The sequence below is a fragment of the Micromonospora parastrephiae genome (assembly GCF_016802865.1).
In the GTDB taxonomy this organism is placed as follows: Bacteria; Actinomycetota; Actinomycetes; order Mycobacteriales; family Micromonosporaceae; genus Micromonospora; species Micromonospora parastrephiae.
Map to the genome: position 1 here is coordinate 1 of NZ_JAEVHM010000024.1, position 49977 is coordinate 49977.

The 49977-nt window shown below is 72.1% G+C and carries 51 protein-coding genes, 1 tRNA gene and 5 pseudogenes; 26 read left to right on the top strand and 31 right to left on the bottom strand.

Annotation, left to right across the window (positions count from 1 at the left end):
- Positions 1 to 49: 49 nt before the first annotated feature.
- From JNW91_RS07910 to JNW91_RS07930, 5 genes and pseudogenes are all read right to left on the bottom strand, one after another.
- Positions 50 to 1723: a glycoside hydrolase family 13 protein gene (locus JNW91_RS07910; RefSeq protein WP_203174288.1), complete on the bottom strand. Its 1674-nt coding sequence runs from the start codon at positions 1721 to 1723 to the stop codon at positions 50 to 52.
- 33 nt (positions 1724 to 1756) lie between these two features.
- Entirely contained in the window at positions 1757 to 2806 is a 1050-nt protein-coding gene (locus tag JNW91_RS07915) for a LacI family DNA-binding transcriptional regulator (RefSeq protein WP_203174241.1), read from the bottom strand.
- A gap of 67 nt (positions 2807 to 2873) precedes the next feature.
- Complete coding sequence (locus JNW91_RS07920; protein WP_203174242.1) at positions 2874 to 3839, bottom strand: carbohydrate ABC transporter permease; 966 nt, start codon at positions 3837 to 3839, stop codon at positions 2874 to 2876.
- 1 nt (position 3840) lies between these two features.
- The gene (locus JNW91_RS07925; RefSeq protein WP_203174243.1) at positions 3841 to 4887 is read right to left on the bottom strand and encodes a carbohydrate ABC transporter permease; all 1047 of its coding nucleotides are present in this window, start codon (positions 4885 to 4887) and stop codon (positions 3841 to 3843) included.
- 69 nt (positions 4888 to 4956) lie between these two features.
- Positions 4957 to 6302: pseudogene (locus JNW91_RS07930) on the bottom strand (ABC transporter substrate-binding protein).
- 249 nt (positions 6303 to 6551) lie between these two features.
- Between JNW91_RS07930 and JNW91_RS07935 the strand changes: the two are divergent.
- Positions 6552 to 7325: a M23 family metallopeptidase gene (locus tag JNW91_RS07935; RefSeq protein WP_203174244.1), complete on the top strand. Its 774-nt coding sequence runs from the start codon at positions 6552 to 6554 to the stop codon at positions 7323 to 7325.
- 234 nt (positions 7326 to 7559) lie between these two features.
- Here JNW91_RS07935 and JNW91_RS07940 read toward each other — a convergent pair whose 3' ends face one another.
- From JNW91_RS07940 to JNW91_RS07955, 4 genes are read right to left on the bottom strand one after another with little or no spacing between them, the layout of a single operon-like run.
- Complete coding sequence (locus JNW91_RS07940; RefSeq protein ID WP_203174245.1) at positions 7560 to 7703, bottom strand: GPGG-motif small membrane protein; 144 nt, start codon at positions 7701 to 7703, stop codon at positions 7560 to 7562.
- Positions 7694 to 8470 carry a metallophosphoesterase family protein gene (locus tag JNW91_RS07945; protein WP_203174246.1) on the bottom strand — a complete coding sequence of 259 codons (777 nt, stop codon included), beginning with the start codon at positions 8468 to 8470 and terminating at the stop codon, positions 7694 to 7696. The genes JNW91_RS07940 and JNW91_RS07945 overlap by 10 nt, the downstream gene beginning before the upstream one ends.
- A gap of 10 nt (positions 8471 to 8480) precedes the next feature.
- Positions 8481 to 8756 carry a BON domain-containing protein gene (locus tag JNW91_RS07950; RefSeq protein ID WP_203174247.1) on the bottom strand — a complete coding sequence of 92 codons (276 nt, stop codon included), beginning with the start codon at positions 8754 to 8756 and terminating at the stop codon, positions 8481 to 8483.
- Positions 8753 to 9379 carry a nucleotidyltransferase family protein gene (locus JNW91_RS07955; protein WP_309244280.1) on the bottom strand — a complete coding sequence of 209 codons (627 nt, stop codon included), beginning with the start codon at positions 9377 to 9379 and terminating at the stop codon, positions 8753 to 8755. Before JNW91_RS07955 ends, JNW91_RS07950 begins: the two co-directional genes overlap by 4 nt.
- 122 nt (positions 9380 to 9501) lie before the next feature.
- Between JNW91_RS07955 and JNW91_RS07960 the strand changes: the two genes are divergently transcribed.
- Positions 9502 to 10281 carry a dTMP kinase gene (locus tag JNW91_RS07960; RefSeq protein WP_309244278.1) on the top strand — a complete coding sequence of 260 codons (780 nt, stop codon included), beginning with the start codon at positions 9502 to 9504 and terminating at the stop codon, positions 10279 to 10281.
- Here the strand turns inward: JNW91_RS07960 and JNW91_RS07965 are convergent.
- A complete protein-coding gene (locus tag JNW91_RS07965) occupies positions 10266 to 10955 on the bottom strand; it encodes an SDR family NAD(P)-dependent oxidoreductase (protein ID WP_203174249.1) in 690 nt (229 codons plus the stop codon). The two genes, JNW91_RS07960 and JNW91_RS07965, sit on opposite strands and share 16 nt — an antisense overlap.
- Before the next feature lie 104 nt (positions 10956 to 11059).
- Here JNW91_RS07965 and JNW91_RS07970 point away from each other — a divergent pair, with 104 nt between their 5' ends.
- From JNW91_RS07970 to JNW91_RS07985, 4 genes are all read left to right on the top strand, one after another.
- Complete coding sequence (locus JNW91_RS07970) at positions 11060 to 12076, top strand: NAD-dependent epimerase/dehydratase family protein (protein ID WP_203174250.1); 1017 nt, start codon at positions 11060 to 11062, stop codon at positions 12074 to 12076.
- A 76-nt stretch (positions 12077 to 12152) separates the two neighbouring features.
- Positions 12153 to 13067 (top strand): MurR/RpiR family transcriptional regulator, encoded by a 915-nt coding sequence (locus tag JNW91_RS07975; protein WP_203174251.1) that lies wholly within the window; start codon positions 12153 to 12155, stop codon positions 13065 to 13067.
- A complete protein-coding gene (murQ, locus tag JNW91_RS07980; protein WP_203174252.1) occupies positions 13064 to 14020 on the top strand; it encodes an N-acetylmuramic acid 6-phosphate etherase in 957 nt (318 codons plus the stop codon). The genes JNW91_RS07975 and murQ overlap by 4 nt, the downstream gene beginning before the upstream one ends.
- 375 nt (positions 14021 to 14395) lie before the next feature.
- A complete protein-coding gene (locus JNW91_RS07985; RefSeq protein ID WP_151490607.1) occupies positions 14396 to 15385 on the top strand; it encodes a sigma-70 family RNA polymerase sigma factor in 990 nt (329 codons plus the stop codon).
- Positions 15386 to 15450: 65 nt separating this feature from the next.
- Here the strand turns inward: JNW91_RS07985 and JNW91_RS07990 are convergent, their stop codons facing one another.
- Positions 15451 to 16428 (bottom strand): C40 family peptidase, encoded by a 978-nt coding sequence (locus JNW91_RS07990; RefSeq protein ID WP_203174253.1) that lies wholly within the window; start codon positions 16426 to 16428, stop codon positions 15451 to 15453.
- Positions 16429 to 16968: 540 nt separating this feature from the next.
- Here JNW91_RS07990 and JNW91_RS07995 point away from each other — a divergent pair.
- A complete protein-coding gene (locus tag JNW91_RS07995; RefSeq protein ID WP_309244279.1) occupies positions 16969 to 17451 on the top strand; it encodes a DUF6232 family protein in 483 nt (160 codons plus the stop codon).
- A gap of 40 nt (positions 17452 to 17491) precedes the next feature.
- Here the strand turns inward: JNW91_RS07995 and JNW91_RS08000 are convergent, their stop codons facing one another.
- Both JNW91_RS08000 and JNW91_RS08005 read right to left on the bottom strand, forming a co-directional pair.
- Positions 17492 to 17821, bottom strand: coding sequence for a DUF3817 domain-containing protein (locus JNW91_RS08000; RefSeq protein ID WP_203174255.1), 330 nt, complete (start codon positions 17819 to 17821; stop codon positions 17492 to 17494).
- A 26-nt stretch (positions 17822 to 17847) separates the two neighbouring features.
- Positions 17848 to 18282 (bottom strand): hypothetical protein, encoded by a 435-nt coding sequence (locus JNW91_RS08005; RefSeq protein ID WP_203174289.1) that lies wholly within the window; start codon positions 18280 to 18282, stop codon positions 17848 to 17850.
- Positions 18283 to 18412: 130 nt separating this feature from the next.
- Here JNW91_RS08005 and JNW91_RS08010 point away from each other — a divergent pair, with 130 nt between their 5' ends.
- From JNW91_RS08010 to JNW91_RS08020, 3 genes are all read left to right on the top strand, one after another.
- On the top strand, positions 18413 to 18751 hold the full coding sequence (locus JNW91_RS08010; protein ID WP_203174256.1) for a DUF6158 family protein: 339 nt from the start codon (positions 18413 to 18415) through the stop codon (positions 18749 to 18751).
- Positions 18751 to 19083, top strand: coding sequence for a hypothetical protein (locus JNW91_RS08015; RefSeq protein ID WP_203174257.1), 333 nt, complete (start codon positions 18751 to 18753; stop codon positions 19081 to 19083). The genes JNW91_RS08010 and JNW91_RS08015 overlap by 1 nt, the downstream gene beginning before the upstream one ends.
- 61 nt (positions 19084 to 19144) lie before the next feature.
- Positions 19145 to 19684, top strand: a complete 540-nt coding sequence (locus tag JNW91_RS08020; RefSeq protein WP_203174258.1) for a DUF1360 domain-containing protein — start codon at positions 19145 to 19147, stop codon at positions 19682 to 19684.
- Positions 19685 to 19746: 62 nt separating this feature from the next.
- On the opposite strand, the gene JNW91_RS08025 is transcribed toward JNW91_RS08020, so the two are convergent.
- From JNW91_RS08025 to JNW91_RS08035, 3 genes are all read right to left on the bottom strand, one after another.
- Entirely contained in the window at positions 19747 to 19941 is a 195-nt protein-coding gene (locus JNW91_RS08025) for a hypothetical protein (protein WP_203174259.1), read from the bottom strand.
- 23 nt (positions 19942 to 19964) lie between these two features.
- Positions 19965 to 20198 carry a hypothetical protein gene (locus tag JNW91_RS08030; RefSeq protein ID WP_238424592.1) on the bottom strand — a complete coding sequence of 78 codons (234 nt, stop codon included), beginning with the start codon at positions 20196 to 20198 and terminating at the stop codon, positions 19965 to 19967.
- Between the two features lie 259 nt (positions 20199 to 20457).
- Positions 20458 to 21543, bottom strand: coding sequence for a 3-deoxy-7-phosphoheptulonate synthase (locus JNW91_RS08035; RefSeq protein WP_203174261.1), 1086 nt, complete (start codon positions 21541 to 21543; stop codon positions 20458 to 20460).
- Positions 21544 to 21825: 282 nt separating this feature from the next.
- On the opposite strand from JNW91_RS08035, the gene JNW91_RS08040 reads away from it, so the two are divergent.
- Entirely contained in the window at positions 21826 to 22041 is a 216-nt protein-coding gene (locus JNW91_RS08040) for a hypothetical protein (RefSeq protein ID WP_203174262.1), read from the top strand.
- Here JNW91_RS08040 and JNW91_RS08045 read toward each other — a convergent pair.
- A complete protein-coding gene (locus JNW91_RS08045; protein WP_203174263.1) occupies positions 22008 to 22745 on the bottom strand; it encodes a phosphodiesterase in 738 nt (245 codons plus the stop codon). The genes JNW91_RS08040 and JNW91_RS08045 overlap by 34 nt on opposite strands.
- A 100-nt stretch (positions 22746 to 22845) precedes the next feature.
- On the opposite strand from JNW91_RS08045, the gene JNW91_RS08050 reads away from it, so the two are divergent.
- The 6 genes from JNW91_RS08050 to JNW91_RS08075 all read left to right on the top strand — a co-directional run bounded on the left by JNW91_RS08050 (position 22846) and on the right by JNW91_RS08075 (position 27990).
- A complete protein-coding gene (locus JNW91_RS08050) occupies positions 22846 to 24138 on the top strand; it encodes a M16 family metallopeptidase (protein ID WP_203174264.1) in 1293 nt (430 codons plus the stop codon).
- Entirely contained in the window at positions 24135 to 25478 is a 1344-nt protein-coding gene (locus JNW91_RS08055) for a M16 family metallopeptidase (RefSeq protein WP_203174265.1), read from the top strand. The genes JNW91_RS08050 and JNW91_RS08055 overlap by 4 nt, the downstream gene beginning before the upstream one ends.
- Positions 25479 to 25540: 62 nt before the next feature.
- Entirely contained in the window at positions 25541 to 26566 is a 1026-nt protein-coding gene (locus tag JNW91_RS08060; protein ID WP_203174266.1) for an aspartate-semialdehyde dehydrogenase, read from the top strand.
- 138 nt (positions 26567 to 26704) lie between these two features.
- Entirely contained in the window at positions 26705 to 27145 is a 441-nt protein-coding gene (locus JNW91_RS08065) for a PPOX class F420-dependent oxidoreductase (protein ID WP_203174267.1), read from the top strand.
- Between the two features lie 191 nt (positions 27146 to 27336).
- A complete protein-coding gene (locus JNW91_RS08070; protein ID WP_203174268.1) occupies positions 27337 to 27501 on the top strand; it encodes a hypothetical protein in 165 nt (54 codons plus the stop codon).
- A 72-nt stretch (positions 27502 to 27573) separates the two neighbouring features.
- Positions 27574 to 27990: a CBS domain-containing protein gene (locus JNW91_RS08075; RefSeq protein ID WP_203174269.1), complete on the top strand. Its 417-nt coding sequence runs from the start codon at positions 27574 to 27576 to the stop codon at positions 27988 to 27990.
- A gap of 73 nt (positions 27991 to 28063) precedes the next feature.
- On the opposite strand, the gene JNW91_RS08080 is transcribed toward JNW91_RS08075, so the two are convergent.
- A complete protein-coding gene (locus JNW91_RS08080) occupies positions 28064 to 29170 on the bottom strand; it encodes a DNA glycosylase AlkZ-like family protein (protein WP_203174270.1) in 1107 nt (368 codons plus the stop codon).
- Positions 29171 to 29384: 214 nt separating this feature from the next.
- On the opposite strand from JNW91_RS08080, the gene JNW91_RS08085 reads away from it, so the two are divergent.
- The 3 genes from JNW91_RS08085 to JNW91_RS08095 all read left to right on the top strand — a co-directional run bounded on the left by JNW91_RS08085 (position 29385) and on the right by JNW91_RS08095 (position 32665).
- Complete coding sequence (locus tag JNW91_RS08085) at positions 29385 to 29756, top strand: SCP2 sterol-binding domain-containing protein (protein ID WP_203174271.1); 372 nt, start codon at positions 29385 to 29387, stop codon at positions 29754 to 29756.
- The gene (locus JNW91_RS08090) at positions 29756 to 31819 is read left to right on the top strand and encodes an amylo-alpha-1,6-glucosidase (RefSeq protein ID WP_203174272.1); all 2064 of its coding nucleotides are present in this window, start codon (positions 29756 to 29758) and stop codon (positions 31817 to 31819) included. The genes JNW91_RS08085 and JNW91_RS08090 overlap by 1 nt, the downstream gene beginning before the upstream one ends.
- Before the next feature lie 93 nt (positions 31820 to 31912).
- Positions 31913 to 32665 (top strand): lysophospholipid acyltransferase family protein, encoded by a 753-nt coding sequence (locus tag JNW91_RS08095; RefSeq protein ID WP_203174273.1) that lies wholly within the window; start codon positions 31913 to 31915, stop codon positions 32663 to 32665.
- Positions 32666 to 32739: 74 nt separating this feature from the next.
- Here JNW91_RS08095 and JNW91_RS08100 read toward each other — a convergent pair whose 3' ends face one another.
- From JNW91_RS08100 to JNW91_RS08130, 7 genes and pseudogenes are all read right to left on the bottom strand, one after another.
- Positions 32740 to 33462, bottom strand: coding sequence for a hypothetical protein (locus tag JNW91_RS08100; protein WP_203174274.1), 723 nt, complete (start codon positions 33460 to 33462; stop codon positions 32740 to 32742).
- Between the two features lie 73 nt (positions 33463 to 33535).
- Entirely contained in the window at positions 33536 to 34249 is a 714-nt protein-coding gene (locus JNW91_RS08105) for a response regulator transcription factor (protein WP_203174275.1), read from the bottom strand.
- Positions 34222 to 35417 (bottom strand): annotated as a pseudogene (locus JNW91_RS33525) (hypothetical protein). The gene JNW91_RS08105 and the pseudogene JNW91_RS33525 overlap by 28 nt, the downstream one beginning before the upstream one ends.
- Positions 35407 to 36584: pseudogene (locus JNW91_RS33530) on the bottom strand (sensor histidine kinase). Before JNW91_RS33530 ends, JNW91_RS33525 begins: the two co-directional pseudogenes overlap by 11 nt.
- Positions 36585 to 36691: 107 nt before the next feature.
- Positions 36692 to 37087 (bottom strand): VOC family protein, encoded by a 396-nt coding sequence (locus JNW91_RS08120; RefSeq protein ID WP_203174276.1) that lies wholly within the window; start codon positions 37085 to 37087, stop codon positions 36692 to 36694.
- Between the two features lie 98 nt (positions 37088 to 37185).
- Positions 37186 to 37623: a hypothetical protein gene (locus tag JNW91_RS08125; RefSeq protein WP_203174277.1), complete on the bottom strand. Its 438-nt coding sequence runs from the start codon at positions 37621 to 37623 to the stop codon at positions 37186 to 37188.
- 44 nt (positions 37624 to 37667) lie between these two features.
- The gene (locus JNW91_RS08130; RefSeq protein ID WP_203174278.1) at positions 37668 to 38072 is read right to left on the bottom strand and encodes a hypothetical protein; all 405 of its coding nucleotides are present in this window, start codon (positions 38070 to 38072) and stop codon (positions 37668 to 37670) included.
- 201 nt (positions 38073 to 38273) lie between these two features.
- On the opposite strand from JNW91_RS08130, the gene JNW91_RS08135 reads away from it, so the two are divergent.
- Positions 38274 to 39236 (top strand): hypothetical protein, encoded by a 963-nt coding sequence (locus tag JNW91_RS08135; RefSeq protein ID WP_238424584.1) that lies wholly within the window; start codon positions 38274 to 38276, stop codon positions 39234 to 39236.
- Positions 39237 to 39242: 6 nt separating this feature from the next.
- On the opposite strand, the gene JNW91_RS08140 is transcribed toward JNW91_RS08135, so the two are convergent.
- Positions 39243 to 40136, bottom strand: coding sequence for a septum formation family protein (locus JNW91_RS08140; RefSeq protein ID WP_203174280.1), 894 nt, complete (start codon positions 40134 to 40136; stop codon positions 39243 to 39245).
- Positions 40137 to 40237: 101 nt separating this feature from the next.
- On the opposite strand from JNW91_RS08140, the gene JNW91_RS08145 reads away from it, so the two are divergent.
- Positions 40238 to 40666: a VOC family protein gene (locus JNW91_RS08145; protein WP_203174281.1), complete on the top strand. Its 429-nt coding sequence runs from the start codon at positions 40238 to 40240 to the stop codon at positions 40664 to 40666.
- A 97-nt stretch (positions 40667 to 40763) separates the two neighbouring features.
- Here JNW91_RS08145 and JNW91_RS08150 read toward each other — a convergent pair whose 3' ends face one another.
- The 3 genes from JNW91_RS08150 to JNW91_RS08160 form a co-directional block, all read right to left on the bottom strand.
- Complete coding sequence (locus JNW91_RS08150; protein WP_203174282.1) at positions 40764 to 42842, bottom strand: PQQ-dependent sugar dehydrogenase; 2079 nt, start codon at positions 42840 to 42842, stop codon at positions 40764 to 40766.
- 148 nt (positions 42843 to 42990) lie between these two features.
- Complete coding sequence (locus JNW91_RS08155) at positions 42991 to 43197, bottom strand: hypothetical protein (protein WP_203174283.1); 207 nt, start codon at positions 43195 to 43197, stop codon at positions 42991 to 42993.
- 41 nt (positions 43198 to 43238) lie between these two features.
- Positions 43239 to 43311, bottom strand: a tRNA-Arg gene (locus JNW91_RS08160).
- Positions 43312 to 43469: 158 nt separating this feature from the next.
- Between JNW91_RS08160 and JNW91_RS08165 the strand changes: the two genes are divergently transcribed.
- A complete protein-coding gene (locus JNW91_RS08165) occupies positions 43470 to 44165 on the top strand; it encodes a hypothetical protein (RefSeq protein WP_203174284.1) in 696 nt (231 codons plus the stop codon).
- Positions 44166 to 44174: 9 nt separating this feature from the next.
- On the opposite strand, the gene JNW91_RS08170 is transcribed toward JNW91_RS08165, so the two are convergent.
- The gene (locus tag JNW91_RS08170) at positions 44175 to 45239 is read right to left on the bottom strand and encodes an alpha/beta hydrolase (protein WP_203174285.1); all 1065 of its coding nucleotides are present in this window, start codon (positions 45237 to 45239) and stop codon (positions 44175 to 44177) included.
- A gap of 131 nt (positions 45240 to 45370) precedes the next feature.
- On the bottom strand, positions 45371 to 45787 hold the full coding sequence (locus JNW91_RS08175; RefSeq protein ID WP_203174286.1) for an HPF/RaiA family ribosome-associated protein: 417 nt from the start codon (positions 45785 to 45787) through the stop codon (positions 45371 to 45373).
- Between the two features lie 303 nt (positions 45788 to 46090).
- Between JNW91_RS08175 and JNW91_RS08180 the strand changes: the two genes are divergently transcribed.
- From JNW91_RS08180 to JNW91_RS08190, 3 genes and pseudogenes are all read left to right on the top strand, one after another.
- A complete protein-coding gene (locus JNW91_RS08180) occupies positions 46091 to 46897 on the top strand; it encodes a single-stranded DNA-binding protein (RefSeq protein ID WP_203174287.1) in 807 nt (268 codons plus the stop codon).
- 365 nt (positions 46898 to 47262) lie between these two features.
- Positions 47263 to 48237, top strand: a pseudogene (locus tag JNW91_RS08185) (cobalamin biosynthesis protein); the annotation flags it as partial.
- Positions 48238 to 48402: 165 nt separating this feature from the next.
- Positions 48403 to 49908 (top strand): annotated as a pseudogene (locus JNW91_RS08190) (cobyric acid synthase); the annotation flags it as partial.
- Between the last annotated feature and the right edge of the window lie 69 nt (positions 49909 to 49977).

Sequence of the window (49977 nt, forward strand, 5' to 3'; positions counted from 1 at the left end):
CCCACCGGCCCGCGAGCACGGGCCGGTGGGGTGGGCCGGCTCGGGTCGGTCAGCCGCGCAGCCAGACGGTCACGTCGGACGGGACCGCACCGTCGTCGTCCAGCGGCGCGCTGGCGGCGAGCACCTCGGCCCCGGCCGGGAGCGGCACCGGGGCGTCGCCGAAGTTGGTCAGCACGGCCAGCTCACCGTTGCGGAAGGTGAGCACCTCGTCGCCGGAGGACAGCCACTCCAGCGTGCCCCGGCCCAGCCCGTGGGCGCGGCGCAGCCGCAGCGCCGTGCGGTACAGCTCGTACGTCGAGCCGGGCACGTCACGCTGGCGGTCCAGCGCGTACTCCGCCCAGAGCGCGGGTTGCGGCAGCCAGCTCGCGTCGGTCGGCCCGAAGCCGTACGACGGGGCGTCGGCCTCCCACGGGATCGGCACCCGGCAGCCGTCCCGGCCGCGCTGGGTGTGCCCGCTGCGCACCCAGGTCGGGTCCTGCCGGGCCTCGTCGGGCAGCGTGGTGTGCTCGGGAAGCCCCAGCTCCTCGCCCTGGTAGAGGTACGCCGAGCCGGGCAGGGCGAGCATCAGCAGGGTGGCCGCCCGGGCCCGGCGCAGGCCGAGCGCGGCGTCCGGCTGCGGGTCGCCGATGCCGATGCCGTTGGGCCGGCCGCCGCCGATCGGCAGGCCGAGCCGGGAGGCGTGCCGCACCACGTCGTGGTTGGACAGCACCCAGGTGGTCGGCGCGCCGACCGAGTCGGTGGCCTCCAACGAACGGGTGATCACGGCGTACTGGGCCGGTGCGGTCCACGCGGCGAGCAGGTACTCGAAGTTGAACGCCTGGTGCATCTCGTCCGGGCGGACGTAGCGGGCCAGCCGCTCGGCGGGCTCCACCCACGCCTCGGCGACGAGCACCCGTTCGCCGGGGTAGCTGTCCAGGACCTGCCGCCACTGCCGGTAGATCTCGTGCACGCCGTCCTGGTCCCACATCGGCGGGCGCGGCTTGTCCACCTCGTTGCCGGAGAGGATCTCCTGCGGCTCCTGCCAGTCGGCCAGGTCCGCCTGCTTGACCAGACCGTGTGCCACGTCGACCCGGAAGCCGTCCACGCCACGGTCCAGCCAGAAGCGCAGCACGTCCAGGAACTCCGCGTGCACCTCCGGGTTGTCCCAGTTGAGGTCCGGCTGACCGGTGTCGAACAGGTGCAGGTACCACTGGCCGGGACGCCCGTCCGGGTCCACGGTGCGCGTCCAGGCCGGACCGCCGAAGACGCTCTGCCAGTCGTTCGGCGGCTGGTCGCCATCCGGGCCCTGGCCGTCCCGGAAGATGTAGCGGGACCGTTCCGGGCTGCCCGGGGCGGCCGGCAGCGCCGCCTGGAACCAGCGGTGCGCCGAGGACGTGTGGTTCGGTACGAGGTCGACGATCACCCGCAGGCCACGGGAACGCGCCTCGGCGATCAGTTTGTCCGCGTCGGCGAGGGTGCCGAACAGCGGATCGATGTCGCGGTAGTCGGCCACGTCGTAACCCGCGTCGGCCTGCGGCGACGGGTAGAAGGGGGACAGCCACACCGCGTCCACACCCATCTCGACCAGGTGGTCGAGCCGGGCGGTGATGCCCGGCAGGTCGCCGATCCCGTCGCCGTCCGAGTCGGCGAACGAGCGGGGGTAGATCTGGTAGATGGCGGCCTCGGTCCACCAGCCGGTGATCGGGTGACCGGAGGGGGTCTGCTGCGTCGGATCGGTGTTCAGGGTCGTCTCCCGTGTCGCGCTGTGGTTGAAGTGTCAGTGTGCCCGGGGCGGTGCGGTGGAGTCCCGGACGACCAGCCGAGTGGGCAGGATCACCGGTGTGTCGTGACCGGCGCCGCGTTGGCCGACGACCGGGCCCAGGGTGCGGGCGCCGAGCGGGTCGAGCAGGATCCGCGCGGCCAGCCGGCCCTGCTCGGCGGCGGGCTGGGCGACGGTGCTGAGCCCGAGCACGCCCGCCAGGTCGTGGTCGTCGATGCCGATCACGCTGACGTCCTGCGGCACCCGCAGTCCGGCGTCGCGCAACGCCGTCATCGCGCCCATCGCCATCTCGTCGCAGGCCGCGAGGATCGCGGTCGGCGGCGCGCCTCCGCGGGCCAGCAGTTCGGCGGTGGCCCGGTTGCCGCCGTCGATGGTGAACGTCGACTCGACGTCCAGGCTGGGGTCGAGGGGCAGACCGGCCGCCCGCAGCTCCGCCTGGTAGCCCCGGCGTCGGTCGAGGTGGGTGGTGAAGGCCAGTTCGTCGTCGGGGTCGCCGGAGATGTGCGCGATCCGGTGGTGACCGAGGTCGAGCAGGTGCCGGGTGGCGGTTCGCGCGGCAGCCACGTCGTCGATCCGCACGCACGGCCACCTGGGCACCCGGCTGCCCGAGCTGATGGTCACCCCGGGCAGGTCCAGGCTGGCCAGCGCGGTCAGGTCCGCAGGCCGCAGCGGCGTGGCGACCAGCATCATGGCGTCCACCCGCTTGTGCAGGTTGGCCGTCCGTAGCACCCGCTGGCGCACCTGCTCCCGGCCGCCCAGGTTGTAGAGCAGGAGGTCGTAGCCGGACTCGTGGAGGTACTCCTCGACCGCCTCGACGACGGTGCTGAAGAACCAGCGGGTGATCCGGGGGACCACCACCGCCACCGTGCCGGTCCGGCCACCGGCGAGCCGGGACGCGCTCGGCGACACCTCGTAGTCGAGTTGCTCGGCGGCGGCGAGCACTCGGCGCCGGGTGGCGGCCGAGACCGTCGGCAGTCCGCGCAGCGCCCGCGAGACGGTGGCCGTGGAGACCCCGGCCAGCCGGGCGACATCATCAATCCTCGTCACGGTTTCCCCCGCTCGGTGCCCGGCGCCCGCCGCCGTCCAAGGGGCCAGACGGCGGCGGGCTGGCGGGTCAGCCCTTGACGCTGCCGGCGAGCAGACCTCGCACGAAGAAGCGCTGCAGGGACAGGAAGACAACGAGGGGTACGACGATCGAGACGAACGCGCCTGCGGTCAGTCGCTGCCACTCGTTGCCCCGGGTGCCGGCCATCTCGGCCAGCTTGACCGTGAGCGGGGCCGTCTCGTCGCCGCCGCCGGCGAAGATCAGCGCGACCAGCAGGTCGTTCCAGACCCAGAGGAACTGGAAGATGCCGAACGCGGCCAGTGCCGGGGTGATCAGCGGCAGCACGATGGTGCGGAAGATCTTCGGGTGGGTGGCCCCGTCGACCCGGGCCGCCTCCATCAGGTCTCCGGGCAGTTGCGAGATGAAGTTGTGCAGCAGGAAGACGGCGAACGGAAGTGCGAAGCAGGTGTGGGCGAACCACACCTGGGCGAACTTCTGCTCGTCGACCAGGTCCCAGGCGGGCATCAGGGTGACGCCGCCGAGGGTGACACCGGTGGAGAAGAACTTCAGCAGCGGCACCAGGGCCATCTGCAGCGGGACGATCTGCAACGCGAAGATCGCGATGTAGAGCCAGTCCCGGCCACGGAAGTTGATCCACGCCAGCGCGTACGCGGCCAGGCACGCGAAGGCCATCGGGAACAGCACCGACGGGATGGTGATCGCCAGGGAGTTGATGAAGGACCCGGCGAGCTGCCCGGAGGACGACGACCGCCCGAACAGAACCTGCTGGTAGTTCTCCAGCGTGAACTGCGGGTTGGTGAAGGCCGTCCACCAGCCAGTGGTCTTGATCTCGTCCTCCGGCCGGAATGAGGAGACGAGCAGGCCGAAGGTCGGGATGGTCCAGACCATCGCGATGACGATCGAGACGAGTGTCGCGGTACGGCTGTTCAGCCGCTTGCGGACCCGTCCGGCGGTGGTTCTCGGGACGTTGGTTTCCTGGGTGCCGACGGCGACGGTGGGCGTTGCGGTGGTCATCTCAGCCCTCCCGCTGCTGACGGAGGTTGCGGATCTGGTAGATCACGACCGGGATGACCAGGACGAAGAGGATGACCGCGAGTGCGGAGCCCTGCCCGTTCTGGCCGTACCGGAAGGCCTGGTTGTACATCTCGCTGGCGATCACGCTGGTGTCGTAGTTGCCGTTGGTCGAGGTCCGGACGATGTCGAAGACCTTGAGGGTGGCGATCGTGAGCGTCACCACCACGACGATCAGCGCCGGCCGGATGCTCGGCATGGTGATCTGCCAGAACATCTGCCACGGGCTGACGCCGTCGAGCCGGGCGGCTTCGACGATGTCGCCGGGGATCGCCTTGATCGCGGCGGAGAGCACCACCATGGCGAAACCGGCCTGGATCCAGATCATGATGACGATCAGCAGCAGCGTGTTCAGGGGTGATTCCAGCAGCCACTGCTTCGGCTCGCCGCCGAGGCTGACGACGATCTGGTTGAGCAGACCGATCTGGTCGCCCTCGCCGCGGTAGGCGTAGACGAACTTCCAGATGATGCTGGCGCCGACGAAGGAGATGGCCATCGGCAGGAAGATCAGGGACTTGGCCACCGCCTCGAACCGGGCCTTGTCCACCAGGACGGCGTAGATCAGGCCGAAGCCGGTCGCCACCAGCGGGACCAGGAGCACCCAGACCAGGGTGTTGATCAGGACCCGGACGATGGAGCTGTCGGAGAACATCCAGCCGTAGTTGCGCAGCCCCACCCAGTTGGTGCTGCTCCCGTCCATCAGGGAGAGCAGCGTGGTGCGGATCGCCGGCACGACCAGGCCGATGGTGAGCAGCAGCAGCGTCGGCAGCAGGAAGAAGAGCGCGAACAGCCCCTCCCGCTGCTTGGGCCGGCGGGCCAGCGGCGTGCCGCTGACGGAGGCGGCGACGAGCTGAGCCTCCCGCCGCCGAGCGAACCAGGCCGGCACGACGTCGAGCAGCAGGAGCAGACCGCCCACCACCAGCACGAAGGCGACCAGCCCGTACATCAGCATGAGGAGCTTCGGCTGCTCATCGGCGAAGTCGAACTCCATCAACCCTCCCTTTCGGGTCCACCTCGGCCGGTGCCCGGCCCGCGGACGCGGGCCGGGCCACCGCCGGGATCACTTAGGCCAGCTGCTCTCGATGCCCTGGAGCACCGGGGCGGTCTGCTTGCCGTTCAGCCAGTCGACCATGCCCTTCCAGAACGTCCCCGCGCCGACGGCGGCCGGCATCAGGTCGGATCCGTCGAAGCGGAAGGTGCCGCTCTTGTCCTGCAGGAGCTGGACGGAGAGCTTGTCGATCGGGCTGGCGACGTTGGCGATGTCCAGCTTGTTGTTCGCCGTGACCCAGTTGCCGAGCTTCGCGCGGCTGTTCACGTACTCGGCCGAGGCGAGGTAGGTCTGCACCGCCTGAACCTCGGGACGGTCGGCGTAGGCGACGACGAACTCGCCAGCGCCCAGGACCGGCTTGCCCTTGGTCGGGTCGATGGCGGGGAAGTAGAACGCGAACGCGTCGCCGTCTCGGCCACCTTGGTGCCCTCGGGGAACTGGTTGGCGTAGAACGACGCCTGCCGGTGCATCGCGCACTTGCCGTTGGTGACCGGCACGCCCGCCTCCTGGAAGGAGGTGGTGGTGATGCTCTTGACGCCGCCGAATCCGCCGTTGACGTACTTCTCGTTCTTGAGGATGCTGCCGGCACGGTCGACCGCGTCGACGATCTTCGGGTCGTTGAACGGGATCGCGTGCGTGGTCCACTGGTCGTAGACCTCGGGGCCCTGCGTACGCAGGATCACGTCCTCGATCCAGTCGGTGGCCGGCCAGCCGGTGGCGTCACCGGACTCGACGCCCGCGCACCACGGCTTCATGCCGCTGGCGGCGATCTTGTCGCTCAGGGCGATGAGCTGGTCCCAGGTGGTCGGAACCTCCCAGCCCTTCTCCTTGAACGTCTTCGGCGAGTACCAGACGAAGGACTTCACGTTGGCGCCGAGCGGCACGCCGTAGAGCGTCCCGTTGACGGTGCCGTACTTCAGCCAGTCGGCCGGCATGTTCTGCTCGGCCAGGGCCTTGGTGTCGGCGTTGAGGGACTTCAGCTTGCCGGCGTCCGCGAAGCGCTTCACGAGGCCCGGCTGGGGCACGAAGGCGATGTCGGGCGCGTTGCCGCCGTCGACCCGGACGGGGAGCTGGGCCTCGAACTCGCCGCTGCCCTCGTAGGCGATCTCGATGCCGGTGCAGTCGGTGAACTGCGACCACGACCGCTCCAGCAGGTCGGCCTCCGCGTCGCGGATGGACGCGTAGATGGAGACCTTCTTGCCGTCGTGGCCCTGGTACTTCTCGTATGCGGCGCACTCCGCGGAGCCCGCCTTGTCACTCTTCTTGTCGTCACCGGTACCGCAAGCGGTGGCGCTGAGCGCCAGCCCGAGCACACCGGCGATCACGAAGGCCTGGCGTGGTCTGGTAGAGACCGCCATGCCGTCCTCCTTCCTAGCCGGCGTGGTCGTGCTGATGACCCTCGCCGGTCCGATTGGGCGTGCACACATGTAAGCGCTTGCATCCAGTCCGGTCCACCCCCTGTCAGACACGAGCGAGTAACAATCCGGAAACCTGCGGGCTGCCTGGTGGGCGCGCTCCCGGGCCAGGCTTGAGGCTCTTTCGAAGATTGACGATATCTGTCAGGCTGGGCGCACCGGATCGAAGGTTTTCGACATAGGAGGAGCTGTATGCGCAAGCGGTGGATCAGCCTGCTGGTGACCGGTCTGCTCGTCGGGGGAGCGCTCGTTCCCGCGAGCCCCGCGCTGGCCGCGCCGACCTTCAAGGTGCCGTTCCCGTGCGGTCAGTCCTGGTCCGGGCAGACCCGGTCGGACCACAGCCCGGCGAACGCCGTCGACTTCAACCGCACCGACGACCTGGGCGACCCGGTGGTGGCCAGCGCCCCCGGCACGGTCGACCGGGTGACCGACCTCGGCGGCACAAGCTATGGCAAGTACGTCCGGATCGACCACGGTGGTGGCTACAGCACCTACTACGCGCACCTCAACGGCTTCAACGTCTCCGTGGGGCAGACGGTGGGCTACGGCAAGGTGCTCGGCTGGGTGGGCAGCACCGGCGGCTCGACCGGCCCCCACCTGCACTACGAGCAGCGCCTCAACGGCAACGACATCCAGGTCAGGTTCAACGGCACCCTCGGCCTCTACTGGGGCACCAAGAGCTACACCAGCGACAACGGGTGCTCCTCGGGCAGCGGTAACGGCACGGTCGACACCAGCGGTACGGCGTTGACCGTCCGTTCCGGCCCCGGCACCGGGTACGCCTCGGTGGGCACCGTCGCCGACGGCGCCCGGGTGACCATCGCCTGCCAGACCAGCGGCACCACGGTCACCGGCACGTACGGCACCAGCTCGATCTGGGACCGGATCGGCACCGGCCGTTACATCGCCGACGCGTACGTCTACACCGGGTACGACGGCTACATCCCGAACCTGCCCCGCTGCTGACCGGAAACGACCACGGTCCCCGGCGGGCGTCGCCCGCCGGGGACCGTTCGGTCAGGCGTTGGCCGCCAAAACAACCGTGCGGATCTTTCCGTCCGGGCGCACGTCAAACCGCCGGGTGCGATGGCGGCTGCGCACAAAAAAGCGCCGGGGCCGCCGCGGCCGATGCTTCTGTCGGGAGGACGAAGCTCCGGTCGCGGCGACCCCGACGGGTCCCGGTGTTACAGCGTGTGAACGTCAATTGAAGATGCTGACACCAAACGGGCCGACCAGCAGCCCGACAACGATGAGGACGATGCCCCACAGGATCTGCCGGCGGAACAGCGCGAGGATGCCTGCGACCACGAGTACGACTGCGAGAATCCAGAGAATCAGCTCCATGACCTCTGACTACCCGACTGGCCGATCGGGGAAACCTGGTCCGTATCAAGTTGATCGCCCACGTGGAAGACGCTGTACGCCTGCTTGATCACGGGGTGGGCGACGTTACGCACCCGTACACCGCCGGGCGTGGTGCCCCGCTCGGTTCCGGCGTGCGCGTGCCCGTGCAGGGCCAGCGCCGTGGGCGCCGAGTCGATCGCCTGCCCCAGCTGATACGACCCGAGGAACGGGTAGATCTCCAGCGGCTCACCGGCCAGCGTGTCCGGCACCGGTGCGTAATGGGTGAGCGCGACGAGCATGTCGCAGTCCAGCGAGCGCAGCGCCGTGCCGAGCCGCTCGGCGCTGTCGTTGGTGGTCCGGACGAACGCCTTCATCTCCGGCTCGCCGAAATCGCTCGCGCAGCGTCCGGCGAACCCGCCGCCGAAGCCCTTGACGCCGGCGATGCCCAGCCGGCCGCCCGCGCAGTCGAGCACCACGCCGTTGCCCTCCAGCACGGTGATGCCCGCGTCCTCAAGCACCTTGACCACCTGTGGCACCTGGTCACACTGGTGGTCGTGATTGCCCAGCACGGTCACCACCGGCACGGCCAACCCGCCGAACTCCTGGGCCACGCAGCGCGCCTCGGCCTCGGTGCCGTGCCGGGTCAGGTCCCCGGCCAGCAGCAGCACGTCGGCGCAGTCCGGCAGCTCCTCCAACGCCGGGCGGAACCGACCGACCACGTCCTCGTCCAGATGCACGTCGCCCACGGCGGCGATCCGGATCACCATGAAACCTCCCTCAGGGCAGTTGCTCGATCTCCGTGGGCGCCTGGGCGCGGATCACCCCGATGTCGCTGGTGATCGGCACGTCCGGAAAGCGCTCGGACACGCGGCGCAGGATTTCCTCACGCCGGTGCGGGCTCTCCACCTCGCCGTAGAGCACGAGGGCGCGTTCCCGCCGGACCACGGTGATCCCCTGCTCGGCGACGGCGGGGTCCTCGGCCAGCAGCCGTTGGATCTCCGCCTCGACGTATTCGTCCGGTGGCCCGGCGCCGCTGTCGCGATGGTGGGTCACGATGTCCCCTCTCCTGCCCGGGTGCCGGCCGTCGGCACCACCTCCAGCCGGTCCAGCAGCACCAGGAACGCCTCGGCGTACGGCGAGTGCTGCGTCTCCTTGCGTACCCGTTCCCAGTCGATCTGCTCCCGCAGCGACCGGGCCAGCGGCAGGCCGCGAGCGAAGTCGCAGTAGTGCTGGGAGAAGCTGAGCAGCTTGTGCACCATCAGCTGGGTGGCGGACAGGACCGGCATGTGGATGGCGTCCACCGGCCGGATGACCGTGTCGGCGAACGTCTCCTCGGTCACCGGCGTCTCGATCGGCCGGTGGATCAGATCCACCATCCGTCCGTCGTCGAAGACCTTCACCAGCCAGTCCTCCGGTGGGCGCTCGGCGACGAAGCCGGCGGCCACCAGGGCTTCGAGGGACCGCTCCACGTCGGCCTCCCGGATCAGGAAGTCGACGTCGTGCTCGCTGGAGTGGCCGCCGTGGGCGTACACGGCGAAGCTGCCGCCCAGGGCGAACGGGATCTCGGACTGCTTGAGCACGGCGGCGACCTTTTTGAGGGTGTGCACCAGACTCTCGTCCCCGCGCTCAGCCATCTGGGTCTCCCGTCGGTCATGTTGGTGGACAGGCGGTTGGATTCAAACTCCGGTACCCGGCATTCCGGTCGGCCACACCTGCCCGCGTCGCGGTCGGGTCCGAACAGGGACGAAGTGGTACAACTCTGACGGAGCGCGAGCGCCGGTCGGATAACCTGTCGAGGGTGGCCAGATCATCGGGGATACGACGCGGCAAGGCCCGGTTGCGCACTGTCGCCCTGATCGGCATCGACGGTTCGGGCAAGACCACCCAGGCGCACCGACTGGCCGACGCGCTGACCGCCGCCGGCCGTCCCGCCACCTATCGCCGAAACGCCAGCGGACGTCGGTGGCTCGGCCGGGTCGCCAACCGACTCGGCCGCCCGGACGCCCAGCGCCTCGTCGGGCGCGACGGCGTACTGGCGGTGGAGTCGGTGCTGCGCTGGCTCGCCATCGCCATCGCCCTCATCAGCTGCCTGCTCACCGGTCGTACGGCGGTGATGGACCGCTACTCGGCCTGCCAGTACGCCAGCATCCGGGCGCACGGCGGGCACCGCTGGGAGCGGCTGGCCCGAGCCGGCTACCGGCTGTTCCCGACGCCGCAGGTGACCTTCCTGCTGGCCGTCGACCCGGCGGAGGCGTACCGGCGCATCGAGGAGCGGGGCACCGACCACGAGACGATCAGCTGGCTGACCGCGGCGGACACCGCCTACCGGACGCTGCCCGAGTACCCGAGCTTCGTGCTGGTGGACGCGGGACGTCCGGCCGAGGAGGTGACCGAGCAGATCCAGGCCCACCTGGCGACCTGGCTGCCGTCGGATGCCCGCTCCGACGGCACCCGGCCGCCGTCCGACGTACCGCCGGCCACCCCGACGTCGTCCGAACCGCCGCCCCCCAGAGTGGCGCCGTCCGACCTGCCCACGCGCGGTGGCCCCGGCCCGTTGGTGGCTCAGGCCCGCCCGTAGACCGGGACGGTGGCGCCGCTGGTCGGAGCGGAGTCCGCGGACGCGAGAAAACGGATCACCGGCGCGATCTCGGCCGGGGTGACCCAGCGGGAGTGGTCGGCGGCGGGCTGGGCGGCCCGGTTCGCCGGTGTGTCGATCACGCTGGGCAGCACGGTGTTGCAGCGCACGTTGCGGGACCTGTACTCGACCGCGACGGTGTTGGCGAAGGCCAGCACCGCCGCCTTGGCCGTGACGTAACCGGCCGCGCCGGGGAACGGGGCGACCGCCGCGCGGGCCGAGACGCAGACCACGGCGCCGCCGCCGGCGGCCACCAGGTGTGGCAGGGCGGCCTGGGTGGCCAGGTAGGTGGGCCGCAGATTGAGGGTGAGCATCCGCTCGAACTCCTCGACCGGCGTCTCGTGGACCAGGCCGCCACTGGCGTACCCGCCGACCAGGTTGACCACCGCCCGCAACGGCGCCGCCGGCTCGCCGGCGGCGACCTCGACGGCCCGCGCCGCGTCGGCCGGGTCGGCCAGGTCCGCGACGACCCGGACCAGCTCGTCCGCCGGGTCCGACCCGGGCCGGGCTCCCCGCTGCGGTACGACCACCCGCCAGCCCGCGTCGACGAACGAGGCGACGACCGCCCCGCCGAGTCCGCCGGTCCCTCCGGTCACCAACACGCTGCGCTCCGCCATGCGCCACACGCTAGCGTCCGCTCCGGCGGCCGGTCGGCCGGTAGGCGCTCTGCCGAGAGCAGAGTTGTTGGCACAATCGACCGCCGGCGACGCAGGATCGGCGGATGCGGATCCTGATTCTCGGTGGCACCCGGTTTCTCGGCCGGGCACTGGCCCGGCTGGCCGTCGCGCGGGGCCACGACGTGACCTGCGCGGCCCGGGGCGTGTCCGGCGTCGCGCCGACCGGGGCACGGTTCGTGCCGGTCGACCGCGAGGACCCCGAGGCGCTGGTGTCGCTCGCCGGCGAGGGTTTCGACGCGGTGGTGGACGTGACCCGCCAGATCAGCCATGCCCGGTCCGCGCTCGCCGCGCTGGCCGACCACGTCGGTCACTGGTCGTTCGTGTCGACGATCTCGGTGTACGCGGACAACACCACCCCGGGTCAGACCGCGGCGGACGCGCCGGTGCTGCCGCCCGCCCCGCCGGACGTGGACGCTCCGGTCGGCCCGGACCACCGCTGGTACGGCGAGTGCAAGGTCAGCATCGAGCGGCTGGTCCGGGAACGGATGGGCGAGGACCGTTCGTTCGTCTGCCGGCCGGGGCTGATCGTGGGTGCGGAGGATCCGAGTGACCGCTTCCCGTACTGGGTGCGACGGCTGGCGAGCGGTGGGGAGGTTCTCGCGCCCGGACGGCCGACCGACCGGGTGCAGTTCGTGGACGTCGCCGATCTGGCCACCTGGTTGCTGCACGCCGCCGGCACCCGTCTCGCCGGCACGTACGACGGCGTCGGCCCGGCGGTGTCCCGGGCTGATCTGCTGACCGGCGTGGCGGCCGGGCTGGGCGTCAGCGACCCGCGCCTCACCTGGGTCGATCAGGATTTCCTGCTGGCCCGTGACGTACGCGAGTGGTCGGGGGAGCGGGCGCTGCCGCTCTGGGCGCGACTGCCGGAGTGGGCTGGTCTGATGGACCGGGACGTCCGGCCGGCGCTGGACGCGGGGTTGACGGTCCGTCCGCTGTCCGACACCGTTCGGGCGACCGTGTCCTGGATGACAGCGCGGCCGGACGACGTACGGCAGGGTGGACTCGACCCGGCGGATGAGGCGGTGGTCCTGAGGGAGTGGCAGGCTGTACAGAACGCGTGATCCCGGTCGGCGACACTTTTTCCCACCCCACACAGTCATAGTTGACGCTCACGCCTCGTGAAAGTAAGTTTCATCCGTGGCGAAGAGTCCGAAGATTTCTGCGAGTCACGAGCCCGGTGGGCTGATCGTCCACATCAGTGGGCTGTTGCCGTCGCTGTCGCCCGCCGAGCAGCGGGTCGCCCGGCTGGTCGTTTCCGACCCGGCCGCGGCCGCCCGGCGGACCATCACCGACCTCGCCACCGCAGCGGAGACGTCGGAGGCGACCGTCATCCGGTTCTGCCGCTCGGTGGGCATGGACGGCTACCCCCAGCTGCGCATCCGGCTCGCCGCCGAGGCCGCCCGTCGCATCGAGCCGCCGGACGCCCGGGTGGTCGGCGGCGACATCCCGCCCGGCGCCGACCTCGCCCAGATCATCGCCACCATCGCGTTCAACGACGCCCGCGCCGTCGAGGAGACCGCCGAGCAGCTCGACCCGGCCGTCTGCGAACAGGTGGTCGAGGCGATCAGCGGCGCCGCTCGGATCGACATCTACGGCGCCGGCGCCAGCGGGTTCGTCGCCTCTGACTTCCAGCAGAAACTGCACCGCATCGGCCGGATCGCCTTCTACTTCCCGGACGTGCACACCGCGCTCACGTCCGCCGCGCTCCTCGGTCGGGGCGACGTCGCGTTCGGCATCTCGCACACCGGCACCACCTCCGACGTGATCGAGGTGTTGGAGCAGGCCCGGACGCGGGGTGCCGTCACGGTGGCGCTGACCAACTTCCCCCGCTCGCCGATCACCGAGGTGGCCGACTTCGTGCTGACCACCGCCGCCCGGGAGACGACCTACCGCTCCGGTGCGACCGCCAGCCGGCTGGCCCAGCTCACCGTGGTCGACTGTCTCTTCGTCGGCGTGGCCGCCCGCAACCGGTCCCGAGCCCGCAAGGCACTCGAGGTGACCGCCGAGGCGGTCCAGTCGCACCGGGTGGGTGCCAACCGGAGGCGAGCATGACGGCCGGTGCGGTGGAACCGGACGAGGACATGCCCGCACCTCCCGCCCGCCCCACGGTCCGGGTGGGCGCCCCCACCGAACGGCGTAACCCGCTCAGCGTCGACCTCGACCTGATGTCGACCCGGGACGTCCTGACCGTGATCAACGATGCCGACCGGCGGGTGCCCGCGTCGGTCGCCGCGGTGCTCGACGAGATCGCCGCCACGGTCGATCTCGCCGTCGATGCGCTGCGCGGCGGCCACCGGGTGCACTACTTCGGCGCCGGCACATCCGGGCGGCTGGGCGTACTCGACGCGGCCGAGCTGGCCCCCACCTTCAACTCGCCCCGGCACTGGTTCTGCGCCCACCTCGCCGGTGGCCCGGACGCCATGTGGCGGGCCGTGGAGGACGCCGAGGACGACGACCGGGGCGGCGCGGTCGAGGCGGCTGGTTGTGTGCGCGCCGGTGACCTGGTGGTCGGTCTGGCAGCCAGCGGACGCACCCCGTACGTCCTCGGGGCGCTCGCCGCGTCCCGCGCCAAGGGCGCCTCGACGGTGCTCCTCTGCGCGAATCCGGAGGCGGAGGCGGCCCGGTCGGTCGACGTGTTCATCGGGGTGGACACCGGACCCGAGGTGGTCACCGGGTCGACCCGGATGAAGGCGGGCACCGCGCAGAAGTTGGTGCTCAACACGTTCTCGACCGCCGTCATGGTGCGCCTGGGGCGGGTCTACTCGAACCTCATGATCGATATGGTGGCCACCAACGCGAAGCTCCGCGGACGAATGATCTCGATCCTGATGGAGGCCACCGGCTGCTCCGAGGAGGTTTCCCGACGGGCCCTCACCGAGGCCGACGGCGATCTGAAGACCGCGCTGGTCTCCCTGGTCTCCGGCGCCGAGGTCGACGCCGCCCGGGCCGCGCTGGCCCGCTCCGCCGACCAGGTGCGCGGCGCCCTCGCCCTGCTCGCCTCCTAGCCCCAGCCCCGGGGAAGCGAACGGCGCTCCGGATTGTTCATCGGGCCGGGGGGTAATAACACTCACGTGGATGAACCGACCGGTCCACCGGTGCGTATCTGGCAGTGACCAGGATCGCACCACGGTGGTGACCCGGGTCGCTGTGCCCCCGCGGCGGGCGGTGTTGCCATGGTTGTGACCCGTACGTGGTGTGCCCAGTGGCGAGCCGCCCGACGGGGTGCTGACAGCAAACATGGACCGTGCTCTCAGCTACTACTCAGGCATTCGTGACACTTTCGACTCACGATATGGAATCCCCGACACGTCTCATCTGTTGTGTAGGTGTCAGCACCGATGGGCACAACGGAAGTTACCAGGGGCTGACGGACGTGGGGAATGGCAAGGAACCGGGCAACCGGCGCGAGCGAGGGGACCGTGGGCAACGTGGACAAGAACATCGGCATGCGAACCGACGAGGTTGCCGAGGAGCGCGACCTGGTCGGCGTCTACCTGCACGAGATCTCCCGGACGCCACTGCTGGACGCCGCCAAGGAGGTCGATCTCTCCAAGGCGATCGAGGCCGGCCTCTACGCCGAGCACCTGCTCGGTGAGGACGCCGTTCCCGCCGGTGTCGACCGGGACGACCTGGATCGGCTGGTCGTCGAGGGCGAGCGGGCGAAGGACCTCTTCATCCGCGCCAACCTGCGACTTGTCGTGTCGATCGCCCGCCGTTACGTGCGCTCGGGTATGCCCATGCTGGATCTGATCCAGGAGGGCAACACCGGCCTCGTCCGGGCGGTCGAGAAGTTCGACTACGAGCGTGGCTACAAGTTCTCCACCTACGCCACCTGGTGGATCCGCCAGGCCATCAGCCGGGCGATCGCCCAGCAGGAGCGCACCGTCCGTCTGCCGGTGCACCTGGTGGAGGACGTCAACCGGATGCGCAACGTGACCCGGCAGCTGACCCGTGAGCTGGGCAGCGACCCGGAGCCGGAGCAGATCGCCGCGTCGCTCGGCGTCACCGTCGAGCGGGTCAACGAGCTGCGCCGCTGGTCGCAGGACACCGTTTCGCTGGACACCCCGGTCGGCGACGACGGCGACACGAACCTCGGCGACCTGGTCGCCGACAGTGACGCGCCGTCGCCGGAGGACATCGTCCTCAGCGGCCTGGAGCGGCAGCGCATCGAAGGGCTGCTCAACCACCTCGACGACCGGTCGGCCGGCATCATGCGGGCCCGCTACGGCCTGGAGGACGGCCGCGAGCACTCGCTGACCGAGGTCGCGTCCCGGTTCTCGCTGTCCCGCGAGCGGATCCGGCAGCTGGAGATCCAGGCTCTCGGCCGGCTCCGTGAGCTGGCCCGGGCTGAGGGGCTGCAGGCGGCCTGACCTGGTAGCAATGACGGCGAACGGCCGGCGTCCGATAGGGGGACGCCGGCCGTTCGCCGTATCCGCTAGCGGACCCGGCCGTAGCCCTGGATCGGCATCATGTTCATGCCGCGCTTGAGCACGTTGCGACCGGCGCTCGGCGCGTCGATCACCTGGCCGTCGCCCACGTAGAGGGCGACGTGACCGAGCCCGTTGTAGAAGATCAGGTCTCCTGGGCGCAGGTCACCACGGCCGATGTGGGCGACCGCGCCCCACTGCATCCGGGTGTTGTGCGGCAGTGACTTCCCGGCCGCCCGCCAGGCGGCCGAGGTCAGCCCGGAACAGTCGTAGCCGTCCGGTCCGTCACTCGCCCAGACGTACGGCTTGCCCAGCGCGCCGAACGCGTAGCGCACCGCCACCCCGGCGCCACCGGCCACCGTGGGCACGTTCCTGGCCTCCGCCGCCGCGGCCCTGGGTTCGGGTCGTTCGGTCGCCGCACCGTACGCCTGGCGGCGCAGCTCGTACAGCTTCGCCAGATCCTCCTCGATCCGCTTCTTGCCGGCGGCGAGTTGGCGGGCCTGTGCCGCCTGCCGGGTCAGCGTGGCGTCGAGGCGGGCCTTCTCGTCGAGCAGTCGCCGCTGGTTGGCGGTGTAGCCGGAGATGCGCTCCTGCCGCTGGCGGGTCAGCTGGTCGAGGGCGCCGAGACGGTCCAACAGCGCGGCCGAGCCGCCGGGACGCAGTAGGGCGTCCGCGGTCCGCAGGCCGCCACTCTTGTACGCCGTGGTCGCCAGCTCGGCGACATCGGCCCGGCTCTGCTCGGCCTGCTGTTCCAGTGGGCCGATACGGGCCTGTAATCGGGCGACCGCGGCCTCGTTCGTCTTGATCTCCTCGCGGAGCTTGTTGTACGCCTCGACGACCCGCTCCAGCTCGCCCGAGGACGCTTCGATCCGGCGGGTCAGGTCGGCGGGGGACGGCTCGGCGCGGGCCACCACCGGCGGGGCGATCAGCGCGGCCGACATCCCGGCCAGCACCACGGTACGCAGCAGGTTTCTCAGGGATGACAAGAGCGGAAAGCCCCTCTCCCACGGCCGCGTCGGGCTGCTGACGCCCTTGGCGGCACCGGCCGGGGCCATCCGGGGTGGACGGCGCTGGGCCGGACCGGCTCGCCCAACCTAACCCGGGACGGTTGTCACGCGCAGTTGAAGCAGGGGCGAATGTTGGCAAAGTGGCCTGCCGGGCAGGTGCGCTGGCTGGCTTCGGTCGTGGCTGCCGACGCTCAGTGAGCAGAGCGCAGTGCCCTCCTTTTGACCAAATGCCGGATATGCGGCTTTCGTCGTTCTCGGCGTATGCCGCCGGATAGCTGCGCTACGCAACCGATAAAAGCCGAAATGGATGCTGTTTCCGGGCGAGGTCCCCCAGACGGGTGACCTGTCGGGAGTCGGTAAATGCCCTGGTGAGGTGGCAGTGCCACAACACAATGAGGGCCGGAGCCGGGATTCCCGTCAACACGGCGATGCCATGACCGGCGGAGCAACCCGACGAACCGCCCCCACACGGGAGGAACCGTGAATCGTGAAGGCGCAAAGACGCGACCCCAGCGAACGGTGCCCGGTGCCAGGTCGACCCTGCTGTACGCGCGACCCGGCATCATCGTGACCGTCGACCGGTTCACCGTCGGTCGAACCAGCTACCGGGTCGCCGACCTGACCCACCTCCGCACCACCAGAGGCCCGCACGACCGGATCGCCGTCCGGGCCGTCGCCATCACCGCCACCATGCTCGGCGGCGTCGGGCTGCTGCTCGGCTTCACCGGCGGCCTGCAACGGCTGACCGCCGGGGCGTACCTCATCCTCGGGGCGGTGTTCCTGCTGCCGGCCGCGCTCGCCCTGGTCGGCGATCGTTGGCGGCCACCGCCCCACGAACTGTGGGGGTGGCACCGGGGCGCGGAGGTGCTGCTGTTCAGCGCCGACGACGAGCGGCAGTTCGGCCAGGTCACCCGGGCGCTGCTGCGCGCCCGGGAGGTGAACCGGTACGGCGACTGGATCGATCCGCTCGCCTCGGCCGACCCGTGGCGGCCCAGCCGCTGACCGGCCCGACGTCGACCCGGCGTCGGGCCCGGCCGGCGGCTCAGCTGGCGACCGGCTCCGGGGTCCGCTCCTCGCGTCGGGCGGCCACCCAGGCGCTGACCCGGCGCTCGGCGTAGAACGAGACGAACGGCACGGTGCCGGCCAGCATCACCAGCAGCATCCGCTTCAGCGGCCAGTCGGCCCGACGGCTCAGGTCGAAGGCGGCCACCAGATAGATCATGTAAAGAAAGCCGTGCGCCGGCCCGACCGTCTCCACCACCACCGGGTTGTCGAACCCGTACTTCAGTGGCATGCCGACCACGACCAGCAGGATCAGCACCACGCCCACGATCCAGGCGATCGCGCGGTACCGGGTAAGGGCAGCGCCCACCTTCGTCCGTCCTTCCGAATCCGGCCTCAGCCGGGGTAGTCACCGGGCCGGGCGCCCGGATTGGCGTTCAACCATGACAGGTAGCGGTTGTAGGCGGCCAGGTCAGCGTCCTCGCCACCTCCGGCGGCGGCCGGCACCCGGGCCACCCGCACCGGTCGACGTACCGCCGGTCGGGACCCGGTGGTGCCAGCCGGCGTCGACTCGACGGCCGGGACATCGGCCAGGTCGGCCGGGGGAGCGTCGGCCTCCGCCGCGCGGCGCCGGGCCAACTTCACCTCGCGCCACCACACGTAGACCACGAAGCCGGCGAAGACCGGCCACTCGACCGCGTACCCCCAGCTCAGACTGTTGCCGGCGGTGGCCCGGCTGATCTGCCACCAGCCCAGCCCGAGGAAGCCCACGACCAGCACGGCCATGGCCACGTGACGTGCGATCCACGCCGGGGTCCAGAGCCACCTCATGGCGTCGAGGGTACCGGGGACCACGCCGGTCTCCGACACGGTGTCGTAGTTGTCGCGCGGCCGGGGTGGTTTGGCGTCACCCGGTGTGGGCATCCGTTTAGACGCCAGCCCAAACGAGACCAGGGGGGCGATGATGACCGGATCAGTACGCGAGGACGGTTTTGCGACCGGCGGCAGCGCCGACATGAGCCCGGAACAGCGGGTGCCCGAGTGGGGCGGTGACGACCCCGCCGACCCGGCCGGCACCGATCTCGACGGCGACACGCTCGGCGTCGACCCGACGGAGCTGACCGACGAGGATCTGACTCGCGAGATGCACAGCCTGCACCGCACCCGGCTGGACACCCTGCGGCACGCCTCGGACTCGGCGCTCGCCAACCACCTGCGGCGTACGGCCGAACTGGAGACCGAGTACCTGGCCCGTCACCCGGGCCGAGAGGTCGACCCGAGCCGCCTACGGGACGTGTGATGCCGGCGCGCGCGGTGCGCGGCATGTCCGCGCCGCCCGAGGTGGTCTTCAACACAGCCACCGACCCCGCCCGCGCCTCGGCCTGGCTGCCGGAAGCCCTCCGCGGCGACGGCAGCCCGCCAACCGAGATCAACGGCGAGGAGCTACGGGCCCGCTGGAGCGGCGACGCGGACTGGTCCGCCGAGATCCGGGTGGATCCGGCGGACTCCGGCGGCGCCCGGATCCAGCTCGACCTGGCCGACGGGGCCGGCGGACCGGAACCGGACCAGCTCGTCGACGAGGCGCTGACCAACCTGATCCGCGAGGTCGCGGACAACCTCCAGGCCGGCTGAGACCGCCACCGGCCGCCCGGGAGCAGCACCCCCGCACACCAACGACCTGGGAGGAGACCGGGTGACAGACACTGGCCTGCGACAGAAGGCGGCGCGACTACGCCGGGCGTACGCGCCGCACGAGCACCGGCCGCTCGGCGGCTACCTGGCCGCGATGGGCACCTACGCCGGAGTGGCCGGGGCGCTCGCCGGCCTGGTCAAGGTGACCGGACGGCCGGTGCCCGAGCGTCCCGCACCGGCCGACGTGGTGCTGCTCTCCATCGCCACGCACAAGCTCAGCCGCCTGCTCTCCAAGGACGCCGTGACCAGCCCGTTGCGGGCCCCGTTCACCCGCTACGACCGGCCCATCGGCAGCGGCGAGGTCATGGAGCAGGTGCGCGACTCGGGCAGCCCCACCCGGCATGCCATCGGCGAGTTGCTCAGCTGCCCGTTCTGCCTGGCGGTCTGGGTGGCCACCGGGCTGACCGGCGGCCTGGTGCTCGCGCCCCGCCTGACCCGGCTGGTGGCCACGGCGCTGACCGCCGTCGCCGCGTCCGACTTCCTCCAGATGGCGTACGCGGCCGCGCAGCAGGCCGCCGAGGGTGGGCACGACGAGGACTGACCGGCGGAGGCGAGCACACGACAGCGGGGGCCGGCTAATGCCGACCCCCGCTGTCGTACGCGTCAACGCTGCATCCCGGACCAGCCGTGCGGCGACTCCGGTTCCCGTTCGTCCTCGTCGGCCCCGGTGATGACGTCCCGGTCCACCGCGGTGCGGTCGTGTTCGTTCGCGAAGTCCGGCTCGGGGGTGGTGTCCATGCCCTTCGGCGGTTGTCCCAGCGCCGGGACCTTCTCCTCGTGGTCCTCGTGGTGCGTCATGACGGTGTCCCTTCTGCGGTCGCTCAGGCGACGGAGCCGCCCAGCAGGTCGCTCGCCTCGTCCACCGCGTACTCGCCCTCGGGGAGCGCGTCGATCCGGGCGAGCAGGTCCGGCGGAAGCTCCGCGGCCACCGCTCGGCGGTAGATCTCCGCCTGGGTAATCCGCTCCTGAGCCCGGTAGATGTCGTCGAGCAGGTCGTCGAGGGCCCGGGTATCCGGCTCGCCGGCCACGGATGCGTCGTCGGTCACGTCGATCAGCTACCCGGGCCGGAATCGGTCAAACGTCGCGCCAGGGGCCCGCGTACAGACAGCGCCGCCCCCGGCCTCGTGAGCCGGGGGCGGCGCTGGTGTCGGTGTGCAGGTCGCCTCTCGGCGAGTGGCACGACGCGGCTCCAGCCGAACGGTATTCCGCGAGGGCAATTAGGTGAGGCCCGGGGACACTGGACACACCGACACCTCAGTTAACCAGGTGCCACCCGCCCGTGTTCCGCGCGCCGCAGTGCCGGCCGTCACACCGTCAGGCCGGGGTCGGCAGGGTGGCGCGGCGGGCCCGCACGGCGGTGGCCAGGTGGTCGAGCACGTCGGCCGTGTCGTCCCAGCCGAGGCAGGCGTCGGTGACCGAGCGGCCGTACACCAGCTCGCGGGTCGGATCCAGGTTCTGCCGGCCGGGCAGCAGGAACGACTCCAGCATCACCCCGGTGATCCCGCGCTGACCGGCGGCCAGCTGGGCGGCCACGTCCGCCGCGACCAGCGGCTGGTTCCGGTGGTCCTTGCCGCTGTTGGCGTGACTGGCGTCGATCACCAGGCGCTCCGGCAGCCCGGCCGCGCGGAGCAGGTCGAGAGCGCCGGCCACCGACCCGGCGTCGTAGTTGGGCCGGCCACCCCCGCCGCGCAGCACCAGGTGCCCATCGGTGTTGCCGCGGGTGTGCATGATCGCCGGGGTGCCGGAGAAATCGATGCCGGGAAAGACGTGCGGCACGCCGGCGGCGCGGATCGCGTCCACGGCGGTGCCGATGCTGCCGTCGGGGCGGTTCTTCATGCCGATCGGCATGGACAGGCCGGAGGCGAGCTGCCGGTGCACCTGGCTCTCCACCGTCCGGGCGCCGATCGCGCCCCAGCCCACCGTGTCCGCGATGTACTGCGGCGTGATCGGGTCGAGGAACTCGCAGCCCACCGGCAGACCGACACGCAGCACGTCGAGCAGCAGCGCGCGGGCTCGTCGCAGGCCGGTGTTGACGTCGCCGCTGCCGTCCAGGCCGGGGTCGTTGATGAGGCCCTTCCAACCCACCGTGGACCGGGGCTTCTCGAAGTAGACCCGCATGACGATCAGCAGGTCGTCGGCGAGTCGGTCGGCGGCGGCGCGCAGCCGTTGGGCGTACTCGAGGGCGGCGGCCGGGTCGTGCACCGAGCAGGGGCCGACCACCACCAGCAGGCGGTCGTCCGCGCGGTCCAGCACGCGGCCCACCGCGCGCCGCCCGGTCAGCACGGCCGAGGCGAGCGGGGCGTCCAGGGGCAACTCGTGGTGCAGTAGGGCGGGGGTGGTCAGCGGCACGACACGGTCGATCCGCTGATCGCTGACCCGATCGGTCTCCGGGGTCGTCACGGTGGCATCCTTCCGCCGACCGTGCCCGGGGCCGGTGCCCGGGACGAGCCGGCTGCTCGTACGCAAAAGGGCAGGAACGACAGCTCCTGCCCAGCCGGCTCGGTCCGTGGTGACGTCAGTTCATGGTGAAGTCACCGGCGTGCGAGCCGGCTGCCTAAACCATCGATAGGAACGCGTCACGGGGGCCAGCGTACCCGACGCGGCGCGAACGCCTGGTGCGTCGTCCCAAGATGCGGAGTGAACATCGCGTGCCGAGGGCGGGCCCGGGGTAACAGGGGTGCCATGACTGACGAGCAGAGCGACCAGGACCGCGTGGAATCCCGCGCGCACCTCCTCCCCGAGGAGGCGGCGGTGGGCAGCGACGACCCGCAGGCGCAGGCGGAGGCCATCCTCGCCGACTCGGACATCCGCGAGGCGGACCAGAACGCGGCACCGGACACGGTGCTGGAGCGCCGTACCTCCGATCAGACGGTGGTCGCGGTCGAACCCCCGGACTGACCATCCACCCCGCGCGCCCGGCGGGACCCCCGGTAGGTCTGGTCCCGCAGCCAGGCCAGCGGACCGGCCGCCCGCAGTTCGGGTGGCAGGTTGCGCACCGGGTCGAACGCCAGCGCGGCGTCCTCCCCGGCGCTGAGCTGGGCGCCGATGCTGACCTGCCCGACCGGCCGCCACGGCCCCACGGCGGACGCCACCGCGAGCACCAGGCGCGGTGCGTCCGCCCGGGTCGCGGCGGCCACCGCGGTCAGGCTGCGGCCGAGGTCGACCGACTCCGGGTCGGCCAGCGCGGCCAGCCAGAGCCGACGTGGACCCACCCGGTAGCACATGATCGTGCTGTACGTCCCGCTGAACGCGCGTCGGGGCAGCGGCAGGTTCCGCAGCAGCGGGGCCGCGCCGCTGGAGCTGACCAGCAGGTCGAACGGGCGGCCGGCGTCGAAATGCAGGCGCAGCGCCAGACCCAGCACGTCCGGCCAGCTGCCGGGCGTGGAAGTCCCCTTGGAGAGCCGGACGGTGGCCCGGTACCGGCCGGGGTCGTCGAGCAGACCGACCCCGGTGGGTGGTCCGGGCGTACCCCAGATCAACACCTCGCCGGCGAACGAGCGACCGGCCGGATGCAGCAACCGACCGCGGCGCAGCCTGCCGAGCGCGGCGGTGGCGTGTTCGACGGCGGTGGCGGCCCGGGACGGTGGCGAGGTGACGGTCATGCCCTCCGATACCCCGAGCGGCGGCCCCGATGCGGGCGGGTCGGCTCGCGGACCGACCGCACGTCACATTTCCGTCCGCGAGATCGGATAGCGTCGTGCCATGCCCGACAGCGGTTACCCCTGGCCCATCGAGACGTCCCGACTGGACAACGGCCTGCGCGTGGTGGTGAGCGAGGACCGCACCGCGCCCGCCGTCGCCGTGAATCTCTGGTACGACGTCGGCTCCCGGCACGAGCCGGCCGGGCAGACCGGTTTCGCCCACCTCTTCGAGCACCTGATGTTCGAGGGCTCCGTGAACGTTGCGAAGACCGAGCACATGAAGCTGATCCAGGGCTCCGGCGGCTCGCTGAACGCCACCACGAACCCGGACCGGACCAACTACTTCGAGACGGTCCCGGCCGAGCACCTGGAGTTGGCGCTCTGGCTGGAGGCCGACCGGATGGGCGGCCTGGTCCCCGCCCTCACCCAGGAGACGCTGGACAACCAGCGCGAGGTGGTCAAGAACGAGCGGCGGCAGCGCTACGAGAACGTCCCCTACGGCGACGCCTGGCTGCGGCTGCTGCCGCTGCTCTACCCACCGGGACACCCCTACCATCACGCGACCATCGGCTCGATGGCCGACCTGAACGCCGCCGACCTCGCCACCTTCCAAGCGTTCCACCGCACCTACTACGCGCCGAACAACGCGGTGCTCACCGTGGTCGGCGACGCGCCGGCCGCCGAGGTGTTCGCGCTGGCCGACAAGTACTTCGGCGCGCTGCCCGCCCGCGAGGACATCCCGCCCGCCCCGGACGGCCGGAGCGTCGAGGCGACCGGGCGGCCCGCCGTGCAGACGGTGACCGCCGACGTGCCGGCCCCGCGGGTGTACGTCGCGCACCGCGGCCACCCCTTCGGCAGCCCCGGGTACGACGTGCTCACCGTCCTCGCCACCGTGCTCGGCAGCGGGCGGGGCAGCCGGCTCTACCAGCGGCTCGCCGACGGTGAGCGGATCGCACAACCGGATCTGGTCGGGGCGTACGGGGTGGACCTCGCGCACGCCCCGGCGCCGCTGATCGCCACCGCCACCGCCCGCCCCGGGGTGAGCGCCGAACGGCTCACCGAGGGATTGGCCGAGGTCGTCGACGAGCTGGCCACCGTGCCGGTGACCGCCGCCGAGCTGGACCGCGCCAAGGCGTTGCTGAGCACCGCGTGGTGGCGGCAGATGTCGACGGTGGACGGCCGCGCGGACACGCTCGGCCGGTACGCCACCCAGTTCGGTGACCCGGCCCGAGCCGCCGACCGGCTGCCCGCCTGGCTCGCCGTGACCGCCGAGCAGATCGCCGAGGTCGCCGCCGAGGTGCTCGGCGCCGCCGACCGGGTGACCCTGACCTACCTGCCCGAGGAGACCGCATGACGCTGATCGCCGACCGTCCCGGCCCGGGCGCCGCCCGCCCGTACCGGTTCCCGCCGGTGGTCCGCCGCGCCGTGGCCGGTGGTCAGGTCGTCGCCGCGCACCTGCCCGGGCAGAACCTCGCCGTCGCCCTGCTGCTGCTCGACGCCGGCGCCGGCCGGGAGCCCAACGGCAAGGAAGGGCTCGGCGGGGTGCTGGCCAAGGCGTTGGAGGAGGGCACCGCGCAGCGGGACGCCACCACGTACGCGCTGGCCATCGAGGCGCTCGGCACCGAGCTGGTGACCGGGCTGGACTGGGACTCGTTCCAGGTCAGCGTCCAGGTGCCGGTGGACCGGCTGACCGCGGCGGTGCAACTGCTCGCCGAGGCCGTCCGGACGCCCCGGCTCGATCCGGCCGACGTCCAGCGGGTCCGCGACGACGAGGCGACCGCGCTGCGGATGGACTGGGCCAATCCCGGTCCGCGCGCCGACGCGGCGCTGCGTGCGGATCTGTTCGGTGCGCAGAACCGCTGGGGCCGTCCGATGTACGGCGACCCGGGGTCGGTCGCCGCACTGGACGTGGAGGACGTGACGGTCTTCCACTCCGAGTGGTTCCTGCGGCCCGGCACCCTGATCGTCGCCGGTGACCTGGACCGGATCGACCTGGACGCGCTGGCCGCCGCGGCGTTCGCCGGCACCGGCGGTGGCCCCGCCGGCCGGGGCGGTCCGATCGAGGTGCCGTTGCGCACCGGCCGGCGGATCATCCTGGTGGACCGGCCCGGCTCGGTGCAGTCCACGCTACGGCTGGGCCACCCGTCACCGCACCGTTCGCACCCCGACCACGTGCCGATGACGCTCGCCGGCACGGTCCTCGGCGGGGCGTTCACCTCCCGGCTCAACCACCTGATCCGCGAGGTGCACGGCTACACGTACGGCATCCGGGGCGAGTTCGCCTCGTCCCGGCGGTTCGGCCGGTTCGCGGTCAGCTCCGGCGTGCAGACGGCGGTCACCGCGCCGGCCCTGGTCGAGGCGGTCGGCGAGATCACCCGTACGCAGGCCGGCGGGGTGACCGAGGACGAGTTGGCGGTGGCCCGTTCCTGGCGCGCCGGTCAGCTCTCGGTCGAGTTGCAGAGCCCCCGGGCGATCGCCTCCGCACTGACCACGCTGGTGGTGCACGACCTGCCGGACGACTACCACGCGCAGCTGCGTGCGGCGCTGCTCGCCGCCGACGTGGACCAGGTCTCCGCGGCGGCGGCCACCCACCTGCACCCGGACGCGCTGTCCCTGGTCATCGAGGGCGACGCCGCAGTGATCCGCGACGACCTGACCGCCGCCGCCCTCGGCGACCTGATCGACCACCCCTAACCCTCACCCCCCGGTGATCAAGAGGTCCCGGTCGTGGGGGTGGGCTGGGTAGCCTCGCGGGCATGAGGATCGGCATTGTGGGGGCCACCGGCCAGGTCGGTGGCGTTATGCGGCAGGTGCTGGCGGAGCGGGAGTTCCCGGCGGAGCAGGTGCGGTTGTTCGCCTCGGCGCGGTCCGCCGGGCGTGCCCTGCCCTGGCGCGACGGCGAGGTGACCGTCGAGGACGCGGCGAGCGCCGACTATTCCGGCCTGGACATCGTGCTCTTCTCGGCCGGTAAGGGCACCGCCCGGGAGCTGGCCCCCCGGGTCGCCGAGGCCGGAGCCGTCGTGATCGACAACTCCTCGGCGTTCCGGATGGACCCGCAGGTGCCGCTCGTGGTCGCCGAGGTCAATTCGCATGCCGCCGCCGACCGCCCGAAGGGCATCATCGCCAACCCCAACTGCACCACGATGGCCGCGATGCCGGTGCTGCGCCCGCTGCACGCCGAAGCCGGCCTGGTCGGCCTGGTCGTCTCGACGTACCAGGCGGTCTCCGGTGCCGGGCTGGCCGGCGTCGCCGAGCTGGACGAGCAGGTCCGCAAGGTCGCCGAGCACGCCTCGGGGCTCGCCTTCGACGGTTCGGCCGTGGAGTTCCCCGCGCCGCGTTCGTTCGCCGAGCCGATCGCCTTCAACGTGCTTCCGCTGGCGGGCTCGATCGTCGACGACGGCTCGTTCGAGACCGACGAGGAGCAGAAGCTCCGCAACGAGAGTCGCAAGATCCTGGAGATCCCCGACCTGAAGGTCTCCGGCACGTGCGTCCGGGTGCCGGTCTTCACCGGTCACTCGCTCCAGATCAACGCCCGCTTCGCGCGACCGCTCACCCCGCAGCGGGCCCACGAGCTGCTCGCCGACGCGCCCGGGGTCGCGTTGACCGCCGTGCCGACGCCGTTGCAGGCGGCCGGGCAGGACCCGACGTACGTGGGTCGGATCCGCGCCGACGAGACCGTGGAGTACGGACTGGCCCTGTTCTGCTCCAACGACAACCTGCGCAAGGGCGCCGCACTCAACGCGGTGCAGCTCGCCGAGCTGGTCGCCGCCGAGCGCCGCTGACCGTCGCGGTCACTCCGAGCCCTCGCCGGTGGCCGGCGAGGGCTCGGTTCCGTTCCGGGTGGCCGTCCAGCGCCGGGCGCGGTGGTCCGCCGGTCGTGCTTGGATGGGGGGCGGAGCCGACGTCCCTCAGGAGGAACCGTGCCGGATGACCGCACCCAGCAGGCGTTGACCGACCTGATCGCCGGCCGCTCGATGGGCGTGCTGGCGACGATCAAGCGGGACGGGCGGCCACAGCTGTCCACAGTGGTCTACTCGTTCGACCCCGACGCCGGGCTGATCCGGGTCTCCGTCACCGAGGGGCGGGCCAAGACCGCGAACCTGCGGCGGGACCCGCGGGCCAGCTTCCACGTCGGCAGCGAGGACGGCTGGGCCTACGCGGTCGTCGAGGGACGGGCCGAACTGACCACGCCCGCCGCCGAGCCCGACGACGCGACGGTCGAGGAACTGGTCGCGCTCTACCGGGCGCTGCGCGGCGAACACCCGGACTGGGACGAGTACCGCCGGGCCATGGTGGACGAGGGGCGGTTGGTGCTGCGCCTGCACGTGGAACGCGTCTACGGGATGCCGCCCCGGAGCTGACGCGCGCGACCCGACCGGTCAGCCCGGCTCGATCACGGTCACGCCGGGCCAGCGCCGCGCCGGCCGGTGCCGGGCCAACCGCTGCCGGGACAGGGCCACGTCCACCCGGGCCGGATTGTGCCGCCACACACCGCCCAGCAGATCCGCGAGGCCGTACGGCCGTTCCGCGGGGATTCTTCCCCGCCGAACGGATGCGGGCCGCGGTCGGCATCGTGGGGTACGCGCTGGCGATCGCGGTCGGATTCCTCGTTAGCCCGCTGCTCGCGCTGGTGTTCTTCCTGCTGCTGCCCCTCTTCTACTCGTTGACCAGCAGCGGCCTCTACGAGTTGGGGCGCCTGCGGCACCCGCGCCGATAGCCGCCGGGCCGCGCGTTACCCCCTCCCAGGCGGCGGGTAGACGGGCCGTGCCGACACCGAGAGGGGAGCACCATGACAACGGTCGGAGAGTTCATGACGACCCGGTTGGTGACGATGGACGGCAACGACACGCTCATCGCCGCCGCGCAGGAGATGCGGGACAGCGCGATTGGTGACGTGGTGGTGACCGACGGCGACAACGTGGTCGGCATCGTCACGGACCGGGACATCACGGTCCGGGGTGTCGCGGAGAACATGGACCCGGGCTCGACCCGGCTGAACCAGATCACCACCCGCGACGTGATCACCGTGAGTCAGTACGACGACGCGGTGGCCGCCGCGGACCTGATGCGCACCTACGCCGTACGCCGACTGCCGGTGATCGACGACGGGCGCCTCGTGGGTCTGGTCTCGATGGGTGACCTCGCGGTCGAGCGCGAACCGCAGTCGGTCCTGGCCGACATCAGCGCCGACGACCCGAACAACTGATCGTCCGCCGCGGCGCGCCGGTCCTCCCCTCCTGGGAGGGCCGGCGCTGCGCTGGCCGGACCGGGCCCGGTGGTCAGGACTGGTCGAACTCGACCCGCACGTCGGCGGCTCCGCGAGCGGCGGCCAGCGACGCGGCCTCGGCGTCGGCCGCACGCCGGACCTGGGTGGACAGCGCGGACCACGGGCTCACGGTCACCGCCAGTCGTCCCTTTCCGGCCTGCCGGGCCCGCCAGGTACCGGTGATCTCGCCGTCCACCAGCAGCGCCCCGGGATTGCCGATGGCCCGCCACAGCTGTTGCTGGTGCTCGCGCGCGGGCACCAGCAGGTCACGGTCGCGCCCGGCGAGAAAGGGATCGCCCGGTGGCAGCAGCCGCACCAGCCTTGGTGTGGGCGCGCCGATCAGCGCGTCGAGCGCGTCGGCCGGAAGCCAGGCCGGCCGCCCGTCGACCCGCACCTCGGCCAGGCCCGCCGGCCAGACACGGCGCAGCTCCGTCGCGGAGGTGCCGAGGAAGCCGGCCGCGGCGGCCGGGGTGGCCGGACCGAGCAGTCGCAGGTACGTCGTGATCAGCTCGTCGGTGTGCGCGGCGGCGTCGGGCGGGTCGGGGCGCTCCGACAGGGGGGCGAGCCGGGCCGCCCGGCCGGACACCACGAGGCGTACCCCGCCGGCGAGCCCGGTCTGCTGGAAGACCGCGCCGGAGATGTGTCGGGCCTGGCACACCCGGCAGTCGTAGGTCAGCTCGGCGGGCACCCGGTCGGAGACGGCACGGCTCACCACGCCGCGCTCCAACTCGGTGGTGACCACCGCCTGGAACGCCTCGGCCGTGGCGCGGAACGCGGCCAGTCCGAGCCGTGCCCCCGCGCCGATCTGGCTCGGGATCCGTCGGGTGGCGTCGGCGTCACTGAGCGGCCAGAGCGCCGCGGCCAGCGTCGGCAGCTCGGCCCGGCGGTGCAGGTGCGGGGCGCCGCGCATCGACCAGACCAGCTCCAGGCGCTCGTCCGGCCCGGCCGCGCCGCGTGCCGCCAGTGCCCGTCGGGCGGCGCCGTACGGCGTGTCCTGAACGCCGAGCCCCAGCACCGCCAGGTCGCCCGCCCGGCGGACACCGGAACGGTCGAGCTGTTGGGCCGCCACCCGGTAGGCGAGAACCTGCCGCCGGTCGACCGTTGGCGTCTGCCCCGTCATGTGCCCCTCCGTCCCGGACGTCCCGGCATGCCCCACCCGGTGCCGGGCACGCTACCGGTCCCCTCCGACACCGCACGGCCGTTCACCCGATCCGGGCGAGGTTGACGGGGAAAGCGGCGGGGACCCGTGCGGGGACGTGCCAAGCCGGCCGTGCGCGCGACGCGAGCGCGCCGGGTGGGATCCCGGGCCCGGCGAACTGGGAGGAGTGGACCCGATGGTGGACGCGACCACGAGGTTCTTCGAGGACCTGGACCGGCGGGGGTACGAGCCCCTGCTGGCGAAGACCTCCGGGACACTGCGCATCGACCTGCACGAGGGCGCGCAGACCCGGCACTGGCTGCTGAGGATCGACCACGGCCGGCTGAACGTCAGTCAGGAGGACCGGGAGGCCGACACCGTCATCGGGACGAGTCCGACCCTCTTCGAGGACATCGCCTCGGGCCGCGAACACGGCCTGGCCGCCCTGCTGCGCGGGGACATGACGGTGTCGGGTGACGCCCGGCTCGTCGTACAGATGGAGCGGATCTTCCCGGGTTCCCCGGACGCCCGTGGGCCGCGTCGGCGTTTCGCGGGGGAGGTGCACTGATGGGGCAGAGCAACACGATCCGGATCCTGGACGGCAGCACGTTCGTCGTCTGCGAGGACACCGGCGACATCGAGGCGACGCCGAGTGAGCCGACCGGCCTGTTCTCCCTGGACACCCGATTCCTGTCGACCTGGGTGCTGACCGTCAACGGTGAGCGGCTCAACTCGCTCTCCTTCGATGACCTCCAGTACTTCGAGTCCCGGTTCTTTCTCGTCCCGGGGATGGCCACGCACTACGTGGACGCGAAGCTGTCCATCATCCGGGAGCGTGCGGTGGGTGGCAGCTTCCGGGAGCAGCTCACCATCCTCAACCACGACGAGAAACCGGTCGACCTGGAAATCCGGATGGACGCGGCTGCCGACTTCGCCGACCTGTTCCAGGTCAAGGACGAGATCCTGAACAAGAAGGGCGAGAACTACACCGAGGTCGAGTCGGACAAGCTGCGGTTGGGCTACCGCCGCGGCAACTTCCGGCGGGAGACGGTCATCTCCTCGTCGTCGGCGGCGCGTTACGACAGCAAGGGGTTCGCGTACACCGTCCACCTGGAACCCAACGAGCAGTGGAACGCGTCGATCAACGTCGAGACGCACGCGGTCGGACCCGGCGGACGGGACCTGCGGATCGGACTGCGGGTGCACGGCGGCGGCGAACGGCTCGCGCTCCAGCACGACCTGGAACAGTGGATCGCGGACGCGCCGAAGGTCAACAGTGAGCACGGCCGGGTGGCCAGCACGTACCGGCGCAGCCTGATCGACCTGGCGGCGCTCCGCTTCTCGCCGCTGTCGCTCGGCGGCGCCACCCTGCCCGCCGCCGGTCTGCCCTGGTTCATGACCATGTTCGGCCGGGACAGCATCCTCACCTGCCTGCAGACGCTGCCGTTCACCCCGCAGCTGTCGAAGACCACGCTGCGCATCCTCGCCTCCCTACAGGGCAGCCGGTTCGACGACTTCCGGGACGAGGACCCGGGGCGGATCCTGCACGAGATGCGCTACGGCGAGACCGCCGCCTTCGAGGAGCAGCCGCACTCGCCGTACTACGGCTCGGTGGACGCGACCCCGCTGTTCGTCGTGCTGCTCGACGAGTACGAGCGGTGGACCGGGGACGTCGCGCTGGTCAAGGAGTTGGAGCAGGAGTCCCGGGCCGCGCTGCGGTGGATCGACAACTACGCCGACCTGGTTGGCAACGGCTACATCTGGTACGAGCGGCGCAACACCGACACCGGCCTGGAGAACCAGTGCTGGAAGGACTCCTGGGATTCGATCTCCTACGCCGACGGCACGCTGCCGCCGTTCCCGCGGGCCACCTGCGAGGTGCAGGGGTACGCGTACGACGCGAAGGTCCGGGCCGCCCGGATGGCCCGTGCGTTCTGGGACGACCCGGAGTTCGCCGACCAGTTGGAGCGGGAGGCGGCGCAGCTGAAGGAGCGGTTCAACCGGGACTGGTGGGTGGACGACGGCCAGTACTACGCCCTGGCCCTGGACCCGAACGGCCGCCAGTGCGACGTCCTCAGCTCCAACATCGGTCACCTGCTCTGGAGCGGAATCGTCGACGCGGAGCGGGCGGAGAAGATCGCGGACCACCTGGTGGGGCCCCGGCTCTTCAGCGGGTGGGGGGTGCGCACGTTGGCCGAGGGGGAGGCCCGCTACAACCCGATCGGCTACCACAACGGCACGATCTGGCCGTTCGACAACTCCTTCATCGCCTGGGGTCTGCGCCGGTACGGCTTCGCCGAGGAGTCCGCCTGCATCGCCAACGGCATCCTGGACGCGGCCACCTACTTCAACGGGCGGCTCCCGGAGGCGTTCGGCGGCTATCCACGGGAGCTGACGAAGTTCCCGGTGGAGTACCCGACGGCGTGCAGCCCGCAGGCCTGGTCGACGGGTACGCCGCTGTTGCTGCTGCGCACCATGCTGGGCCTGGAGCCACACGAGGGGCACCTGGCGGTCGAGCCGCGGCTGCCGATGGGGATGGGCCGGATCGAGGTGCTGGACATCCCGGGCCGCTGGGGTCGGGTGGACGCCTTCGCGCGGGGCAGACTGGACCTGAACAACCTGGCCGACTGACCGCAGGGGCAGGCGTTCCCGGCGGCGACGCGGGTTGGCGTCGCCGCCGGCCGCACCCAGGCGATCCCCAGCGGGGCAGGGTAGATTCTGGCAATGCCGGAGCTCGTGTACCCGCCCGTTATCGCCGCCGCCAAGACGATGTTCCGGGTCCTCGACCTGAAGATCACCATCGAGGGCGCCCACCACGTACCCCGCACCGGCGGGGCGGTGTTGGCCAGCAACCACGTCAGCTACCTCGACTTCATCTTCTGCGGGCTGGGCGCGAACGCGTCGGGTCGGTTGGTCCGGTTCATGGCCAAGCAGTCGGTGTTCACGCACCGGATCTCCGGCCCGCTGATGCGTGGAATGCGACACATCCCGGTCGACCGGCAGGCCGGCGCGGCCTCGTTCCGCGCGGCGGTGGGGGCGCTCAAGCGCGGCGAGGTCGTCGGTGTCTTTCCCGAGGCCACGATCAGCCGGTCGTTCACGGTGAAGGAACTCAAGAGCGGCACCGTCCGGATGGCCCGCTCGGCGAAGGTGCCGGTGCTGCCGGTCGCGCTGTGGGGCACCCAGCGGCTCTGGACGAAGGGCCGCCCGCGCACCCTCACCCGGCGGCACACGCCGATCACCATTCTCATCGGCGAGCCGATCGAGCCGGCCGACTACCCGGACCCGAATGTGCTGGCCGCCGAGCTGACCACCCGGCTCAGCGCGCTGGTCGATCGCGCCCAGCGGGAGTACCCGGACGCGCCGGCCGGTCCGGAGGACACCTGGTGGCAGCCGGCGCACCTGGGCGGCAGCGCGCCCACGCCGGAGGAGGCCGCCGCCCTGGACGCCGCCGCCGAGCAGCACGCCCCCAGCGCCTGACGCGGGCCTGGCCGGATCGTCGCGCATCCGGGCACGATGGTGCCTGCCGGTACGGCCCGCGTGGGCCGTCGGCTTCACCGATGCCCGGATGCTGCGCCGCCTGCGAGCCCGGTCCACGAGGTCGGCGCCGGCACGGAACGGTAGTAGTCCTCGCGGGAGCGGAACTCCACCGGAAGCGAGCCGGGCAGCGTGACCCGTGTGTCCCCGGCGAGCAGGCCGGGGCCGGCCCGGAGCAGCAGCACGTCGCGCTCCTGCGCCGACAGGTCGACCAGTTGCGGGCGGGTGAGCCGGAACATCGCCACCGCCCGGCGGACCTGCTGGGCCAGCGCGGTGACCTCACCGATCGACCCGCCGAGGGCCAGCGCCGGCTGCTGGATGGTGCGCAGCGCGTCGCAGACGATCAGCAGTTGCGCCGGGGCGTCCGCGGCGGCCGGCGGCAGCTCCAGGCGGGACGGCCACTGCCAGCGGATCTGCCCGCTCATCAGCCCCGGCAGCCGGCCGGCGAGCCGGGTGCGGGGCGTTTCGTCGGCGACCAGGGAGAGCTGCGACCCGGTGCCCACCCAGCAGACCCGCTGGTCGGTGACGGTCACCGAGACCGGCCCGGGCAACCCCCAGCCCCGCCGCGCCTCGGTGGGCCCGAGCAGGTAGCCGGCGACCAGCAGTTGGTGCCGGCCGAGCACGCGCTCGCCGGGCATCGGACGCAGGTCGTAGCGGCGGTCCAGGACCGGCCCCACGTCGTCGTCCGGCGCGTCGAACCGATGGGGTCCGATGAAGAAGGGAGACGCGTCGCAGTGCATCGTCACGACCTTCCGGTCAGCGGGGCTGTGGTCACGAGCCTGGCGGAACCGGGGGCCGCTGTCATGACGCCCGTTAGGGGGTCGGCCGGTCGTGCGTCGCCTGTGACCGGTAGATGCCGATCTCCTCCGGGCGGACGAGGCCGTCCTCGATCGCCCGGGCGAGCAATGCCGCCTTTGTGGCGGCCGGACGCCCCGCCCGGGTGTACTTGATCCGCGCGCGGTCCACGTACTGCTTGACCGTGTGTTCGCTGATCTGCATCCGCCGGGCCACCGACGCCTTGGACATCGACTGGAACCAGAGCAGCAGCGCCTCACGTTCCTTGTCGGACAGCATCGGCCGGTCCGGCCGAGGGTCGCCGACCATCGCGCCGGCCAGCGCCGGCGGCACGTACGGGCGGTCGCTCGCGGCGGCCAGCACGGTCGCCACGCAGTGCTCGCGGCCCTCGTGCTTGGCCAGGAACGCGACCGCCCCGGCATCCAGCGCCGCGAGCATCGTGTCCGGGTCGGTGTGTTCCGAGTAGACCACCACCCGCCGCCCGGCGGCGCTCAGCTCGGCGAGCTTGTCCAGCACCATCCTGCCGTGCAGCCGCAGGTCGAGCAGGACCACGTCGGCGTGCGGGGCGGCACGTAGAACCTCGTCCGGATCGTCGCCGGTGGCCAGCACGGTCAGTCGCGCCTCGGTGGCGAGCCACGCGCGGACGCCCTCGACGACCACCGGGTGGTCGTCGACGATCGCCACCCCGACCGGCCGGCCGCCGGTCATCTCCGCCACCGGGTCTGCGCCCATCTGATGTTTCCGTCCCGTTCGTAGAGGTGCTGCATCGGCCCGTCGTCGTGCTCCCCGAGCGGTGGACCGGTCGCCTCCGGTCCCTGCCGGTCCGGTGTGACCAGGCTGACCACCACCTCGTCCGGGTTGGACACCACGGTCAGCCGGGCCCACTCCCGGGCGCCCGCGAGATGCCGGTGAGCGGGTCGGCCAGCTGACGGCGGATCTCCACCGGCAGCGGCGGGGGACTGCCGATGGTCACCAGGTCGATCGGCAGCCCGTTGCGTTCGGCCAGGTCGGCGGCCGCCCGCAACTCGTGCAGCAGCGGGTCGGGCACGTCGTCGGACTCGGCGATCAGGCGGCGCAGCCGGGCGGCGGCGAGTACGCATCGCCGTTGCACCTCCGGGTCGTCCGGGTCGGCCTGACCGGTGGCCAACTCGTCGAGCACCCGCCCGGCCGTCGCCCCGACCAGCGCGAGCCGGTCGCGGCGCTCCCGCAGGCCCCGCTCGGCGGCGTCCCGTTCCGCGGCCATCGTGTGCATGGCGGCCGCGGCGGCGGCCCGTTCCCGGGCCAGACCGACGATCACCGTGCTGCCCACGAAGATCGCCACCGGGAGTGAGGACGTGCCGTAGACGTACATCACGTACCGGGCCAGGTCGATGCCGTCGGGACCGTGCCCGAGCACGGCGACCAGCGCGATCAACGCGTGCGTGGTCAGCAGCGCCACCAGCCCGGCGACCCGCCGCCCCCACAACGCCAGCACGAAGAACCAGCCGAGCGTGCCCCACACCCAGTTGGCGGCGGTGAACAGTTGCCGCTCGCCGGCGGAGGCGAAGACCGCCGCGTCGACGACGAGCAGCAGCCCGGCCAGCGGCCACGGTGCCAGTGGCGTACCACGCAGCAGCAGCACCCCGGCCGTCGTGCCGGCGGCCAGGACCAGCACCCAGCCACCGAGCACCACCACCGGCGCGGTGAACTCCGCGCGGGCGGCGAGCACCGCCGGCAACCCGATGGCGATGTGCCAGGCCAGCGCGATGGCGACGGCGACGATCCGGGCACCCCGGTCGGACGCGTGGGCCACGGCGGCCGGCGCGGCGAGTGCCTCCGTGGACGCCGACCCGCGGGGCGCCGGCACACCGACCAGGGTCTGGACCGGCGCCTCCGCCGCGGCGCCCAGGTCAGCCGACACCGGGCCACTCCAGTCGGATCCGGGCGCCCAGGCCGGGTGCCGAGTGCACCTCGGCCCGTCCGCCGACGGTCGCCATCCGGCCGCGGATCGACTCGCGTAGCCCGTACCGGTGGGCCGGGACGGTGCCCGGGTCGAAGCCGGGGCGTCGTCGGCGACCTCGACGACGACGGCGATCGCGTCGCGGGTGAGCCGCAGCGTGGCCCGTGCTCCCGGAGCGTGTCGGACCACGTTGGACAGTGCCGCGTAGGTGCTCTCGGTGATCGCGTCGGCCACCCCGGCGGGCACCGCGCACGGCGCCAGGTCGAGGGCCACCCGTAGCTCGGGCAGCCGGTCGGGCACCGTGCGCAGCCGCCCGTCCAGGCGCACCGGGCCGTCGCCGGGCACCGGGCCGACGTCGGCCACCGCGACGAGGGTACGCAGGTCGGACGCGCACCGTTCACGGAACGCGGCCGACGGGCCGGCCACCGCGCCGAGCCCCACCATGGTCAGCGTGCCGAGCACGGTGTCGTGCAGGTCGCGGTTCTGCCGGCGTTCGGCCTCCCGGGCGGCGCGGGCGACCAATGCCTCCCCGGTCAGCCTCTGATGCTCGGCGAACGCCCGGTCCGCGCGCCCGATCCGCCGGCGCATCACCGCGGTCATCATCGCCGTGCAGCCGGTCTGCACGAGCAGCGTGGCCGCGTGCGCCCGCGCCTCGGCGGGATTGCCGGCGGAGTACGTGCCGATCGCGTACGTGGCGGTGACCAGCAGCCCGGCCGGAACCGACCACCGTGGCGCGCCGGTGGCCTGTGCGTTGATGACCGTGGTGCTGGCGAGCACCGCGATCCAACTGCCCTCGCCGGGCAACACCCCGGGTGCCACCAGCACGGGAATGAGCAGGCAGGCCACCGCGGTGACCGCGACGTCACCGGCGACCAGGGCGGGGGTGAACCCGTGGCGCAGCGCGCGGACGGCGTACCAGAGCGACCAGCCGGTCAGCGCGGCGACGACCGGCAGCAGCAGGGCCGTTTCGACCGGTGGGGTACGCACCGACAGCGCCACCGCCGCAGCGACAAGCCCGCAGGTCAGCCGCAGCAGCGCCGGAATTGTGGTGAAGATGAGGGTGAACGCGCCACCGGCCGGACTGTCCAGCGCGGGCGGCGGCGCGGTCGGGGCGGCAACGGCCGGCATCGGGAAGTGTCCTTCCGACAACGACCCGGTCCGGGTCCGCGCGGCATAGATCGACATTGGACAATAGCATGGCCGATGCCAGTTGTGCGCGGAGTGTCGCTAATGTGTCACTCTGTGCTGCGCGGTTGGAGCAGGTCCCACCGGTTGCCGTAGAGGTCGGCGAAGACCGCGACCGAGCCGTACGACTCGTGCCGTGGCTCCTCCAGGAACCGCACCCCGGCCGCCACCATCCGCGCGTGGTCCCGGGCGAAGTCCTCGGTGTACAGGAACAGGCCGACCCGGCCACCCGCCTGGTCGCCCACCCGCGCCTGCTGCTCCGGGCTGCTCGGCCGGGCCAGCAGCAGCGCCGTCTCCCGGGCGCCCGTCGGGCGCACCACCACCCAGCGCGAGCCGTCCGGTCGGGCGGTGTCCTCCACCAACTCGAAGCCGAGGCTCCCGACGTAGAAGTCGATCGCCTCGTCGTACTCCCTGACCAGCAGCGCGACAAGTCCCAGATGTGCCATTCGGTCATTCTGCCGGCGAGCTTCGCGGCCCGTGCGGTGGGATCCGTCAGCGCGCGACGGCTCCCACCGCACGGGCTACCCCCCGATGCGGCGAACCGTCAGCCCGGGTACGACCAATCCCCGCAGCTGCCCCACATGGTCGCGCCGGCCTCGGTCAAGCACTCCATGACCTCGAACGCGTAGTACTGGGTTGCCGGGAGGCTGAAGACCTTGGTCGCCTTGTCATCCTTGCCCGACGCGCTGACGTAGCCCGCGTCCTGCCGGACACCGTCATTCCTCTCCCACCGGACGTAGAGCCGCGCGCCGTGGCTGTCGGTAGCGGTGTCCTTGACCGTGGCGGTCACCCGGGCGGTCGTGGTCGTGGTCGTGTACCACTCGAACGTGCCGTAGCCGTGCGCCCCGACGATGTCGGCGTCGGTGTACTGGGCCGTCCAGCTGGATGCCGCCATCGCGGGCGTACCGGTGGCCGCGATGCCGGCGAACGCCAGCACTCCGGCACCGGCTGCCACGCCGATCCTCTTCATCATGTTCCGCATTTCGGTTCCTCCCCTGTTGATCGTTGTCTTCCGGGCCTGACCGTTCACCAGATCTGGTACCAGCCGCCGGCGCAGGAACTCGCCACACACTCCTGGACCCAGATGCTGTCCACGTCGCTCGCGAAGGTGAACCACCCGGAGCCGTAGGACGAGTCGCTGCTGCCGGTGGTGTCGGCGATCTCCTCGGTTCGGACCGAGTTGTCCTGGTACTCAGCCTGGATCTTGAGGATGGCCCGGTGGCCGTCCTTCTTCGTGTCCTCGATGGTCGCCGCCACCTCAACCCGGCCGTTGTCGGTGTTGTAGGTGAGCGAGCCGTACCCCCAGGCCCCGACCTTGTCCCCGGCGCTGCCCGTGGCGTTCCAGGACGCCGCTGCGGCGGCGGGGCTCGCCTCCAGACCGACCAGTGCCAGGGCAACGGCGACACCCGCGGCTACGTGACGCTTGCGCATTGGCCTCTCCTTCCGAATTGATCCATGTCCTGCTCGAATTCCACCGGCCGGGCTGTACGTCTGCCAGATCGCGGGCCGTGCGGAACGGTGCCGAACAGTGCGGAACACCTGCGAACGAGCGCCTCGCGATGGGCGGGCCGGGAACCAGGCGCTGCCGGCGGCCGTCTCATCGTCATGCGCTCGGGACGGAACGTACTGGTGATGGCGCTGATCGCCGTGGGTCTCGGCGGCTGCGCGGGCACGGTGGACGGGTCGGCCGACGAACCAGGCCCGGCCCAGATCGTCGACGCCTGGACCTCCTGCGTTCAGGCGGCGCCACGGGCCGGCGGCGTGCTGTCGTTGCCGGACACGCCGAAGCCCGCCGGGGACGAGCCGGAGATCGGCCGCATCGACCCCTCGTTCACCCCGGTCGCCGCCGTGCTCTGCGTCCGGGAGATCCGGCCGCGTCCCGGTGGCGGTCAGGAGCAGGTGGCCTCCGAGCGACGCGCCGACGAGATCAAGGCGCTGGTCGACGCGCTGCGCCTACCTGACCAGCGCGCGGACGGGGACATCGCGTGCACCCTCGACATGGTGGTCCCGCCATGGCTCGCCCTGCTCGACGAGCGGGGACGCTGGCTGCGCCCGTACCTGCCGACGAACTCCTGCGGCAAGCCGCGCGCCGAGGTGAGCGCCGCGCTGGCCGAGTTGCGTCTGACCACGGTGGACACCCGTCCCGTCGGGCAGGTCGAATCGGCGGAGGCCGACGCCGCCGGCTGCGCGCAACGGTGGGCGGACATGGTGTGGGTGGAGACGACCAGCGGACGCCCGCAACCGCCCCCGTCGGCCGCCGCACCGACCGGCGGGCCGCTGCGCCTCTGCGTCTACCAGGTGCCCGCCTCCGAGCAGGGCGGCGGCAAGCCGGCGGGCGACTTCGTGTACGGCGGTCCGCTGCCGGCCGATCGTCAGGCGGGCGTGCTCCGGGCACTCGCCGGCGCCCGACCGGCGGGAAACTGTGCCACCCCTGCGTCCCGCTTCGCGGTACTCCGACCGCTCAATGGCGCCGGCGGACCCGACCGGTACGTGGAACTCGACGGCTGCCGGCGCTTCCTCGTCGTACCGCCGGCCGGTGGGGCGCAGCTCGGCCAGGGCGACGCCGCGCTCGCCGCCCTGCTCGGCCCCGTCTGAACCGGCTCAGCGGATCGGCAGCACCGCCGTGCCACCGCCGGCGATCGACCGCTTGACCGTGGTGCCGCTGGACCAGTAGTAGCAGCGCACGCCCCGGTCACCGCGTTCCCACAGCGGCCGGGACGGGAAACGGTACGCGGTCCCGGTGCGGTAGGGCAGCTTGCCGTCCACCGGCACCTTCGCGTAGCGGGCGATGACGGCCCGGCAGGCGGTGTGGATGGCTGCCTCGTCCCTGGCGGCGTCCGCCCAGGAGCGGTCCGGGGCGGTCCAGATGCCGACGAACTCGAACTGGTGCCCGGCGGTGCAGCCGGCCGTCCGCAGCATGCCCCACTTGTCCTCGTTCATGCAGCCGAGCGTCAGCGGGGAACGGCTGGCCAGGGCGCCCCGGAGCGAGTCGGTCCGCTGGATCGCCGCGTCGGACTCGCCGTTGGGGCCGTTGACCTCGTCCAGCTCGAAGATGTCGCACCGGTACCAGCGGGCGCCCCCCTTCCAGCCGGCCGGCGACGTCGGCGCCACCTGCACCGACAACCGCGCGGTGCGCCAGTCGCCGCCCACGAACTGCTTGGCCCGCGTGTCGCAGTCGGCGAACGTGGAACGCATCGTCGCCGACTCCACCGGGGGTGGAGTGGTTCGCGCCGCCAACGCTCCGGTGAACGTGCCGACGTGGAAGGTCTCCACCAGGTGGGTCTTCGCGCAGTCCACCGGGGCGTAGCTGGTGAGGTACGCGGTCGGGTCGGCGATCACGTGGCACTCGCCGGCCTCCGGCGCGAACTGCTGCGCCTGAGCCATCGGCCGCCAGTCGTCGGACAGGTCGCCGTCCGTCCCGGCCGGCGTGCCGCAGCCCGCCACCACCACCATGACGAACGCAGCCGTAACCGCTGCCGTGACCTGGCGTCGCATGTCCATCTCCCTGTGCCCCCGTACCGACGCGCGCAGCATATGGCACCGCCGCGACGGGTCAGCACCTGCTTTCGGTCGGAGGGGTGCACTACGGTCCGGCCATGGCAGCAAGCATCGATCTCACGCTCGACTCGGCCGACGCGCAGGTGCTCGCCGCGTTCTGGAAGACGGCCCTGGGCTACATCGACGAGCCGCCGCCCGCGCCCTTCACGACGCGCGCGGAGTGGCTCGCCCAGTTCGACCTGCCGGAGGACGACCTCCCCGAGCACGGCGCGTGGCTGTGCGACCCGGATGGCGTCGGCCCTCGCCTCTCCATCCTCAACGTCCCCGAGCCGAAGACCGCGAAGAACCGCCTCCACATCGACATCCGGGTGCCGGTGCACGGTGACCCCGACGAGCGGTGGGCGCGGATCACGGCGGAAGCTCACCGCCTGGTGGAGGCGGGCGGGACGGTCCTGGAGGAGGTCGACCGGCACCACGTGGTGATGGCCGATCCGGAGGGCAACGAGTTCTGCGTCGCCGCCGCCTGAGTGCGAGGTGGTGCCGGCGAACCGCGCCGTGGCTTCTTCACCGGGCCATCCTCCGACGTGGGCGCAACCTGTCGCCCGCGCCAGAGGATGCGGCCGGCTAGTTCCCGAGCGTGACGTGGAGGATTCTCTCGTTGCTGTTGTTCGGAGTGCTGTCCTTGTCACCCTGGTTGGTGGTGGTCAACCACAGACCCCCGTCGGGAGCCGGCTCGACCGTCCGCAACCGACCGTAGGTGCCACTGAAGTACGTCTGCACGTTCGTCAGACTGTTACCGCTGATCACCGCGCGATACATCCGAGCGCCCCGCGCGCAGGCCACGTAGAGCGCGTCGCGCACGATCGTGATGCCGGAGCAGGATCCTTCCGCGGTCGGATAGGTGCGCACCGGCGCGATGAACCCGGCCGTCCCGCAGGTGCCGCTGGTGCCCTCACACGCGGGCCAACCGTAGTTGCCACCCCGGGTGATCAGGTTGGTCTCGTCCATGACCGAGTTGCCGAACTCCTGCTCCCACAACCGGCCCTGTGAGTCGAACGCCAGGCCCTGGGGGTTGCGGTGGCCGTAGCTCCACACGTAGTTGCCGAACGGGTTGTCCGCCGGGACGGTCCCGTCCGGGTTGAGCCGCAGGACCTTGCCCTCCAGGCTCGACCGGTCCTGCGCGTAGTTGCCGTTCTGCGCATCACCCGTGCTGGCGTACAACTTGCCGTCCGGGCCGAACCGCAGGCGACCGCCGTCGTGGTACTTGTTCCGCCGGATGCCGCTGAGCAGCACCTGCTCGCTGGCGGTGTTGAGCCGACCGTTCTCCAACCGGATCCGGACGATGCGGTTGTCGCTGGGCGAGGTGTGCATGATGTACAGCCAGCGGTCGCTGGCGTAGCTGGACGAGATGGCAAGGCCCAGCAGCCCGCCCTCACCGTCGGTGCTCTGCACGTTCGGCACCGTGCCCAGGTTGGTCTTGGCCCCGGTGGTGGGGTTGAGCTGGATGATGTCGTGCGCGTCGCGGCGGTTGTAGAGGACGCTGCCGTCCGGCAACGTGACCAGCCCCCACGGGACGTCGGTGTCGGTGGTGACCTGCCGCACCTCGCAGACCGGGTTGCCGCAGCCGGCGCCGGTGGTCACCGTCGTGGTGCCGCTGCGCGCCGACACGTTGTCCTGCGCGTCCCGGGCCACCACGTGGTACTGGTAGGCGGTGTTCGCCGTCAGACCGCTGTCGGTGAACGTGGTGGCCGGGGGCGCGCCGGTCACCGTGCCGACCTTCACCCCATTGCGGTGCACGTCGTACGCCCGTACCCCGATGTTGTCGGTCGACGCCGTCCACCGCAGCGTGACCGTGGTGCCCGACGCCGCGCCGGTGAGCTGCTGCGGCGCGGTCGGTGCCTGCGTGTCGGCCTGACAGGGCGGCGGCGTGATCGACACGGTGGTGCTGGCCTGCGACACGTTGCCCGCGGCGTCGCGGGCGTTGACGTACAGGCCCCAGGTCGCCCCGGCGACCACCGTGAGGCTGGTGGACAACGTCGTACCGCTCACCGACGTCATCAACTGACCGTCGTGGTAGACGTCGTAGAAGGCGACCGCGACGTTGTCCGTCGAGGCGTTCCACGCGAAGGTCACCGAGGTGCACGTCAGACCGCTCACCCGCGGGCTGCCCGGCGCCGTGGGCGGCTGGCTGTCGGTGCTGCCCAGGGCCGTCGTCCACCGCTGGTTGCCCTGCCCGTTGCACGTCCAGAGGCCCACGGCGGTGCTGTTGGCGGTGCCGCCGCCGGTCACGTCCAGGCACAGGCCGGACTGGACACCGACGATGCTCCCGTCGGCGTTGACCCGCCAGCGCTGGTTGGCGCCGCCGGTGCAGCCGTAGATCTGCACCGCGGCCGGCGCGGTGGTGTCCTGGCCGACCACGTCCAGACACATCGTCTCGTCGTAGACCCGCAGCTCACCGGCCGAGGTGAGAGTCCACGACTGGTTGGCCTGACCGTTGCAGTCGTAGATGTTGAGGCCGGCGCGCGTCCTGACGTTGCCGACCACGTCCAGGCAGCGGCCACTGGCCACGCCCACCACCGTCGAGGGAGCTGCGGCCGCCGCCGGCGCGCCGACGGCCACCGTCAACAGCGTCACCGCTGCCATCGCCGCCGGCAGCAACCGTCGCCGGGGCCGACGCGGGTTGGTCCGCGCGAAGATACGCATCCGTCCTCCAGGGTCAGGGCATCGACCGGCCGCCCCAGGCGACCCAGCGCTCGACCACGTCGAACAATTGACATCGACCATCAAAGATGAATTGCCCACACAAGTCAACGATGTCCCTCGATGGGGGGCAAAGCGGAGGGGCGCGCGTCTACCGCCAGTTGAGGCGGTCGAGCAGCCTCCCTGCCACCGCCAACCGGTTCGTCGCACCGATCCCATCCAGCGCCCTGTGCACGACAGCCACGGCGTCGTCGGACAGTTCCTGCGGGCCCAGCATCGGCAGCATCAGCATGAGCCGCCGCGCCCAGGTCAGCCGCCCGTCGCGCACCGGCGTCGTCTGCCCGTCCACGGTCGGCACGCAGACCCGAAGGGAAAACCGCTGACCTGCGGTGGGGAGGGTGCGCCCGGCAGGATTCGAACCTGCGGCCTTGGGATTAGAAGTCCCCTGCTCTATCCGCTGAGCTACGGGCGCGTGGCGTGGATGTCGCGCCAGAAGGGTACCGCCGACCCACGGCGCGACGGGGTAAAGGGTGCCCGCGTCCACGTTGCCGAGCAGGGTCTCACGGAGGCGGGGCGGCCGGCATCCGGGTTCCCGCAGGCCGATCCCACGGTGGACCGTACCCTCGGCTGGTGTTGCTGGATCCCGATGCCGAGAGCGGCGTCGCCTACGAGCTGTGCCAGGTCGTCGGCCGCGCCATCCTGCCGTACCGCACGTCCGCTGCCTTCGGTACGGCGTTCTTCTTCCGGAGCGGCGACGATCCGGTGGGGGAGGCGCTGTTGACGGCGGCCGACGTGGTGGGTTCCCCGGGTGGTGAGCTGGGTTTGCGGGGGAGTGTCACCGAGCCGGCCGGTGTCGCCCCCGACGCTGTTCCCGAGGTCGAGATCGTGCCCGGCTGGGCCCGCTACCCGGGCGACGGGGTCGCGGTGCTGCCGACGGCCGGGCTGCACCGGTACGCCGGCGACGGCGGCTGGAGTTGGCGGGTGCAGCCGGTGCCCGCCGGGATCGCCGCCGGGCCTGAGGCCGTCGCCCGCCTCGGCGCCGACGCCGCTTCCGCCTTCGTTCTGGCCCACGGGGTACGCGAGGACGGGTCGCGCCCGCTGGAGGTGGCGATCGAGCGGGTGGTCCGCGACGGGGACGACGTGCGGATCACCGGGGAGCTGCCGGCGGGGTACGTCGGGGCGCCCGTCTTCGTCGTCCAGGCCGACGCCGCCGGGGACGTGTCGCTGTACTGCCTGGGGCTGGTGCTGCCCGGCGCCGACGGCCATCAGGTGGCGACCTTCGACCGGATCGGAGCCGTCCTCCCGGGTACGCCGGGCGACGCCTGAGCCGCCTGGTCAGCCGCCGGGCGTCGTCGCGCCCGCCGGGTCGGTCGTCGGCTGTCGACTCGCCGGGACACGGGCTTCGCCGGTGCTCGGGCTGGTGCCGGCGGCGGAGTCGGCCCGGGCGGTGGGGCCGGCGGTTAGGAACGCCTCGGCCCAGCGACCGACCTCGTCGAAGACCTTCCGGCGTACGGCGGGTCCGGAGAGCGTGAGATCGTGCAGCCCTCCGTCGAAGCGGGCGAGGGTGACGTGCCGGCCGAGGCGGGGCGCGTACCGGACCATGTGCTCGACGTCCAGCACGGCGTCGGCCAGGGTCGCGTTGTCGTGCCACCTGGTGCCCCGGAAGGAGCGGGTCGAGCAGGCCAGCAGCACCGGCACCTGGATGTCCAGTCCGGCGCGCAGCCGGCGTTGACCGGTGCGGATCGCGTTCAGCCAGCCGGCCCGGACGGGGAACCCGGCCAGCGGCTTCCACGCCAGGTCGTAGCTCCACTCGCCGCGGTGGTCGGCGTGGATGCTCTCGCCGTACACCGTGCCCAGCCCGAACGGCAGGATGCGGTGCGGCGCCCTGCGGCCCAGCCGGGAGACGGCGGCCGCGAGGGGTCGACGGACCGCCCAGGGGGCGTTCAGGTCGAAGAAGGGGCTGTTGAGCACCAGGCCGTCGATGGTGCCGCCGTCGCGGCGGGCGTCCGCCCAGAGCGAGATGATCAGGCCGCCGGTGGAGTGGCCCATCGCCAACAGGGTGTCGTGCCCGTCGTCGTTGCGGATGATCTCGGCGGCGGCGTCCAGTTCGGGGAAGTAGTCGCTGATGTCGCGGCAGAAGTTCGGGGTCTGGCCGGGGAGCAGGCTGCGACCGTACTTGCGCAGGTCGAGGGCGTAGAAATCCCAGCCCCGCTCGGCGAAGAAGTCGGCCAGGTGGGTCTGGAAGAAGTAGTCGACGAAGCCGTGCACGTAGAGCACGGCCCGCCCGGTGGGGCGCTCGGCCCGCCGCCGGACCAGGGTCGCGACGACGGGCCCCTCGTCGTCGGTGCCCAGGTCGATCGTCTGCCGCTCGTACGGCGGCCCCAACACGTCCGGTTCCACGAACGCGACGCTACGCCGCGAAGCTACCGGGCGGTAGCCCTCGGCCGCCCGCCCCGCGATCCTGCGCTCGGCGTCGGCGCCAGCCGACATTCGGGACCCGGAAGTGCAAGATCGCGGGGGTACGGCGTGGGTCAGGCCGTTTCCGCGTCGGCGCGGGTCGGATCGACGGACTCGTCGACCTCGCCCTGCGGCTGGGGGATGTCGCGGAGGTGCTTGTTGTGCCGGGGCTCCTGGCGGGTCTTGGCATCGTTGAGCCGGCGGCGCAGGTCGTCGCGGACGTCGTTGAGGGCGGCGTGCAGGTCCTCCTCGGCGGACGTGGTGACGATCTTCTGCCGGCCGGCGATCCAGCACTCCAGGGTGACCTTCTGCCCCCGGGCCTCGCGGTCCTTCACCGACACCTCCAGCTCGGTGGCGTCGGCGTGGAAGCCGGCCAGCCGGGCGTCGAGGGTGGCGAACTGCTCGGCGATCCAGTTGCGATCGCCCTGGGAGAACCCGGCACCCACACGCAGGCACTCGGCCACGGTGGCCGGGTTCGCCACGGCGCTCATCGCTGCGCCTCGGAAGCGGTTGCGGAGCCGATGGTGGTGATCATCATGGCGCTGACCTCTCGTCGACGTGGAGCTGTCGGTGTTGCGTTGATCAAGTCCTTACCCATTTCGGCCGGCCCGGGAAACCGTCGACGTCGTGTCGGGCGGGTCGGCGTACCACATCCGGGCGTGATCAGGGCGTTGTCCACAGGTGGCCTCGTCATCCACAGGTCGAGGGTTCGTGCTGGTCGCGTGAACCTCCGACGCCCAGGCTCGATGGCGAGTCGACTCGCGCTGGCAGGCCCCCGATCCCCTGGAGGGACGATGTTCGACACGTACGTCACGATCGTCGGCAATGTGCTGACCACGCCCGAGTGGCGACGAACCACCCAGAGCAACACCCTGGTGGCCAACTTCAAGGTCGCCTCCACCGCCCGCCGCCTCGACCGGGACAGCGGCCGCTGGGTCGACGGCAACTCCCTTCGGGTACGCGTCAACTGCTGGCGCAAGCTCGCCGAAGGGGTGGCCGCCTCGGTGATGATCGGCGACCCGGTCGTGGTCTGCGGCCGGCTCTACACCCGCGACTGGACCGACGACGCGGGCAACCACCGGACCCTCTACGAACTGGAGGCGGTCGCCGTCGGCCACGACCTGTCCCGAGGCCGGGCCCGCTTCCTGCGTAACCGGCCGAGCATGACCACCAGCACCGTCGAGGACGCGGAAACCGAGAGTCGGGTGCACGGCGAGCCCACCGAGCCGGTGCCCGCCGGGCAGGCCCCCGTACCGCCCGACGACCGTCCACTGGACGACGACTTCGAGCTGCCCGAGTTCGGAGCCCCGCGTACCGGCCCGGGTGGCGCGGGCGCGTCCGACAGCAGCTCCCTCGGCGGCTCTCTCGGCGGAGGGTTCCTCGACGAGGAGTCTCTCGGCGGTGGCTCCCTCGACGGTGACGGGCCGAGCCGGCCGGGCGGGCTCGACGACGACGAACTGGCCGTCCCACCCGCGGCGTCCGACGACGACCCGGCCGACGACGATCCCGACGACGAGTTGGGGCCGGTGCCGGACGAGGGTGAGCCGGACGCCGCTCCGACCGGTCGGCGGCGACGCGGCCGGGTTCCGCAGCCGGCGTGACCTGTCGGTTCGGCCATCGCGGGCCGAGCGGCCGGCCGGCCACCTGACGTCGCTGGCAGTGCTCCGGCAGTGACCGGGGCGGTGCCCGACAGGGTCCTCGGCCGCAACGGCCTTGGCGGTGTCGGCAGCCGTAGGTGGTGGCGTTCGGGCAGCGTCCGTGCGGGGCTCCGGCGGCGCGGCACGACGGGGGCGGGGTGGCGACGCGACCGGCGTCGTCACCCCGCGTGGCCACTGCCCAGTCCACCGCGTTCCGATCCGCGGGCGCCGGCCGGGGCGTACGCGAGGCGCGGCAGGCCCGGCCGGTGCACGGGACGCTCGTCTAGGCTGGCTGGCCGGGGGTGGTGCGCGTGCGACGGACAGCGCCGATGGCGAACGCGGTGGGGCTGCTGGCCGGGTACGCGCTGGACAGGCTGCTCGGCGACCCGCGTCGGTGGCACCCAGTGGCCGGCTTCGGGCAGGCCGCCGGCGCGCTGGAGCGCCGCCTCTACCGGCCGAACCGGACCGCGGGAACGGCGTTCACCGCGCTGGCCGTGGGCGGGCCGGTGCTGCTCGGGGCGGTCGCCACGGCGGCCACCCGGCGCCGGCCGGTGACCCGGGCCGTGCTCGTGGCCGCCGGCACGTGGGCCGTGCTCGGCGGTCGTACGCTGCGGCACGAGGCGACCGTCATGGGTCGCACCCTGCGCGACGGCGACCTGCCCGCCGCACGGGGACGCCTCGGTCACCTCTGCGGCCGGGACCCGTCGACCCTGGACGAGTCGGAGTTGGCGCGCGCCACCGTCGAATCGGTCGCCGAGAACACCTCCGACGCGGTCGTCGCTCCCCTGCTGTGGGGTGCGGTCGCCGGCCTGCCCGGGCTGCTGGGCTACCGCGCCGCGAACACCCTCGACGCGATGGTCGGGCACCGGTCGGCACGCTACGCACGGTTCGGCACCCCGGCCGCTCGGCTGGACGACCTGCTCAACCTGGTGCCGTCGAGGCTCACCGGACTGCTCACCGTCGCCGTCGCTCCGGTGGCGAACGGCGACCGGGATCGGGCCTGGCGGGTGTGGCGGCGTGACCGCAACGACCACCCGAGCCCCAACGCCGGCCAGTGCGAGGCGGCGATGGCCGGTGCGCTCGGTGTCCGCCTCGGCGGTCGCAACGTCTACTTCGGTCGCTCCGAGGTGCGTCCCTTCCTCGGTGACGGCCCGCGTCCCGAGGCGCGGCACCTCAAGCGGGCCGCCCGGATCTCCGGCGCGGTCGGTCTGGCCGCGGTGGGCCTGGCCGCCGCCTACCCGGTGACCCTCGGCCGCCTGGTTGCTGCCGCAGGCCGCCGTGGGCTCGGCGCGGTGGGTCGCCGTGGGCCCGGTACTACAGGTCGCCGTGGGCTCGGCGCGGTGGGTCGCCGTGGGCTCGGCACGTACAGGTCGCCGTGGGCTCGGGTGCCGCGGGTCGCCGTGGCGTTGGGTGCCGCGGGTCGGCCGTGCGCTCGGTGCCACCGGGTGGCCGGGCCGGGGGAGCGGGCGGTGAGCGGCGGGCTGCTCGTCGCCGGCACGACCTCCGACGCCGGCAAGAGCGTCCTCACCGCCGGCATCTGCCGCTGGCTGCACCGCCAAGGTGTCAAGGTGGCGCCCTTCAAGGCGCAGAACATGTCGAACAACTCGGCGGTCGTCGTCGGGCCGGACGGGCGTGGCGGCGAGATCGGCCGGGCCCAGGCCATGCAGGCCGCCGCCTGCGGGCTGGCCCCCGACCTGCGGTTCAACCCGGTGCTGCTCAAGCCGGGCAGTGACCTGGCCAGCCAGGTCGTGCTGCTCGGTGAGGCCGTCGACACGATCACCGCCGGCACCTTCCGGCAGCTGCGTCCCCGACTCGCCCAGACCGCGTACGCGGCGTTGGCCGAACTACGCGACACGTACGACGTGGTCATCTGCGAGGGCGCCGGCAGCCCAGCCGAGATCAACCTGCGGGCCGGTGACTACGTCAACATGGGCCTTGCCCGGCATGCCAACCTGCCCACCATCGTGGTCGGCGACATCGACCGGGGTGGCGTCTTCGCCTCGATGTTCGGCACCGTGGCCCTGCTCGACCCCGCCGACCAGGCGCTGATCGCCGGCTTCGTGATCAACAAGTTCCGGGGCGACCTCGGCCTGCTCCAACCCGGGCTGGACATGCTTCGCCACGTCACCGGTCGCCCCGCGTACGGGGTGGTGCCCTGGGCACTCGACCTGTGGCTCGACGCGGAGGACTCGCTCGCCTACGGGCGGGTGCTCGGCCGACCGGCCGTCCCGCGAGGCACCGAATGGCTGGACGTGGCCGTCGTCCGGCTGCCCCGGATCAGCAACGCCACCGACGTGGAGGCGCTTGCCACCGAGCCGGGCGTCCGCGTACGCCTCACCGTCGAACCAGCCGAACTGGCCGCCGCCGACCTTGTCGTCCTGCCCGGCTCCAAGTCGACCGTCGCCGACCTGGCCTGGCTACGCGAGACCGGCCTCGCCGACGCGGTAACCGCACACGTGTCGGCCGGTAAGCCACTGCTCGGCCTCTGCGGGGGCTTCCAGATGCTCGGCCGCGCCATCCACGACCCGGTGGAGAGCCGGCGGGGCAGCGTGCCCGGGCTCGGCCTGCTGCCCATCGAGATCACCTTCGATCCGCGCAAGACCGTCCGGCAGTCGGTGGGCACCGCCCACGGCGACCTTCCGGTGCGTGGCTACGAGATCCACCACGGGTACGTCTCGCAGACCGACCCCACCCTGACCCCGCTGCTGACCGGGGCCGACGGTGTCGGCGAGGGCGCAGTGCTCGGGCCGGTGCACGGCACGCACTGGCACGGGGCGTTCGAGTCTGACGCGTTCCGCCGCTGGTTCCTCACCGAGGCGGCTCGGCTGGCCGGGCGCACCGGGTTCCGCGTCGCGCCGGACACCAGCTTCGCCGCGGCCCGGGAACGCGCCCTCGACCTGCCCGGCGACCTGGTCGAGGAGCACCTCGACACCGACGCCCTCTGGCGCCTCGTCGAGAGCGAAACCCTGACCGGCGCAGAGGTGAAGGAAGAATCCGGCGACCCGGGCCCGATCGGGATCCTCGGTGACGAGGGTCCCGAGCAC

Coding starts and splice junctions, on each gene's coding strand:
- JNW91_RS08025 (WP_203174259.1), bottom strand. CDS start 19,941: ATGACGCACCACGAGGACCACGAGGAGAAGGTCCCGGCGCTGGGACAA.
- JNW91_RS08175 (WP_203174286.1), bottom strand. CDS start 45,787: ATGAGCGCCGTGGCGAACCCGGCCACCGTGGCCGAGTGCCTGCGTGTG.
- JNW91_RS08075 (WP_203174269.1), top strand. CDS start 27,574: ATGACAACGGTCGGAGAGTTCATGACGACCCGGTTGGTGACGATGGAC.
- JNW91_RS08105 (WP_203174275.1), bottom strand. CDS start 34,249: ATGGGCGCAGACCCGGTGGCGGAGATGACCGGCGGCCGGCCGGTCGGG.
- JNW91_RS07935 (WP_203174244.1), top strand. CDS start 6,552: ATGCGCAAGCGGTGGATCAGCCTGCTGGTGACCGGTCTGCTCGTCGGG.
- JNW91_RS07945 (WP_203174246.1), bottom strand. CDS start 8,470: ATGGTGATCCGGATCGCCGCCGTGGGCGACGTGCATCTGGACGAGGAC.
- JNW91_RS08040 (WP_203174262.1), top strand. CDS start 21,826: ATGACTGACGAGCAGAGCGACCAGGACCGCGTGGAATCCCGCGCGCAC.
- JNW91_RS08005 (WP_203174289.1), bottom strand. CDS start 18,282: ATGAGGTGGCTCTGGACCCCGGCGTGGATCGCACGTCACGTGGCCATG.
- JNW91_RS08145 (WP_203174281.1), top strand. CDS start 40,238: ATGGCAGCAAGCATCGATCTCACGCTCGACTCGGCCGACGCGCAGGTG.
- JNW91_RS08100 (WP_203174274.1), bottom strand. CDS start 33,462: ATGCACTGCGACGCGTCTCCCTTCTTCATCGGACCCCATCGGTTCGAC.
- murQ (WP_203174252.1), top strand. CDS start 13,064: ATGACGGCCGGTGCGGTGGAACCGGACGAGGACATGCCCGCACCTCCC.
- JNW91_RS07940 (WP_203174245.1), bottom strand. CDS start 7,703: ATGGAGCTGATTCTCTGGATTCTCGCAGTCGTACTCGTGGTCGCAGGC.
- JNW91_RS07970 (WP_203174250.1), top strand. CDS start 11,060: ATGCGGATCCTGATTCTCGGTGGCACCCGGTTTCTCGGCCGGGCACTG.
- JNW91_RS08055 (WP_203174265.1), top strand. CDS start 24,135: ATGACGCTGATCGCCGACCGTCCCGGCCCGGGCGCCGCCCGCCCGTAC.
- JNW91_RS08135 (WP_238424584.1), top strand. CDS start 38,274: ATGGCGCTGATCGCCGTGGGTCTCGGCGGCTGCGCGGGCACGGTGGAC.
- JNW91_RS08150 (WP_203174282.1), bottom strand. CDS start 42,842: ATGCGTATCTTCGCGCGGACCAACCCGCGTCGGCCCCGGCGACGGTTG.
- JNW91_RS08015 (WP_203174257.1), top strand. CDS start 18,751: ATGCCGGCGCGCGCGGTGCGCGGCATGTCCGCGCCGCCCGAGGTGGTC.
- JNW91_RS08070 (WP_203174268.1), top strand. CDS start 27,337: ATGCGGGCCGCGGTCGGCATCGTGGGGTACGCGCTGGCGATCGCGGTC.
- JNW91_RS08180 (WP_203174287.1), top strand. CDS start 46,091: ATGTTCGACACGTACGTCACGATCGTCGGCAATGTGCTGACCACGCCC.
- JNW91_RS08140 (WP_203174280.1), bottom strand. CDS start 40,136: ATGCGACGCCAGGTCACGGCAGCGGTTACGGCTGCGTTCGTCATGGTG.
- JNW91_RS08050 (WP_203174264.1), top strand. CDS start 22,846: ATGCCCGACAGCGGTTACCCCTGGCCCATCGAGACGTCCCGACTGGAC.
- JNW91_RS08010 (WP_203174256.1), top strand. CDS start 18,413: ATGATGACCGGATCAGTACGCGAGGACGGTTTTGCGACCGGCGGCAGC.
- JNW91_RS08130 (WP_203174278.1), bottom strand. CDS start 38,072: ATGCGCAAGCGTCACGTAGCCGCGGGTGTCGCCGTTGCCCTGGCACTG.
- JNW91_RS08060 (WP_203174266.1), top strand. CDS start 25,541: ATGAGGATCGGCATTGTGGGGGCCACCGGCCAGGTCGGTGGCGTTATG.
- JNW91_RS07985 (WP_151490607.1), top strand. CDS start 14,396: ATGGCAAGGAACCGGGCAACCGGCGCGAGCGAGGGGACCGTGGGCAAC.
- JNW91_RS07920 (WP_203174242.1), bottom strand. CDS start 3,839: ATGACCACCGCAACGCCCACCGTCGCCGTCGGCACCCAGGAAACCAAC.
- JNW91_RS08120 (WP_203174276.1), bottom strand. CDS start 37,087: ATGGCACATCTGGGACTTGTCGCGCTGCTGGTCAGGGAGTACGACGAG.
- JNW91_RS08080 (WP_203174270.1), bottom strand. CDS start 29,170: ATGACGGGGCAGACGCCAACGGTCGACCGGCGGCAGGTTCTCGCCTAC.
- JNW91_RS08095 (WP_203174273.1), top strand. CDS start 31,913: ATGCCGGAGCTCGTGTACCCGCCCGTTATCGCCGCCGCCAAGACGATG.
- JNW91_RS08125 (WP_203174277.1), bottom strand. CDS start 37,623: ATGCGGAACATGATGAAGAGGATCGGCGTGGCAGCCGGTGCCGGAGTG.
- JNW91_RS07925 (WP_203174243.1), bottom strand. CDS start 4,887: ATGGAGTTCGACTTCGCCGATGAGCAGCCGAAGCTCCTCATGCTGATG.
- JNW91_RS07965 (WP_203174249.1), bottom strand. CDS start 10,955: ATGGCGGAGCGCAGCGTGTTGGTGACCGGAGGGACCGGCGGACTCGGC.
- JNW91_RS08045 (WP_203174263.1), bottom strand. CDS start 22,745: ATGACCGTCACCTCGCCACCGTCCCGGGCCGCCACCGCCGTCGAACAC.
- JNW91_RS08090 (WP_203174272.1), top strand. CDS start 29,756: ATGGGGCAGAGCAACACGATCCGGATCCTGGACGGCAGCACGTTCGTC.
- JNW91_RS08085 (WP_203174271.1), top strand. CDS start 29,385: ATGGTGGACGCGACCACGAGGTTCTTCGAGGACCTGGACCGGCGGGGG.